This window comes from Serratia sp. FDAARGOS_506 (assembly GCF_003812745.1).
Classification (GTDB): domain Bacteria; phylum Pseudomonadota; class Gammaproteobacteria; order Enterobacterales; family Enterobacteriaceae; genus Serratia.
The window spans coordinates 4731797-4789467 of sequence record NZ_CP033831.1 but is presented as its reverse complement, the minus strand read 5'-3'; the positions used below and the strand labels follow the sequence as shown (position 1 = coordinate 4789467).

The window sequence follows — 57671 nt, the reverse complement described above, 5'->3', positions numbered from 1 at the left end:
CGCTGTGGGGCCACAAGGCGTCGGACGGTAAAACCCGCATCACTGCAGCGACCAAGTTCTTCATCTACACCCAGGCCAGCGGTCTGGTGATGCTGATTGCGATCCTGGGCCTGGTGTTCGTGCACTACAACGCGACCGGCGTGTGGACCTTCGATTACGAAGACCTGCTGCAAACGCCGATGTCCCACAACGTGCAATATGTATTGATGCTGGGCTTCTTCATCGCCTTCGCGGTGAAAATGCCGGTGGTGCCGCTGCATGGCTGGTTGCCGGATGCGCACAGCCAGGCACCGACCGCAGGTTCCGTCGACCTGGCGGGCATCTTGCTGAAAACCGCGGCCTATGGCCTGCTGCGTTTCAGTCTGCCGCTGTTCCCTGAGGCTTCGCACGAATTCGCGCCAATCGCCATGTGGCTGGGCGTGGTCGGTATCTTCTACGGCGCCTGGATGGCGTTCGCGCAGACCGACATCAAGCGTCTGATTGCCTACACCTCGGTTTCGCACATGGGCTTCGTGCTGATCGCCATCTACACCGGCAGCCAGTTGGCTTACCAGGGCGCGGTGATCCAGATGATCGCGCACGGTCTGTCAGCCGCCGGTATGTTTATCATCTGCGGCCAGCTGTATGAGCGTCTGCATACCCGTGACATGCGTCAGATGGGCGGCCTGTGGGGGCGTATCAAGTTCATCCCTGCGCTGTCGCTGTTCTTCGCCGTGGCTACGCTGGGGATGCCGGGTACCGGTAACTTCGTCGGCGAATTCATGATTCTGTTCGGCAGCTACCAGGTGGTGCCGGTGATCACCGTGATTTCTACCTTTGGTCTGGTGTTCGCTTCGGTTTACTCGCTGATCATGATGCAGCGCGCTTATTACGGTGCGCCTAAATCCGACCAGCCGCTGCAGGGCATGACCGCGCGCGAGCTGTTCATCATTCTGCTGCTGGTGGTGTTGCTGGTTCTGCTGGGGGTTTACCCGCAGCCGATTCTGGATACTTCCAACGCGGCGATGAGCAACGTGCAACACTGGTTTGGTTCGTCAGTTTCAGCAATTTCAACAACAAGGCCGTAATTCGCCATGACAATAACTCCTCAACAACTGATCGCACTGCTGCCGCTGTTGATCGTCGGATTGACGGTGGTGGTTGTGATGCTAGGCATTGCGTGGCGACGCGACCACTTTATCAACGCCACCCTGACCGTGATCGGTCTCAACCTGGCGCTGCTTTCGCTGTACTTTGTCGGCCAGGCAGGCCCAATGGACGTCACCCCGCTGCTGCGGGTTGACGGTTACTCGATGTTCTACACCGGGCTGGTGCTGCTGGCGAGTCTGGCGACCTGCACCTTCGCCTATCCGTGGCTGGTCGGCTATCCGGATAACCGCGAAGAGTTCTACCTGCTGGTGCTGATCGCCGCCATGGGTGGCATCCTGCTGGCGAGCGCCAACCATCTGGCTTCGCTGTTCATCGGTATCGAGCTGATCTCGCTGCCGCTGTTCGGCCTGGTGGGCTACGCCTACCGCCAGAAGCGCCCGCTGGAAGCCGCCATCAAGTACATGCTGCTGTCCGCCGCCGCCTCGTCGTTCCTGCTGTTCGGCATGGCGCTGCTGTATGCCGAGTCCGGCGATCTGTCGCTGGCCGGCCTCGGCAAGAGCCTGCAGGAAAACATGATGCACCAGCCGCTGATCCTGGCCGGCATGGGCATGATGATCGTCGGTCTGGGCTTCAAGCTGTCGCTGGTACCGTTCCAACTGTGGACGCCGGACGTGTATCAGGGCGCGCCTGCGCCGGTCTCGACCTTCCTGGCAACCGCCAGCAAGATCGCGATCTTTGCGGTAGTGATGCGTTTGTTCCTGTATGCCCCGGCCGCCGACAACGAAGCGCTGCGCATGGTGCTGTCGATCATCGCGTTCTGCTCTATCTTGTTCGGCAACCTGATGGCCATCAGTCAGACCAACATCAAGCGTCTGCTGGGCTACTCGTCGATCGCTCACCTGGGCTACCTGCTGGTGGCGCTGATTGCGGTGCAAACCCATCAGCTGTCGCTGGAAACCGCCGGCGTTTACCTGGCCGGTTATCTGTTCAGCAGCCTGGGCGCCTTCGGCGTGGTCAGCCTGATGTCCAGCCCGTACCGCGGCCCGGATGCGGATTCGCTGTTCTCTTACCGTGGTCTGTTCTGGCATAAGCCGATCTTGTCCGCGGTGATGACGGTGATGATGCTGTCGCTGGCCGGTATCCCGATGACGCTGGGCTTTATCGGTAAGTTCTTCGTGATCGCGATGGGCGTCAGCGCGCACCTGTGGTGGTTGACCGGCGCGGTTGTGGTAGGCAGCGCCATCGGCCTGTACTACTACCTGCGCGTGACCGTCAGCCTGTTCCTCAGCGCGCCGGAATCGCTGCAGCGCGATACCCCGAACAACTGGGCGTTGACCGCCGGTGGTGTCGTGGTGCTGATCTCCGCCGCACTGGTGCTGCTGTTGGGCGTCTACCCGCAGCCGCTGATTTCGCTGGTGCAAATGGCTCAGCCGACGTTCTGATAACGCTTCAGACAGTAAAAAGGTCGCTTCGGCGACCTTTTTTTATGGGCAGGGGAAAGAAGCTATTACAACGTCATTTGTGCCGGTTGGCAGCGATAGAGGACAGCCAGCTTTTCCCGGGTTTTCTTTTGTGGTTTCGAGTGAGGGGCTTCCCATTGAGAAACGGCGGATTGTGTCGTGCCCAATTTTTCCGCTACATCGTATTGCGAGAGGCCACGGAAAATTCGCCAAGCGGCAATCAAGCTGACGTCTTGATCCAGCATGATGGAAACGACTTCATGGGGGACGGTTTCATCATCATGCTTATCGGCATGGTAGGGAAGAGGCTCGTAGTCCTCTTGCTGTCTCACAAGCCTTTTATACTCATCGAGCGGCAATACCACATAGAGCGGCTGGCCGGAGTCATCATGGATATACTGTAACTTCGCCATTCGGCATACCTCTGACTTTCAATAAGTTGTCGATGTTCTGCGTTTTACCTGCTGAATCAGGCACACGACAGGTTCATCATCGACGATCTCAAAAATAATGCGGTAGTTCCCTGCGCGTAGACGAGACGGTACTGGTTATCGGTACCGTGCAGCTTTTTAATGTCCAGTCTGACGGTCGGGAAAGTGCCCAAGAGTTCAACCTTGTGCGCAATGGTCAACCGGTTCTGAGAAGGCAGAGTCATCAATTGTTTCAGTGCCTTACGTGACCAGCTGATCTTTGCCATTGTTCCCTCGGGCCGAATGCACGTCCTGTGCAGTGATTAGATAATAAGCTTTATATCTTATTATTTCAATCTTGGACGAAGAAGGATACGTGAGACATCAGCGATGTTTCTCCATGTGTCGGCACTCAGCCGTATTGGGCGCTAAACGAGGTTTCCAGCGCCTGCACCACCGCGCGCATGCGGGCGGCGCGTTGCAAATCGGGATGCAGCACCAGCCAGATATCCACCCAGTCTTTGTTCTCCGGGAGCAGGCGCACCAGCTCCGGGTCTTTGTCCGCCAAAAACGCGGAGAGCAGGCCGATGCCCAGCCCGCTGCGGGTGGCGGAGCGCAGCAGCAGCTGTGAATTGCATTGCAGTACGACGTTGGGCTCGTGCAGGGCCTCGCCGCAGAAATTGTTCCAGTGGCGCGGCACCAGCTCGCGCGGGAACATCAGCAGATCGTGGCCGCGCAGTTGCTCGCCCTTGAGCGGCATGCCGCGCCGCGCCAGATAGTGCTGAGAGGCGTACAAACCCATTTCGATGGTGGCTAAGCGTTTGATGATCAGCTCATCGTCATCGGGGCGGACGCCGCGTATCGCCAGATCTGCGCCGTGGTAGGCGATATCGGCGATGTTTAGCGCCGTCAACAGCGTGACGGTGATGGCCGGGTAGCGTTCCCGCAGATCTTGCAATGCCGGCATCACGAAGGCTTCGGCCAGGGTATCGGTGGTGGCAATACGCACGTTGCCGTTCAGGCTTTCGTCACCGCAGGCGGCTTTGCGGTTGATCGCCTGCACCGCATTTTCCATCTTCATCACGTCCGCCAGCATTTCTTCCCCCAACGGGCTGAGGGCGAAGGATTTTGGCGTACGGATAAACAGCTTGGAACCGAGCGCGTCTTCGAAAGTGGAAAGCCGTCGACCGACGGTCGCCTGATCGACATGCAGCTGGCTGGCGGCTTTGCGTAGCGTGCCACAGCGTGCGACGGCCAAAAAGAAGCGCGCGTCGTCCCAATTCATCATGCCATTTCCTCTCTGCAGATTTGTCGGCGCCGTGGGGCACAGGCCGAGCCAGGCGAACAATAACGGTTTCTATCATAAAGCGTTGTTCCGCCCGGGGGGAGACAAAGACGGTTAACGGCCTGCTCATCGGCGGTTATTTCTCCGGTGATGCAAGAATGCATCAGGGTGATTCATTCTTGACGATACTTCGCCCGTCGCCGTAACGCTATGATAAGCGCCGTTCCCGGCTCGTCGGGTGAGGAAAAACGTCGATGGCAGGCCACCACCTGCCGACTTTGGGAGTTAAAGCATGTCAGAAAATACCGCCATCCAGGACGCAGTGCCGAAAAACGCACAGGCATCGCGCATGGGTATTCTATTGTTCCTGGCATTGGCATTGATGTCGGCATTACTGAACAGCAGTGCGCCGACGCCGCTGTATCCGCTGTATCAGCAGCATCTTGCGCTGAGTTCCGTCAGCCTGACCGTCGTTTACGGCGCATACGCCGCCGGCGTGTTGATCTCTTTGTTCGGCGTTGGCAATCTGGCCGGCAAAGTGAAGGATTTACGCAGCATGATCGTACCGGCATTGCTGGTGGTTTTGAGCGGCGCGCTGTTGTTCGCGCGGGCCGATACCTTTGCCATGATGCTCATGGCTCGGCTGCTGGCCGGGGTCGGCACCGGGGCGCTGACCGGTGCGGCGAACATCGCGTTGGTGCGGTTTGGGCCGCGGGACGGTGGCAAAAACGCCGCGTTGATCGCCACGTTGTCCTTTACCACAGGGTTGGCGCTGGGCCCCATCTTCAGCGGCATCGCCTTGCAGACCGGTTTCCATCCCACGACGCTGCCGTTCGTTTTCATCATGGTCATTGCCGCCGTGGCTGCGTTGGGCGTGATGTTCTCGTGGCCGCGTGGTGTGGTTACGGCGCCGACCCATGCTGCGCCGGCTGCGACAGAAAAAAGCTCGCTGCTCGATGGCCTGCGCGCCACCGGCGGTAAATTCTTTGTGTGTGCCGGGGCTCTATTTATCTGTTGGGCCCTGGCCGCCAGCATTTTGGCTATCGGCCCCAGCGTGGCGGAAACGCTGTTAGGCCTGCATGCTCGAGGCGTCTTTGGCTATGCGATTGCGGTTTATCTGTTGATCGCCGGTGTCAGCCAGATTTTGAGCCGTCGTCTTAACGCCCGCCATTCGCTATTGTTCGGTTGCCTGGCGCAGGTGCTGGCGGCGGTGGTATTCGCCGTGGCGATCCAGTGGCATTCACTGTGGCTGGCGGCTGCAGGGCTGGTGGTGGCTGGCTACGCTTACGGCGCCATTTTCGTTGGCAGCGCAACCCTGGTAAACCTGATTTCGCCGCCGGCCAGCCATGCTCGTTTGCTTTCACTGTTTTATGTTATCGCTTATATCGCCAACTGGGTGCCGATCTTGCTGGGGGTTGTGGTCGATCGTGTCGATCTGCACCAGGCAACGCATCTGCTGTTCCTGAGCAGCACCGTGGTGTGCCTGTTGTTGGCATGGATGACGGTACGTGTGGGGTTCCCACGTTAATATTTTTGTGATTGAAGTCTATTTTATTTAAATGAATATTCTTTAATTGCATTTATATTGTGATTTTAATCACATGAAATGGCCTGCTTTCGGGTAAACTGCGCGCTTTCTTTTTGCCGCGGGTCACTTTATGAACGTTCTTTTCGCCATTGCCGTCACCACCGGGATCTTGTCCGGCGTTTGGGGATGGGTTGCCGTCAGTCTGGGGTTGATCGGTTGGGCAGGTTTTCTCGGGTGCACGGCGTATTTCGCCTGCCCGCAGGGCGGGCTGAAAGGGTTGCTGATCGGCGCGTTGACCTGTTGCAGCGGCGTCTTCTGGGCAATGGCGATCATCCATGGCAGCGAGCTGGCGCCTCAGTGGAATTTCTTGGGGTATCTGCTGACCGGCATCGTGGCATTCCTGATGTGCATTCAGGCCAAACAACAGTGGCTGGGGTTTGTGCCCGGTACCTTTATCGGCGCCTGTGCGACCTTCGCCGGCGGTGGCGATTGGCCGGTGGTGACGCTTTCCCTGTTGGTGGGCCTGCTGTTTGGTTATGCGATGAAAAACAGCGGCCTGTGGTGGGCGGCGCGCAGTGAAAAAGCCCGCGCCGCGCCGCCGATTGGTCCGAATGCCGGCTCAAACGGCGCCGTCGAGTGAGCGGCTGTGCGGCGGGAACCCCCTGATAACCAGGACGGTAACACTGTTGAAAGTTTTCTATTTTCAAATGGATAGGTGTCAGTTTCTCTTGCAGGAATTGCGTGAGATCACGTTAAGAGTAACAGGGTTTCGTAACATGATTTTCAGTGATTCCCATCACATTTTTACCGGTAACAATCGGCTGAGATAGAGGCCTGTCCGATTGGAGGCCTGATGGCCGGGAATCACCATGAACAACCTGTTCTCACTGGATAACAAGATCGTCTTGATCACCGGCGCCTCGCGCGGCATCGGTTTCTTGCTGGCGCGGGGCCTTGCGCAGCAGGGCGCACATATTCTGATCAACGCCACCACCGAAGCGCACGCCCGGCACGCGGCCGATCGCCTGCGTGACGAAGGGCTCCGCGCCGATGCGGCGGCGTTCGACGTCACCGACTCCCTGGCGGTGCATGCCGCTATCGATCGTATTGAAGCGGAAATCGGCGCGATAGACGTATTGATCAACAATGCCGGCATTCAACGCCGTCATCCGTTTACCGAGTTCCCGGAGCAAGACTGGGACGACATCATCGCCGTTAACCAGAAGGCGGTCTTCATCGTGTCGCAGACCGTGGCGCGCTACATGGTGCCGCGTCGGTGCGGCAAGATAATCAATATCGGTTCGATGCAGAGCGAGCTGGGGCGGGACACCATCACCCCTTATGCGGCGTCCAAGGGCGCGGTGAAAATGTTGACGCGCGGCATGTGCGTGGAATTGGCACGTTACAACATCCAGGTCAACGGCATTGCCCCCGGCTATTTCAAAACCGAGATGACGCAAGCGCTGGCCGACGATCCGGCCTTTACCGCCTGGCTGACCCAGCGCACGCCCGCCGCGCGCTGGGGCGATCCGCAAGAGCTGATCGGGGCAGCGGTGTTCCTGGCCGCTGATGCCTCTGCCTTCGTTAACGGACAGTTACTGTTTGTCGATGGCGGCATGTCCGCTGCGGTGTAATTGCTCTCGTGGAACTTTTGGCGCTATGACATTTTAGGGTAAAAGTCCGATGGCCGCCGGCGGCGATCCTTGTCTATAGTGTAGGAACGCTTAATTTTTCAACCACGGAGATCTCACGATGGCAAGATATACGGATGCTGAGCAAACTACGTTGGATGACGATCTGAGAATGCTGACCGAAACGCTGGAAGAAGTGCTGCAATACACCGGCGATCGCGCGGATCAGGCTTATGTCGACATCAAGTCGCACGCCGAGCAGGCGCTGAGTGAGGTCAAGGCGCGCTGGGCGAACACCGGTGAGTCCTACTACGCGCGCGCCAAAGAAGCGGTGCACCGCACCGACGACTACGTGCGGGATAAACCCTGGCACAGCGTAGGTATCGGCGCCACCGTCGGGCTGGTGCTGGGTCTGCTGCTGGCCCGCAAGTAAATCACGACATCGGGGCGGCGCAGGCCGCCTCATGCTTTTCTGCAGACTCTGTTTCTCATCTCGCTGTTTCCCCGATAGCTTTCCCTTATCCCGCCTATACTTCCCGCTAGCCGTTGTCGGAACGTCTCGATTCCCCTTGTTTTTGTATGGACGGATTGAGCCTAAGCTGCCGCAAGTGTAAAGTGTTTGTGTGTTTATTGTTTGTTTTTTGTTCTAAATCAAATAATTATCTGGTGTAAACACCCAGGGATATACGGCGTTCTTGCGCTGGCGCAAAAGCCGTGAAAATAACACCTCATATAATACAGAGCGTAACTACAGGCGCGGCGTCCGTCGGCTGCGCCGGAGACGATCTCTGCTAACTGACTTGTGAGCGAACTATGTCGACAAGTGTTTTTAATCGCCGGTGGGCGGCTGTGCTGCTCGAGGCGCTGGCCCGCCATGGGGTGCGGCATGTTTGTATCGCTCCGGGATCGCGCTCCACGCCGCTGACGCTGGCCGCTGCGGCCAACCGATCTTTTATCTGTCATACCCATTTTGATGAGCGCGGGCTCGGCCATCTGGCGCTCGGGTTGGCGAAGGCGGCCCGTGAGCCGGTGGCAGTGATCGTCACATCCGGCACCGCGGCGGCGAACCTTTATCCCGCGTTGATCGAAGCCGGCCTGACCGGTGAGCGGCTGGTGTTTCTCACCGCCGATCGGCCACCGGAGCTGATCGACTGCGGCGCCAATCAGGCGATCCGTCAAAACGGCCTCTACAGCAGCCACCCAACGCTGGCGATCGATCTGCCGCGCCCAACGCCGGATATTCCGGCTGCGTGGCTGGCCTCCAGTGTCGACAGCGCGATGGCGCGCTTGCGGCACGGCGCTTTGCATATCAACTGTCCGTTCGCCGAACCGTTGTACGGCGGCGATGAGCGTCACTATGCCGACTGGTCCGCCGCGCTGGGCGACTGGTGGCAGAGCGATCGTCCGTGGCTGCAGGAAAGCGAGACGCGTGCGGCCCCCGCGCCGCAGCCGGATTGGTTCTTCTGGCGACAGAAACGCGGCGTGGTGCTGGCCGGGCGCATGAGCGCGCAAGAGGGCGCTCAGGTGGCCGAATGGGCCGAAACGCTGGGCTGGCCGCTGATCGGCGACGTGCTGTCGCAGACCGGGCAACCACTGCCCTGCGCCGATTTGTGGCTCGCACATCCGCAGGCGCAGCGCGTATTGCAAGATGCGCAGCTGGTGGTGCAGTTCGGCGGTAGCTTGACCGGCAAACGCCTGCTGCAGTGGCAGGCGCAGTGCCGGCCGGAAGAGTATTGGATCATCGACGCACTGCCGGGGCGGCTCGATCCGACCCAGCACCGGGGGCGGCGCCTGCGCGCCGGCGTGGCGCAGTGGTTGGCGCAGCACCCGGCGCAACCTCGCACGCCGTGGGCCGCCGGGCTGGCGGCGTTGGCGGATAAGGCGCTGACGGCCGCGTCCACGCATCTGCACGATAACTTTGGCGAAGCGCAGCTGGCGCATCGTTTGCCGGAGCTGCTGCCGGAGAACGGCCAGCTGTTTCTCGGCAACAGCCTGGTGGTGCGGCTCATCGACGCGTTAACGTCATTGCCTGTCGCCTATCCGGTATTCAGCAACCGCGGCGCCAGCGGCATCGACGGCCTGATTTCCACCGCCGCCGGCGTGCAGCGCGCCACCGCCAGACCGACGTTGGCGGTGGTGGGCGACCTTTCCGCACTGTATGACCTCAATGCGCTGGCGCTGCTGCGCCAGAGCTCGGCGCCAACGGTACTGATCGTCGTCAACAACAACGGCGGGCAGATTTTCTCGCTATTGCCAACGCCGGAAGAGGATCGTCAGCGCTTTTATTGCATGCCGCAGAACGTTGAGTTCAGCCACGCTGCGGCGATGTTCCAGCTGGGTTACGCGCGGCCGGAGAACTGGAGCCAGCTGCAACAGGCGGTTGAGCAAGGCTGGCGGCGCGGCGGCGCCACGCTTATCGAACTGCAGGTGCCGCCGAGCGCGGGAGCCGAAAGCCTGCAATACCTGGTGCAACAGATGGCGGTGCAATGATGCTGGCGACGCGAATTTTGCAACAGGGCGAAGCGGGCCGCCCGTGGCTGGTGTGGCTGCATGGCCTGCTCGGCAACAACAATGAATGGCGGGTGATCGCCGCACGCTGCCCGGAATGGCCGTCGCTGGCCATCGATCTGCCCGGCCACGGCGATTCCGTGGCAGTGAGCTGCCGCGGCTTCGACGACATCAGCGCGCAGATCGCCGCCACGCTGCAGCTGCGCAATATCGAACGCTATTGGCTGGTGGGTTACTCGCTCGGCGGGCGTATCGCCATGTATCACGCCTGCTACGGCCGCCATGCCGATCTTCAGGGGGTGATCGTCGAGGGCGGCAACCCGGGGCTGGAGGACGAAGAACAGCGCCGCCGGCGCTGCGAACAGGATGCGCTCTGGGCGGAGCGCTTCCGCCGGGAGCCGATCGCCGAGGTTCTGGCGGATTGGTACCAGCAGCCGGTGTTCAAAGAGCTCAGTCACGTGCACCGTCAGGCGCTGATTGCCGCGCGCTCGGCCAACAGCGGCCCGGCGATTGCCGATATGCTCGAAGCCACGTCGCTTGGGCGGCAGCCCTATCTGGCGCCGCAGCTGCGCCAGCTGACGGTGCCGCTGCAGGTGCTGTGCGGTGAGAACGACCCCAAATTTCAACGGCTGGCGCGTGACGCCGGGTTGCCGTTGCGCATCGTGCCGCAGGCCGGCCACAACGCGCATCTGGCCAATCCGCAGGATTTCGTCGCCGAGCTGCAAACCTTTCTCGTTAACCCTGGTTAAAGGAACCGAATATGCTTTATCCGAATGAAGAACAGCTGTATGCCGCCATCGCCTGGCAGGATTGCACCGGCGATTTCGAAGACATTCTGTATCACAAGTCTGCCGACGGCATCGCCAAAATCACCATTAACCGGCCGCAGGTGCGCAATGCGTTTCGCCCGCAAACGGTTAAAGAGATGATCGATGCGCTGGCCAACGCCCGTTACGACGACGGTATCGGCGTCATTATTCTGACTGGTGCCGGTGATAAGGCCTTCTGCTCAGGTGGCGATCAGAAAGTGCGCGGCGACTACGGCGGCTATCGCGACGACAGCGGCGTGCATCACCTCAACGTGCTGGACTTCCAGCGCCAGATCCGCACCTGCCCGAAACCGGTGGTGGCGATGGTGGCCGGTTATTCGATCGGCGGCGGCCACGTGCTGCACATGATGTGCGATCTGACCATCGCGGCGGATAACGCCATCTTCGGCCAGACCGGCCCGAAAGTGGGTTCGTTCGACGGCGGCTGGGGCGCGTCTTACATGGCGCGCATTGTCGGCCAGAAGAAGGCGCGCGAAATCTGGTTCCTGTGCCGCCAGTACGATGCCGCCGCCGCGCTGGACATGGGCCTGGTCAATACTGTGGTGCCGTTGGCCGATCTGGAAAAAGAGACGGTGCGCTGGTGCCGTGAAATGCTGCAGAACAGCCCGATGGCGCTGCGCTGTCTGAAGGCGGCGTTGAACGCCGACTGCGACGGCCAGGCCGGTTTGCAGGAGCTGGCGGGCAACGCGACCATGCTGTTCTACATGACCGACGAAGGGCAGGAAGGGCGCAACGCGTTTAACGAGAAGCGCCAGCCGGACTTCAGCAAATTCAAGCGTAACCCGTAATGAGCGGGGGAAACCGCAGCGCGGCGCTTTACCGTTACAGTCTGCCGATGGAGGCGGGCGTGGTGCTGCGCAATCAGCGGTTGAAAACGCGTGACGGATGGGTGGTGCAGCTGCGTCAGGGCGAGCGTGAAGGCTGGGGCGAGATCGCGCCGCTGCCTGAATTCAGCCGGGAAACGTTGGCGCAGGCCGAACAGGCCGCGCTGGCGTGGCTGCATGCCTGGTTGGCGGGTAACGAACCGGATGACAGCACGCTGCCTTCGGTGGCCTTTGGGCTCAGCTGCGCGCAGGCCGAGCTGGAGCAGCGCTTGCCGACGCAGGCGGATTTCCGCAAGGCGCCGCTGTGCACCGGCGATCCGGACGAGCTGTTCGAGACGTTGAGCGCCTTGCCGGGCGAGAAAGTCGCCAAGGTGAAGGTGGGGCTGTATGAGGCGGTGCGCGACGGCATGATCGTCAACGTGCTGCTGGAGGCGCTGCCGGATCTGCGGCTGCGGCTGGACGCCAACCGCAGCTGGACCCGTGCCAAAGCCGACGGTTTCGCCAAATACGTCAATCCGGCATGGCGCGACCGCATTGCCTTTTTGGAGGAACCCTGCAAGACCCGAGATGAATCGCGCGATTTCGCCCGGGCGACCGGCATTGCCATCGCCTGGGATGAGAGCGTGCGTGAGGCGGACTTTGTGGTGCAGGCCGAGCCGGGCGTGGCGGCGATCGTGATTAAGCCGACGCTGGTAGGCAGCCTGACGCGTTGCCAGGCGCTGGTGGCGCAGGCGCATGCGGCGGGGCTGACGGCAGTGATCAGCTCCAGCATCGAGTCCAGCCTGGGGTTGACTCAGCTGGCGCGCATCGCCCGCTGGTTGACGCCGGACACCGTGCCGGGGCTGGATACGCTGGGATTGATGCAGGCGCAGGTGCTGCGGCCGTGGCCGGACAGCGCACTGCCGCTGCTGGATGTCTCGGCGCTGGAGTGCCTATGGCACCGTTAAGCGATTGGCCGTGGCGGCACTGGGCGCGCCTGCAGCCACAGGCGACGGCCCTGCTGCTCGGCGAACGGCCGCTGAGCTGGCTGGCGTTGCAAGGCCAGGTGGATGAGCTGGCGGCAGATTTCCAGCACCAGGGTGTGGAGCCGGGTTGCGGCGTGGCGCTGTACGGTAAAAACAGCTATCCGCTGCTGTTGGCCTACCTGGCGCTGCTGCAATGCGGCGCACGCCTGTTGCCGCTCAATCCCGCCTTGCCGATACCGCTACTGGGGCAGCTGTTGCCTGAATTGGACATCACCTTTGCCTTCAGCCCGGATCCGTTGCCGGCGCTGCCGGAAGAGGTGATTCGATTGACTCCACCCTCAACCGAACCACGCTGGCCGAACCTGCCGACGTGGGATGCGCAACGTCTGGCGACGCTGACGCTGACCTCGGGCTCCAGCGGCATACCCAAGGCGGCGGCGCACAGCTACGCCAACCATCTGGCCAGCGCCGCCGGGGTGTTGCGGCTGATGGATTTTCAGCGCGAGGATTGCTGGCTGCTGTCATTGCCGCTGTTTCACGTCTCCGGTCAGGGCATCGTCTGGCGCTGGCTGGCGGCGGGCGCGCGGCTGGCGGTGCGCGAGATGCATCCTCTGGCCGAGGCATTGGCGGGATGTACGCATGCCTCACTGGTGCCGACACAGCTCTGGCGGCTGTTGGCGCAACCGCTGACGGGCATGACGCTGAAAGAGGTGCTGCTCGGCGGCGCAATGATCCCGGTTGAGCTGACCGAACGGGCGGAAGCGGCGGGGATCCGCTGCTGGTGCGGCTACGGGCTGACCGAACTGGCTTCCACGGTGTGTGCCAAACGCGCCGATGCGCGGCCGGGTGTTGGCCTGCCGCTCTGCGGCCGCGAGATCAAACTGGTGGACGAAGAGGTCTGGATCCGCGCCGATAGCCTGGCGCTCGGCTACTGGCGTCATGGCCGTCTGCAGCCGCTGGCCGATGAACAGGGTTGGTTTGCGACCCGCGATCGCGGCGCGATGGCCGAGGGGGAACTGCGTATTCTCGGCCGGTTGGACAACCTGTTCTTCAGCGGTGGTGAAGGGGTGCAGCCTGAGGATATCGAACGCGTGCTGGCGGCGCACCCGCAGATCACGCAGGCGTTTGTGGTGCCGGTGGCGGACGCCGAGTTCGGCCAGCGGCCGGTGGCGGTAATAGACGGCGATCCGTCGCTGTCGCTGGCGACGCTGCTCGCCTGGTCGCAGGATAAACTGGCCAATTTCCAACGCCCGGCGGCGTTACTCTCGTTGCCCGACGAGCTGAAAAACGGCGGCATCAAGATTTCGCGCCGCCAGTTGCAGCAGTGGGTGGCGCAGCGGCTTTCTCAGGCATAAAAAAGCCGCCCGAAAGGGCGGCTGAACGGATGATGACGGCGGGTTATTTCAGTCCCAATGCCTTGGCGACGCCGGCGCCGTAGTCCGGGTGTACCTTGGTGAACAGTTCGACCTGACGGCGCTGGATGTGTTCCGGCACTTGCGACAGTTCGCCGGCGATGCGGGTGAACATGCGCTGGTGCTCTTCGGCGCTCAGCAGGTTGAACAGCGCGCGCGGCTGGCTGTAGTAATCGTCATCTTCACGATGATTCCAGTGGTCGGCTGCCCCCTCAATGCTCAGCGGCGGTTCGCTGAAGTCCGGCTGCTCCTGGAACAGGCCGAAGCTGTTCGGTTCGTAGGTGGCGCCGTTGCCGCTGTTGCCGTCCACGCGCATCGCGCCGTCGCGATGGTAGTTGTGGAACGGGCATTTGGCGCCGTTCACCGGGATCTGGTGGTGGTTAACGCCCAGGCGATAGCGGTGCGCATCGCCATAGGAGAACAGACGGCCCTGCAGCATTTTATCCGGCGAGAAACTGATGCCCGGCACCACGTTGGCGGGGTTCATCGCCACCTGCTCAACCTCGGAGAAGTAATTGTCGGGGTTGCGGTTTAGCTCGAAATAGCCGACGTCGATCAGCGGATAGTCGCCGTGCGGCCACACCTTGGTCAGATCGAACGGGTTGTATGGCGTCTGCGACGCTTCGTGTTCCGGCATGATCTGAATTTGCAGCTTCCAGCGCGGGAAGTCGCCGCGTTTGATCGCGTCGAACAGATCGCGCTGTGAGCTTTCGCGATCCTTGGCGATGATCGCTTCCGCTTCTTCATCCATCAGGTTTTCAATGCCCTGCTCGCAGCGGAAGTGGAATTTCACCCAGAAACGTTCGTTGGCGGCATTGATAAAACTGAAGGTGTGGCTACCGAAGCCGTGCATGTGGCGGTAGGATTTCGGAATACCGCGATCGCTGAAGTCGATGGTCAGCTGGTGCAGCGATTCCGGCAGGTGGGAGAAGAAGTCCCATTTGTACACCGGGTTGCGCAGGTTGGTATGCGGATCGCGTTTCACCACGTGGTTGAGATCGGGGAATTTCAGCGGATCGCGCAGATAGAACACCGGCGTATCGTTCCCCACCAAATCCCAGTTGCCTTCTTCGGTATAGAACTTCATGGCGAAGCCGCGAATGTCGCGCTCGGCGTCGGCCGCGCCGCGCTCACCGGCGACGGTGGAGAAGCGGATAAACATGTCGGTCTGCTTACCGACCTCGGAGAAAATCTTGGCGCGCGTATAGCGGGTGATGTCATGGGTAACAGTAAAGGTGCCGTAGGCGCCGGATCCCTTGGCGTGCATGCGGCGTTCTGGAATGACTTCACGGTCGAAGTGGGCCAGTTTCTCCAGGAACCACACGTCCTGCAACAGCATCGGGCCGCGTTTGCCTGCGGTGATCACGTTATTGTTGTCGACAACCGGGGCGCCGGCTGCGGTGGTCAGTCCTTTCTTGCTCATCACTTGCTCCTTATCGTAGTGCAGTTAAGTAAAGACTCGGGCGGTTTAAGCGTTCATCAGCATAGTCCTTTGGCGGGGCTTTTTCCCCTGACCTTGGTCAAAGCCACTACTAGTTGTAGACCTATTGCCGAGCGGCGGCAAATAGGTCTCGGTTATCGTTGGCATCGCCTTGACGAATATAGAGCCTTGTTTGCAAATATTTACATTTATTTGATTATTGAAGAATTTTTTCGCTTTTATCCCTTAAAGACGCATTGCGCTTTGGTATAGACTCGTGACGTTATTATTTTGCGTTGATTCGATCATTCGGTACGGATGACAAACCAGAGGGAAAGATGATGAAAAAGACTTGGGTCGCGTGCGCGGCAGGATTGCTGTTTGTGACCGGTGCGGCAAACGCCATCAGCGTGTCGGGCGAAGCCGGGCAACACTACACCAACCTGGGCGTTGGCATGAGCACCGGCTCTTCAGGCTTGGGCCTGACCGGCAACTGGGCGCGCAGCGACCACGACGGCAACGTCGGCAGTCTGGGATTGAACTTCGGCGTGCCGCTGGGGCCGTTGACGGCGACCGTGGGCGCCAAGGCGCTGTACCTCAGTCCGAAAGACGGCAAGAGCGGCGGGGCGGTGGCGCTGGGCGGCGGCCTGGAGTGGGAAATTAACCGTTACTTCAGTCTGCACGGCGAAGGTTACTTTGCCCCTGAGTCTTTCACCAGCGGCGTTAAGGCCTATAACGAAGCCAGCGGCGGCCTGCGCTGGAAGTTCCGTCCGCTGAGCGTGGACGTGGGCTACCGTTACATGCAGATGGAAGGCAAAGACGGGCGTCGCGACAACACCCTGGCCGATGGTCCTTATGTCGGTGTCGGTCTGAGCTTCTGACGCTCAGCAAAAAGGGGCCATCGCGGCCCCTTTCTCTTTATCATTTCTTTTCTTTCGTCGCTTACCCGACCGCCGGCAGCATGCCGCTGGCGATGCCCAGTTGGATGGCGATCACCGTCACCCCGCAGACAAACACCAACGCCAGCGCAGGCGTACCGCCCCAGACGCGGTACTGCGCCTGATGCTTTTGGCGGGTTTTCCACACCAGCAGCGAAGGCAGCAGCAGCGCCAGCACCGACAGAGCGATGGCGGCAAATCCCAACGCCAGCACGAAGCCGCGCGGGTAGAACAGCGCGAAGGCCAGCGGCGGCAGGAAGGTGATGGCGCCGGTTTGCAGGCGGCCACGCACGTTATCTTGCCGCTTGAACAGGTCGGCCAGGAAATCGAACAGCCCAAGCGCAACGCCGAGGAACGAAGTCGCCAGCGCCAAGTCGGCAAACAGGTGCACCGCCAGTTCAACGTGCGGCGAAGCTACTGCGTCGCGTACCGCCTGTAGCAGGCCGTTCAGCCCGGCCTGCTGCGCCAGAATGCCGACGAAGGTATCGGAGCTGATGCTGCCCAGCGTCGCCACCTGCCAGAAGATATAGGCAATCAGCGGGATCGCGCTGCCGATGATAAACACCCAGCGCAGTTTGCGAATGTTGCCGCCCATGTAGTTGACGATGCTCGGCACGCTGCCGTGGAAGCCGAAAGAGGTGAAGATCACCGGAATGGCCGACAGCGCCAGGCCCTGCTCCAGCGGCAGCGTCATCAGGTTGGTCTGGTGGATATTCGGCAACATCAGGCCGAGCATCACCACCAGGAACACCACTTTGGCGCTGAACAGGATGCGGTTGAACAAGTCGACCGAGTGGGTGCCGATGCACACTACGCCGCCGGCCACCAGGGTGAACAGCAGTACGCCGAGCGATACCGGGAAGTCCTGCGACGTCCATTGGCTGATGCTGGTGGCGAGCAGTTCTCCGGCTCCGCTGATGTAGGCGGCGGTGAGGGCGTACATCAGGAACATCATGCTGAAGCTGGTCAGCCACTGGCCGCCGCCGCCGAGATAACGTTTGGCGAGCGTGCCCAAACCGGTGTCCGCTTGCTCATGCTGGTAGACTTCTACCAGCAGCAGCGCGGTGTAACACATCAATAGCCACAGCCCGACCAGTAAGGCCAGCGTGACGCCGAAGCCGACGCCGGCCGCCGCCAGCGGCATCGCCAGCATCCCGGCGCCAATGGTGGTGCCCGCCACGATAAAAACACTGCCAAGAGTGCGATTCTTCACGTTTTTTCTCTACCAGCCGAAAGATTTTGAAAATTATAGGTAACGATTTATGAGGATGGCAGGATAGTGGAAGCCCTAATTTGTGTCAAACCGGCGTTACGCGTGATGTACAATAATGTTTACATTGCGGTGGACTGCATGACGCATGAAGAACGAACCCATGGCTGAAATTATCCGCAGGCGGCTAGTGAAAAGTTATTTACGGGCTTCTATAGTGGAATGACCAAAAAATGTGGGAGAGATCAATGTTAAGGGTGGAGATGCTCAGCACCGGTGATGAGGTGCTGCACGGGCAAATTATTGATACCAACGCCGCCTGGCTGGCGGACTACCTGTTCCAGCAGGGGGTACCGATGAGCGGGCGGGAAACGGTCGGGGACAGCCTCTCTGCGTTGATCGAGATCCTGCAGGAACGAAGCCATATTGCCGATGTGCTGATCGTCAACGGCGGTCTGGGGCCGACCAGCGACGATCTCAGCGCGTTGGCCGCCGCAAAAGCCTGTGGCGTAGAGCTGGTTGAACGGGCCGACTGGCTGGCGCGCATGGAGGCCTATTTCGCCGAGCGCGGGCGGCCGATGGCCCCTTCCAACCGCAAGCAGGCACAGATCCCGGCCAACGCGGAAATGTTGGATAACCCGGTGGGCACCGCCTGCGGCTTTGCGCTGCAGCTGAACAAATGCCACATGTTCTTCACCCCCGGCGTACCGTCGGAATTCAAAGTGATGGTCGAACAGCAGATTGTGCCGCGCCTACGCCAGCGCTTCACTTTACCGGCACCGCCGCTGTGCCTGCGCCTGACCACCTTCGGCACCTCCGAGAGCGATCTGGCCGCCGAACTGGACGGTATGCCGCTGCCGCCGGAGGTGGTGTTGGGTTATCGTTCATCCAGCCCGATTATCGAGCTGAAGCTGACCGGGCCGGAAAGCCGGCGTGCGGAAATGGAGCAGGCCTGGCGGCGCGTGCGCGAGGTAGCGGGGGACAATTGCCTCTTTGAAGGCACCGCCGGGTTGCCGGCGATGCTGACCCAGCGCCTGAATCAGCAAGGGCTGAAACTGGCGTTGAGCGAGCAGTTCAGCGCCGGGTTGATCAATCTGCAGTTGCAGAGCGAAGGAGCGCCGCTGGCGGGGGGCGAGCTGCTGCCAGCGCACTGTATCGAAACGCTGGAAACGACGCTGGCGCGCGCCCGCTCGCTGGCGGAATTGACCGGTGCGCCGTTGGCATTGGCGGTCAGCGCCATGCGCGACGAGCAGGTGAGCATTGCGCTCCACACGCCGCGTGGCGGCATTGGCCAGACCGTGCGTTATCGTGCGTCGCGCCACGGCTTGCGGCTGCGTCAGGAGTCGGTGGCGATGCTGGCGCTGGATATGTTGCGCCGCTGGCTGAATGGGGGCCAGGCGTGCGGTAAAAACGCCTGGCTGGAGGTGGTGGAAATTATCGAGTGACGGTCATAGCGCTGAGTGACCGGCCTCACTGTTCTGCAGTAGCTGTTCGGACGCCAGACGTGAAAGGCGTATCGCCGCCGTACCCCGCACTTCCAGTTCTATACCATAGCCCTTGAGTGCCTGCGCGGCGCCGCCGGCCTGTGCCAGATGTGTCGTCAGGCTGGCGGCGTCCGCCAACGCGGTGTTGGCGCCGAGTCCTCCTGCCGGGCTCATGGCGTGCACGGCGTCGCCGAGAAAGGCGATGCGTTCGTTGTGCCACACCGGCATCGCCTTCGTGACCTGCACCGCCCGCACGCTGAGCGCCTGGGGATCCGCCAGTGCTAATGCCGTTTGCAAGGCGGGAGCCCATCCCTGCGAGATATGCCGTACGCGCGCCTGCAGCGCAGCGCTTCCCTCCGCCCGCGCCGGTCCGCCGAGCCGTTCAGCCGTTCCGATACAGGCCCAATAGAGATAGTCGTCGACCGGCGTGAGAGGGCAATCCGGCGCATAGTCGGCTGCCAGCTGCGCCATGGGCGCCTGAAAGCGCATCGGTTCAATCACCAGCGATAAGCCGTCGGCGAAGACGACCGACACGCCGTGCAGCAATTCGGGGGGCAATTGGGCACGGGTCGCCGCATCGAGCGGCGTTTTGCCGTAGAGGGTGACCGCGCCGCTGTCTTCTGGCCCTGCTTCTGGCAGGCAGTGCCGCCGCACCAGCGAGTTGACGCCGTCGGCGGCGATCAGCACATCGACCCGCACTTGTTCGCCGTTGGCGAACTGAAGTTCGACGCCCTGCGGCGTTTGTGCCAATTCACACAGGGTATAGCCGAAGCGCACTCGGTCTTGCAGACCGGCGAGCAGGATTTCGCGCAACGTTTGCCGATGAACGCCGAGGTCGCCGCTCGGTTCCTGCGCCTGCCGCGGGCTGGAGGGCAGCCAGTGCTCGGGGCGTCGGGCGTTGAGCGGGGCAAGCTGCGGGTCCCACAGGTTGCTCTCGCCGCTGTTTTGCGCACTGCCGGCGCAGAGCAACCGGTAATGCGCCGGCGGCAGACAGGCGGCCAACGCCTGCTGGCCCGTCGGATCGATGCGCAGCCGGTAACCCTGATCGCGCGCTTGCGGCGTGGTGTCGCGTTCAAACACCGTGGCGTGGATGCCGAAGCGGCGCAGCCCTTGAGCCAGACACAGGCCGCCGGGCCCGGCGCCGATAATGCCAATGCTGAGTGTTGTCATCTTGTTCCCTCGTGAGTCGGCGGCCACAGACCGGCCGGAAGCATTTCATTATGTCGGTGCGGGAAAAGGTTGATATAACGGTATCTGGACTAAAAATAGTGATAAGTGGCCAATATGAACGATAACCCTCATTTCGCCGATGCTGACTGCAGTGAATGGCGGGCGGGCCCCTGGCTGATCGCCCTCGGCGGCCGCGATGCGGCGGGCCGGGAGTATCGGTTGGGCACGCGCGAATATGACTGGCATCAGCATGCGCGCGGGCAGCTGCTATGTGTCGAAAGCGGTTTGCTGCATGTGCGCACGGCGCACGGCGATTGGGTGCTGCCGCCGCAGCGGGCGGGTTGGATCCCGCCGGCGACGGAGCACCGGGTGCAGGTCTGCGGCGCGCTGAGCGGCTGGAGTTTGCTGCTGGCGCCGGCGGCCTGTGACGATCTGTCGAATAAACCCTGCGTCATCGGCATCAGCGCCGTGCTGCAGGCGCTGGCTCAGCGAGCAGAAGGCTGGGATAAGCGCAGTGTGCTCACCCTGGAGCAGGATCGCATGGCGCAGGTGATGCGGGACGAGATACGCCTGGCGCCGACGGAACCGCTGCATTTGCCGATGTCGTCCCATCCGCGCCTGGCCGGCGTTCTGCAGGCCTTGCTGGCGCAGCCGGGGAACGAGCGTTCACTGGAAGCCTGGGCCGAGTGGGGGGCGATGTCACCACGCACGCTGCGGCGGCTGATGATCGGTGAGACGGGGTTGAGTTTTGCCCAGTGGCGTCAGCAGGCCCGGTTGTCATATGCATTGGCGAAGCTGGCCGAAGGTGAAACGGTGCTGCAGATCGCGGAAACGCTGGGGTATGCCTCGCCGAGCAATTTTATCGCGATGTTTCGCAAAGCTTTTGGCGATTCTCCGGCGCGTTATTTTTCCGCATCGGCAGGAAAAGGGCGCTAGTCAGGCCGGCGATGAGGGCGGAGAGGCTTTGGTGACAGTTATATATCCCTGATTAATCATAATCTTATAGGGGTATTTGCGACGAGGGAATGCTGTTACTCTTTTGGCGGGTGCTTGAGACTGTTCGTCTTGGGCATTGTGTGACAAGGCGGATAGATGAAAGCCCCAGACTGACTCTCAATCAGAATGGGGCTGCACATACCGCCTAGACACCGGTATGGTAGCCCCTTCACAGCAAGGAGGCAAGCATGCGCTTAAAGCATGTGTTTCACTCGCTAACCGTTGTATGTATTACGGTTTTGCTATTTATCTGGATGATAAGAGACTCGCTGTGCGAGCTGAAAATCTACCAGGAAAATATCACTATCCTGATCAGGTTGGCGTGCGAGGTGAAGCGGTAATCATAGGGCGGGGGTAACCCCGCCTTCTGGTCTCCAGGCGCGGTTTCCGGCACCCGACTTTACATTTCCAGCTCGATATCCGTCAGCGGCATGCAGCAGCAGGGCAGGATTTCACCGGCGTTGATAAACGCCAGCGGCTGTTGGCGGTAGGCCACTTCGCCTTTCACCAGCTTCAGGCGGCAGGCGCCGCAATAGCCGGAGCGGCATTGGTACTCCACCTGCACGTCGTGCAGTTCCAGCACGTCGAGCAGGCTGTTTTCACTGTTGGGGCAGGAGAGTTGCGTGCCGGCGGCGCGCAGCGTTACGGTTGGCGTCGCCATCGCTTACAGTTCGAAGTCGCTCAGGTCGTCGGCGTTGATCTCCGAGTCGATCTGGCCAACCAGGTAGGAGCTCACTTCCACTTCCTGCGGCGCCACCTGCACGTTGTCGGACACCAACCAGGCGTTGATCCACGGGATCGGGTTGGAGCGGGTTTCGAACGGCAGACCGAGGCCGACCGCCTGCATGCGGATATTGGTGATGTACTCCACATACTGGCACAGGATGTCTTTGTTCAGGCCGATCATCGAGCCGTCGCGGAACAGGTATTCCGCCCACTCTTTCTCCTGCTGGGCGGCCAGCACGAACAGATCGTAGCACTGCTGCTGACATTCTTCGGCGATCTCCGCCATTTCCGGATCGTCGGCGCCGGAACGCATCAGGTTCAGCATGTGCTGGGTGCCGGTCAGGTGCAGCGCTTCGTCGCGGGCGATCAGCTTGATGATTTTGGCGTTGCCTTCCATCAGTTCGCGCTCGGCGAACGCGAAGGAGCAGGCAAAGCTGACGTAGAAGCGGATCGCTTCCAGCGCGTTCACGCTCATCAGGCACAGGTACAGCTGCTTTTTCAGCGCGCGCAGATTGACGGTGACGGTTTTACCGTTCACCTGGTGCGTGCCTTCACCCAACAGGTGATAGTAGCTGGTCATCTCGATCAGATCGTCGTAGTAGCCGGAGATGTCTTTCGCGCGCTTCTTGATCTCTTCGTTGGTGACGATATCGTCGAACACCAGAGCAGGATCGTTGACGATATTGCGGATGATGTGAGTGTAGGAACGGGAGTGGATGGTCTCGGAGAACGACCAGGTTTCTACCCAGGTTTCCAGCTCAGGGATCGAAATCAGCGGCAGCAGGGCGACGTTCGGGCTGCGGCCCTGGATGGAATCCAGCAGCGTCTGATACTTCAGGTTGCTGATGAAGATGTGCTTCTCATGCTCCGGCAGTGCCTGGTAATCGATGCGGTCGCGGGAGACGTCAACCTCTTCCGGACGCCAGAAGAAGGAGAGCTGTTTTTCGATCAGTTTTTCGAAGATTTCATGCTTTTGCTGGTCGAAACGCGCAACGTTTACCGACTGGCCGAAGAACATCGGCTCTTGCAGCTGGTCGTTTTTGGTCTGAGAAAAAGTGGTGTAAGCCATAAGCCTGAATCCATCGTAACGTGGCTAAATGAAGGGGCCGGAAAATTCCGGCCCGCTAGGTCAAACTTTAGATCTTGCAGGCGCCGCTTTCGCAGTCGTCATCGCCGGCCTTGGCAGGCTGCAAATCTTCCTGGGCGTCTTCCGCACCGTCGCGGGTGTTTTGGTAGTACAGCGTTTTCACACCGAACTTGTAGGTGGTGAGCAGGTCTTTCAACAGCTGCTTCATCGGCACCTTGCCGCCCGGGAAGCGGGTCGGATCGTAGTTGGTGTTGGCAGAGATCGACTGGTCGATGAATTTCTGCATCAGCCCTACCAGCTGCAGATAGCCGTCGTTGCTTGGCATTTCCCACAGCAGCTCGTAGTTGTCTTTCAGACGCTCATACTCCGGCACCACCTGGCGCAGGATGCCGTCTTTCGACGCCTTGATGCTGATGTGGCCGCGCGGCGGCTCGATACCGTTGGTGGCGTTGGAAATCTGCGAAGAAGTTTCCGACGGCATCAGGGCGGACAGCGTTGAGTTACGCAGGCCGGTTTCCTGGATCTCTTTACGCAGGGTTTCCCAGTCATAGTGCAGCGGCTCACTGCAGATCGCATCCAGGTCTTTCTTGTAGGTGTCGATCGGCAGGATACCCTGCGAATAAGTGGTTTCTTTGAACCACGGGCAAGCGCCTTGTTCCTGAGCCAGACGGTTGGAGGCTTTCAGCAGGTAGTACTGAATGGCTTCGAACGTTTTGTGCGTCAGGTTGTTGGCGCTGCCGTCGGAATAGCGCACGCCGTTCTTCGCCAGGTAATAAGCGAAGTTGATGACGCCGATACCCAGGGTGCGGCGGCCCATCGCGCCACGGTGCGCGGCCTTGATCGGATAATCCTGGTAATCCAGCAGGGCGTCGAGCGAGCGCACCGCCAGGGTTGCCAATTCTTCCAGATCGTCCAGGCTGTCAATCGCGCCGAGGTTGAAGGCGGACAGGGTGCACAGCGCAATTTCGCCGTTTTCGTCGTTGACGTCTTCCAGCGGCTTGGTCGGGAGTGCGATTTCCAGGCACAGGTTGGACTGACGCACCGGCGCGATCTGCGGATCGAACGGGCTGTGAGTGTTGCAGTGGTCAACGTTCTGGATGTAGATGCGGCCGGTAGAGGCGCGCTCTTGCATCATCAGCGAGAACAGTTCAACCGCTTTCACGCGCTTCTGGCGAATGCTGTCGTCTTTCTCATACTGGGTGTACAGACGCTCGAATTCGTCCTGATCGGCGAAGAACGCGTCATACAGCCCCGGTACATCGGACGGGCTGAACAGAGTGATGTCTTCGCCCTTGATCAGACGCTGGTACATCAGGCGGTTCAGCTGCACACCGTAGTCCATGTGACGCACGCGGTTGCCTTCAACGCCGCGGTTGTTTTTCAACACCAGCAGGCTTTCCACTTCCAGGTGCCACATCGGGTAGAACAGCGTTGCTGCGCCACCGCGTACGCCGCCCTGCGAGCAGGATTTGACGGCGGTCTGGAAGTGCTTGTAGAACGGGATACAGCCGGTATGGAAGGCTTCACCGCCACGGATCGGGCTACCCAGCGCGCGGATGCGGCCGGCGTTGATGCCGATGCCGGCGCGTTGCGAAACGTATTTCACAATGGCGCTGGAAGTGGCGTTAATGGAGTCCAGGCTGTCGCCGCACTCGATCAGCACGCAGGAGCTGAACTGGCGGGTTGGGGTGCGCACGCCGGACATGATCGGCGTAGGCAGCGAAATCTTGAAGGTGGAAATCGCGTCGTAGAAACGTTTGACGTAGTCCAGACGGGTTTCACGCGGGTAGTTGGAGAACAGGCACGCGGACACCAGCATGTACAGGAACTGGGCGCTTTCGTAGATCTCGCCGCTGACGCGGTTCTGCACCAGATACTTGCCTTCCAGCTGCTTGACGGCGGCATAGGAGAAGTTCATGTCGCGCCAGTGATCGATAAAGGCGTCCATCTGCTCGAACTCTTCAGCGCTGTAGTCTTCCAGCAGATGCTTATCGTATTTGCCCATCTCGACCATGCGAATGACGTGGGCGTGCAGCTTCGGCGGCTCGAACTGACCATAAGCCTTTTTGCGCAGGTGGAAGATCGCCAGGCGAGCGGCCAGGTACTGATAGTCCGGCGCATCGCGGGAGATCAGATCGGCTGCGGCTTTGATGATGGTTTCATGAATGTCGGCGGTTTTGATGCCGTCATAAAACTGAATATGTGAACGCAACTCTACTTGAGAAACCGAGACGTTATGTAATCCTTCTGCGGCCCAATCGATGACCCGGTGGATTTTGTCGAGGTTGATGCGCTCTTTACGGCCATCGCGTTTAGTTACAAGCAGACTTTGGTTCATGTGGTGTTTTACCTGTCCGTATGGTTCCCCTAAGCAGAAAGTGTAGTCGCTCTGCTCAGTATGTAAACACTATATATAGGGGGTGTATGTCGGTGAGGTAACAAGATAGTGAGAAAATAAGGCGTTTGCAAGTGAACAAAACCGGCCTAATTTGTGGATAACTTGGGGGTGAAATGTAACTTGCCGCGCGAAGCGCGCGCCGTGACTGGCGCGACCTGCTTGTCAATAAGCGTGATCAGATTTTACTGAAAAACTAAAAAAACCGATCGTTTGACGCTTTATTAAACGTTAGAAAAAAACGGCATATTGATCTGATTTAATATTCTAAAAAACTGTTTACAACGGCTATTTTGATCGAAGTTGCGGAAATTAGGTATTTTTCCGAATGCCCCGTTGGCGCCGCCCCTCGGTAATGCAGGGCCGGCGCGGTTTACAACGCTTAGCCTTCGTGCTGGGTGTGCACCATGTAGTTCACGTCAACGTTGCGTCCAAGCTTGAAATGATCGGTGATCGGGTTGTAATGCAGGCCGATCATGTGCTTTTCGCGCAGCGGTGTGCCGTCGACCCAGCCGATCAGCTCGGAAGGGCGAATAAACTTCTTATGATCGTGGGTGCCCTGCGGCACCATCTTCAACACGTACTCCGCACCGATCACCGCCATCAGCCAGGCTTTGGTGTTGCGGTTGATGGTAGAGAAGAACACGTGGCCGCCCGGTTTCACCAGCTGAGCGCAGGCGCGCACCACCGAAGCCGGATCCGGCACGTGCTCCAGCATCTCCATGCAGGTGACCACGTCGTAACGCTGCGGATTGGCCTGAGCATGGCTTTCCACCGTCTCCTGCACGTAAGTGACGTTCACGCCGCTTTCCAGCGCGTGCAGCCGCGCGACCTGCAGCGGCTCCGCGCCCATGTCCAGGCCGGTGACCTTGGCGCCTTCGCGCGCCATGCTTTCCGCCAGAATGCCGCCGCCGCAGCCTACGTCGAGTACCTGCTGGTCAAAAATGCCGCCGGCGCGTTGCATGATGTAGTTCAGGCGCAACGGGTTGATGCGGTGCAGCGGTTTGAACTCGCCTTCCAGATCCCACCAGCGAGAGGCGACGGCCTCGAACTTGGCGATTTCCTGGTGGTCAACGTTTTGCACTCGGCTGGATGATTCTGCGTTCATGGGCTTGTCTGGCTCCTTGTTCTCGTTGCGCGGATTATACATGTTCCGGCACGGCATCGTCTGTGCCGATGCGTTTTTAGCGCACTTATCTGCACAATTTCCGTGAAACAGCGGCGGTTATTTTCCCGTAAAGCGTGCTTTGTGATATAGTTTTACACCTTTGCCACTATGGCAGCGGGCAGATGAATCATTAGTAGAGGGATAGCAGCTCCATGAGCGACCTTGCCAGAGAAATCACACCGGTAAACATCGAAGACGAGTTGAAAAACTCGTATCTGGACTATGCGATGTCCGTTATTGTCGGACGTGCGCTGCCAGATGTTCGTGATGGGCTGAAGCCGGTTCACCGCCGCGTTCTGTACGCGATGAGCGTACTGGGTAACGACTGGAATAAACCATACAAGAAATCGGCCCGTGTCGTCGGGGACGTGATCGGTAAATATCACCCGCACGGTGACAGCGCGGTTTACGACACTATCGTGCGTATGGCTCAGCCGTTTTCACTGCGCTACATGCTGGTGGACGGTCAGGGTAACTTCGGTTCCGTTGACGGCGACTCCGCTGCGGCGATGCGTTATACCGAAGTGCGCATGTCCAAGATTGCTCACGAACTGTTGGCGGATCTGGAAAAAGAAACCGTCGACTTCGTGCCTAACTATGATGGCACCGAGCAGATCCCGGCCGTCATGCCGACCAAGATCCCGAACTTGCTGGTCAACGGCGCATCGGGCATCGCCGTAGGTATGGCTACCAATATTCCGCCGCACAACCTGACAGAAGTCGTCAACGGCTGCCTGGCCTATATCGACGATGAAAACATCAGCATCGAAGGGCTGATGGAACACATCCCGGGGCCGGACTTCCCGACGGCGGCGATCATCAACGGCCGCCGCGGCATTGAAGAGGCCTATCGCACCGGGCGCGGTAAAATCTACCTGCGCGCGCGCGCGGAAGTGGAAGCCGACGCCAAGACCGGCCGCGAAACCATCGTTGTTCACGAGATCCCGTATCAGGTGAACAAGGCGCGTCTGATCGAGAAGATCGCCGAACTGGTGAAAGAAAAGCGCGTGGAAGGCATCAGCGCGCTGCGCGATGAGTCCGATAAAGACGGCATGCGCATCGTGATCGAAGTCAAACGTGATGCGGTCGGCGAAGTGGTGCTGAACAACCTGTATGCGCTGACGCAACTGCAGGTTACCTTCGGCATCAACATGGTCGCGCTGCATCAGGGCCAGCCTAAACTGCTGAACCTGAAAGACATCCTCGAAGCTTTCGTGCGCCACCGCCGCGAAGTGGTTACCCGCCGCACCATCTTCGAACTGCGCAAGGCCCGCGACCGCGCCCATATCCTGGAAGCGCTGGCCATTGCGCTGGCCAACATCGATCCGATCATCGAGCTGATTCGCCGTGCGCCGACCCCGGCCGAAGCGAAAGTCGCGCTGGTGGCGCAGCCGTGGGATCTCGGCAACGTCAGCGCCATGTTGGAGCGCGCCGGTGACGACGCCGCCCGCCCTGAGTGGCTGGAGCCGGAGTTCGGCATCCGCGACGGCAAATACTACCTGACCGAGCAGCAGGCTCAGGCGATTCTGGATCTGCGCCTGCAGAAACTGACCGGCCTGGAGCACGAGAAGCTGCTGGACGAATATAAAGAACTGCTCAACTTTATCGCTGAGCTGATCTTTATTCTGGAAAGCCCAGAGCGCCTGATGGAAGTGATCCGCGAAGAGCTGGTGGCAGTCAAAGAGCTGTACAACGACGGCCGCCGCACCGAGATCACCGCCAATACTTCCGACATCAACATCGAAGACCTGATCAATCAGGAAGATGTGGTGGTGACTCTGTCTCACCAGGGCTACGTGAAGTACCAGCCGCTGTCCGACTATGAAGCTCAACGCCGCGGCGGTAAAGGTAAGTCTGCGGCGCGTATTAAAGAAGAAGACTTTATCGATCGCCTGCTGGTGGCCAACACCCACGATACGATCCTGTGCTTCTCCAGCCGTGGCCGCCTGTATTGGATGAAGGTATACCAACTGCCTGAAGCCAGCCGCGGCGCGCGCGGTCGCCCAATCGTCAACCTGCTGCCGCTGGAAGCCGATGAGCGCATCACCGCCATCCTGCCGGTACGCGAGTATGAAGAAGGGCGTCACGTGTTCATGGCCACCGCCAGCGGTACCGTGAAGAAAACTGCGCTGACCGAGTTCAGCCGTCCACGCAGCGCCGGCATCATCGCCGTCAACCTCAACGAAGGTGACGAGCTGATCGGCGTCGATCTGACCGACGGCAGCAACGAAGTGATGCTGTTCTCCGCCAACGGCAAAGTGGTGCGCTTCCCGGAAACGCAGGTGCGTTCTATGGGCCGTACCGCGACCGGCGTGCGCGGCATCAACCTTGGTGAAGGCGACAGCGTGATCTCGCTGATCGTGCCGCGCGGTGAGGGCGACATCCTGACCGTGACGCAAAACGGCTTCGGTAAACGTACCGCCGTGACCGAGTATCCAACCAAGTCACGCGCCACTCAGGGGGTTATCTCCATCAAGGTGAGCGAGCGTAACGGCCAGGTGGTCGGCGCCGTGCAGGTGGAAACCAGCGACCAGATCATGATGATCACCGATGCCGGCACGCTGGTGCGCACCCGCGTTTCGGAAGTCAGCGTGGTGGGCCGTAACACCCAGGGCGTAACGCTGATCCGCACGGCGGAAGACGAAAGCGTCGTCGGTCTGCAGCGTGTGGCCGAGCCGGTGGAAGACGAAGAGCTGGATAGCCTGGAACCGGGCGCGGAAGCGGTGGAAGAAGACACCACGCCGCTGGACGATGGCGACGACGCGGCTGAGCCGATGGACGACGACAACGTTTAAAGCAAGGTGATGGCGTCGGCATACCGACACCGTAATGCACTGAGACAAAAGGGCCTGGCAGCGATGCTAGGCCCTTTTTCAGTTATATGGTTTAATTGGCGCACCGAGCCGCCGGCCGCCGCGCCGGCGACAACGCGCGCCGCCACTGACTTTCGTATGGTATCCGATTGAAATATTTAGCCTCTTTTCGAACTACGCTGAAGATATCCCGCTATCTGTTCCGGGTGCTGGCGATTTTGCTGTGGTCGTTGGGAGCGCTGCTCACCACCTTTTATATTCTGAATATCCTGCATCAGAAAGAGTCGGACATTCGGCAGGAGTACAACCTCAACTTCGATCAGGCGCAGGGCTACATCCGCCATTCCGCCGACATCATCCGCGACATCAAGTATATGGCGGAGAACCGTCTCAACGGTTCAGTCAGCAGCCTGGACATGTTCAGCGGCGTGTTCCCCGGTAAGGGCAGCCCGCCGCAATTCTTTCCTCTGTATCCGGAGTCCAACTGCGCGCTGAGCACCACCTACCGCAGTTCGCTCGATTCGTTGAGCGGGTTGATCCAGTATTGGAAAGAGAACTTCGTGGCGGCCTACGATCTCAACCGGGTGTTCTTCATCGGTGGCGACAGCCTCTGTTTAGCGGAGTTTGGCGGTGGCAACGCGGTCGCCAACCGGGAAAACATGCTGAAATTGTTGCATGAGCGTATTCTGAAATACCGTAACGCCAAGAGTTTGGACAAAGACAACAACCTGTATTGGATCAGCCCGAGTGCGCAACGGCCAGACGTCGGTTATCTGTATGTACTGGCGCCGATCTATATAGGCAACAAGTTGGAGGCGTTGCTGGGCATCGAGCAAACTGTCCGGTTGGAAGATTTCGTCACCGCCGGCAACCTGCCGATCGGTGTCACGCTGTTGGATGAGAACAATGAGCCGGTACTGCGCCTGGCGGATGGCGATCGCTATGCGGCTTCGCTCAACAGCTATCCTGAAGAGCATGCCTACTTCGGCTATGTCGACAATTACCGCGATCTGGTTTTGAAGAAAGCGCTGCCACCTTCTTCGCTGAGTATCGTCTATGCGTTGCCGGTGAAAAGCGTGGTGGAACGCTTCAAAATGCTGATCCTCAATGCGCTGTTGCTTAACCTGCTGTCGGCCATCGTGCTGTTCACGCTGGCGTGGCTGTTTGAGCGCAAGATGTTCCTGCCGGCGGAGGACAACGCCTTCCGTCTGGAAGAGCACGAGCAGTTCAACCGCAAGATCGTCGCTTCGGCGCCGGTGGGCATCTGTATCCTGCGCATCAGCGACGGCACCAATATTCTGAGTAATGAACTGGCGCACAACTATATCAATTTGTTGACCCACGAAGATCGCGACCGCATTACGCGCATCATTTGCGAGCAGCAGGCGAATTTCGTCGATGTGATGACCAGCAACAACAACAACCTGCAGATCAGCTTTGTCCACTCGCGCTACCGTAACGAAGAGGTGGCAATCTGCGTGCTGGTGGACGTCAGCGCGCGCGTGAAAATGGAGGAGTCGCTGCAGGAGATGGCGGCGGCGGCGGAGCAGGCCAGCCAGTCCAAATCGATGTTCCTGGCCACCGTCAGCCATGAGCTGCGCACGCCGCTGTACGGTATTATCGGCAACCTCGATCTGCTGCAAACCAAAGCGTTGCCGCAAGGGGTCGATCGGTTGGTCAATGCGATGAACAACTCTTCCGGCCTGCTGCTGAAAATCATCAGCGATATTCTCGATTTCTCCAAAATTGAATCCGAGCAGCTGAAGATCGAACCGCGCGAGTTCTCCTGTCTGGAGGTGATCACCCATATCGCCGGCAACTATTTGCCGCTGGTGGTGAAGAAACGTCTGGGGCTGTACTGCTTTATCGAGCAAAACGTGCCGGAGCGCATTTTCGGCGATCCGGTGCGGCTGCAGCAGGTGCTCTCCAACCTGGTGAATAACGCCATCAAGTTCACCGATACCGGCTGTATTGTGTTGCAGGTCTGCACTCGCGGCAGCCATCTGGAGTTCAGCGTGCGCGATACCGGTGTCGGTATCCCGGAGAAAGAGATCTCGCGCCTGTTCGATCCGTTCTTCCAGGTGGGCACCGGTGTGCAGCGCCATTTCCAGGGAACCGGCCTGGGGTTGGCTATCTGTGAGAAACTGATCAACCTGATGGACGGCGATATCGCCGTTGAGTCCGAACCGGGGCTGGGCAGTCTGTTCAGCATCCGTATTCCGCTGTTCAACGCCCAGTTCCCGATCCCACAAGCCAGCGATACCTGGCAGGGGCGGCGGCTGTGGCTGGATATCCGCAATCAGCGGCTGGAAAGTTACCTGATGGCGATCCTGGGCGGCTACGGTGCTGATATCCAGCGCTATGACGGGCAGGAGACCGCCGCCGGAGAGGTGATGCTCAGCGATCATCCGCTGATGTTAGATACGCCGCTGCTGGCCCAGATCCAATTTTCCACCGAGCATATCGGCCCATCGCTGGAAACCCGACCGGGTTATTGGATGCACAGCACCTCCACGCCGCGAGAAACGCTGACCTTGCTCAACCGGCTGTTCGGCGTCGGCAGTGGCGCGGCAGAGGCGCTGGTGCAGCTGCCGGTGCCCGCCAAGGCCAGCGCAGCGGACAACGGCGATATTCATCTGCTGGTGGTTGACGACCATCCGATCAACCGTCGCCTGTTGTCCGATCAGCTGGGGTCGCTGGGATATCAGGTGGTGACTGCCAATGACGGCGTCGATGCGCTCGGCGTGTTGAAACAACACCATGTCGATATTGTGCTGACCGATGTCAATATGCCGAATATGGACGGTTATCGTCTGACGCAGGAGCTGCGGCAGATGCAGTTCAGCGCGCCGGTGATCGGCGTGACGGCGAATGCGCTGGCGGAAGAGAAGCAGCGTTGCCTCGAGGCGGGTATGGATAATTGTCTGTCGAAACCCGTCACGCTGGAGACGTTGGAGCAGACCTTGGCTTATTACAGTCAACAGGTACGCTACAGCCGCAGCGAGGCTTGAAAAGCAAACAGGCACGGCGAAATGCCGTGCCTGTTTGGCGTCAACCTGCCGTGAGGCGGGATTTAGTCTTTGTCCAGCGGCGTCATGCTGACGGAGGAGAGGTAGTTGAGCAGGGCGATGTCGTTTTCGACGCCCAGCTTCATCATCGCCGATTTCTTCTGGCTGCTGATGGTTTTGATGCTGCGGTTGAGCTTCTTGGCGATTTCGGTCACCAGGAAACCTTCAGCGAACAGGCGCAGCACTTCGCTCTCTTTCGGCGACAGGCGTTTGTCGCCATAGCCGCTGGCGCTGATTTTCTCCAGCAGTTTAGAGACGCTTTCCGGCGTGAATTTCTTGCCTTTCTGCAGGGCGGCCAGCGCCTTCGGCAGATCGGTTGGCGCGCCTTGTTTCAGCACGATGCCTTCGATATCCAGATCCAATACCGCGCTCAGGATCGCCGGGTTGTTGTTCATGGTCAGTACGATGATCGACAACTGCGGATAGTGGCGCTTGATGTATTTAATCAGCGTGATGCCGTCGCCATACTTGTCACCCGGCATCGACAGATCGGTGATCAGCACGTTGGCGTCCAGCTTGGACAGATTGTTGATCAGTGCGGTTGAGTCTTCGAACTCCCCAACGACATTCACCCATTCAATTTGCTCAAGTGACTTCCGGATGCCAAACAGTACGATAGGATGGTCATCAGCAATAATTACGTTCAGGTTATTCATGTTGTTGGCTACCTTGCTTCAGCAGTCTGCTGACGAAAAAATCAATCTGACTGATGTTATTCTCGATCTCGGGCGCATCACCTTCTGCGATGCGCTGTTCTAACGATTCGCACAGCTGCTTGCCGGGAAGCAGATTTAACATGGCAAACACGCCTTTCAGGCGGTGTGCGGTTTGTGACAGCGCATTGAAATCACTGCTGCCCGCCTCAGTATACAGTTTTTTGACATCGTCGGGTACTGTATCGACAAATAGCCCATAGTAATCACTTGATTTCAATTGTTTTTCATAGAGTTGGATATCTTCTGAGCTCAATGAAAGCGGGCTTTCTTCCTGTTCCAGCGCGGCCATTTGCTGTTCGATCAGCATCAGCACGGCGTCGATTAATGCGCCGTTCAGATTGTAGTTCACCCGAATGTAGCGTTTATCCAGCGCTTGCCAGCCCGGCTCATCGGTTGCCAGCAACAGGGTGTAATCATCAGCGCGTTGCGGATTATCGGTCAGCAGCACGTCATAATCGCGATTGACCGCGCGATCTTCGGCGACGAGGCAGTCGGCGCCATAGGCCTGCAGCAGACGGGTCACGATGCCACGCACTTCATCCGACGTGACGTCCAGTAGGGCGGTGACGCCGTCGAGCAGTTTTTCCTGCTCCTGCGGCTCTTTTTTCTCCATCTCCATGGCGACGCGAATGGTATAGCGAGTGCCGATATCCACCTTGCTGCGAATGTCCAACTGGCCGTTAAGCTTTTTGCACAGCTGGTTGCACAGGAAGAAGGTGAGCCCGGAACCGTGGTTGAAGCGGTCCACCAGCGTCTGGCTGAGGAAGGGATAGTTGAGGTTGCTGATCTCTTCGTTGGATATGCCGGAGCCGGTGTCATTGATTTGGAAAATCAGGCGATCCGGATGCTCGGGCTCATGGTCGACAACCAGGGAAATTTTGCCGCAGGCGGTGGTGATAATGGCGTAATGCACCAACAGCGCGATCACTTTACGCAGCGCGTTGGCATCGCCGATATAGTTCTGCTCGACGTCCAGCTGGAAATGCTTGAACAGCGCCAGCCCCTTTTGGTTAAGGGCGGGCAGGGCCTCCAGCAGCAACTCATCGATCATTGCCGCCGGATTGAACGGTTCGCGCGTAGGCTGCCAGTCCTGGGTTTCCAGCCGGGTCAACAGGGTAATGTTATCGATTAATCCCAGCACCGAAGCCGACTCCGCCGTCAACTGGCCCAGCAACGCCTGCTGCTGCTCCTCATCCGGCCGGCTGCGCAGACGATCGACCAGATCGTGCATCTGGCGCACCGGTTGATTGAGCTCGATGCCCAGATTGTGCAGCATCAGCTTACGTGCCTGAACGTTCTTGTCGTATTCGCGCCGCGCCTGCTGCAGCCGTTTGTTCACCATCACCTCTTTATCCTGATCGTGCATCAGGAACAGGTAGGTGTCCGGCGACAGCTGGCTGCGGAAAATACGGATTTCATACACTTCATTGTTGACCGTCGCCTGGATCACTCCGTGATGCTGTTCGGCCATATGAGCGATTTTTTGCAGGCTGAGGTGCGGCAGCAGGTGCTCGGCGATTTTGTTGCTGGCGATCACCGTATTGTTGGCGAAGCTGTAGACCAGCAGGCCGGAAGGCAGGCTGGAGACGATCTCCTGATTCAGAGCGCGCTCGGCTTCCAGCTCCACCGCCATGTTTTCGCTCGGGCGTATGTACTGGCGGCGGATAAAGTAGATGCTCAGCATCGACAGCGCCAGCAGCAGCAGGTTGATCGCGATCAGCCAGATGTTGTTGCGCAGCAGATCGATGGCCAGATTGATGGCCGAAACGCGGTACACCACCTTCAGCGGCGCATTGGGCAGGGCGGCGCTGAACTCGACCCAACCGCCGCTCATCGCCGCATGGGCGCCGAGAGCCATTTCCGCCGGGATGGCGCTGTCGTCGAGATCGACATCGTCCGGCAGCAGCAGGAAATTGGCGCGGGCCAGATTGGCCGGAATGATGTCGTTGATCGGCAAGTCGAAGGCGATCACCGTCGCCAGATGCCCCGGTTGATTAAAGGTGGTGCGAATCGAGAACGAATAGGCGTTCTGGAAACGCTGCTTGCGCAGATCGGAAAAGCTCTCGCGCTCGTCGAGCATGTTGGCCTGTTGCAGCATCTCGGCGCGGCGTTCGTCCGCCGAGGTGGTCAGGTAGCTCTCCCGAAAGCGCGAAGCCAGCTCTTTGAGCGGCTGAGTGGTGATCAGACTGAGGCTGTTGTCCTGACCATTGAGGTAATACATGGCGTAGCTCTCGGTCTTGGCACCCCAGCGGGTGTCCAGGTAGTCCGAGATGTTGGCGATCATTGCCAGTGTGTTCTCGTCATGGCTGCCGAAGATCACCGCGTCGGTTTTCTTATGCGGCTTCTCGACATAATAGACGTCGGGCCGCAGGCGGGTTTCCTGCAAACCGGGATCGACATTCTGTGCCGGCGCATTGCCGAATTTGTCATAGACCTGGTAGGTCATATAGCGGTAGGTATCGATACGCCTTTGCAGCGAACCGGCAATGCTGTTCAGCGTGTACTTCTTTTCCGCCAGCCAGGCGTTGGTGTAGTTGTAACCATACAAGCCAATGCCGATCGTCAGCAGCACGATAAACAGCAGGAAGCAGCGGGTAATGTTGCTGGAGCTTATGGTCAGTTGTTTATTTTGCATAGTGGCTGCGCATTCCTGAATCAGCGAGTGACGGCCTTAGCGCTGGCGGTTACCGCCAACAGCAGAGCGGCTACGCAGGCGAAAGCCACCGTCAGGCTGGAAAACTGAGCGATAAAGCCGATCAGCGCCGGGCCGGCCAGAATACCGGCATAGCCGACGGTGGTGACGGAGGCGATCGCCAAATTGGCCGGCATGTCGCGCTGGTTGCCCGCCGCGCTGAACAGGATCGGCACGACGTTCGAGGCGCCCAGGCCGACCAGCATGAAACCGACCAGCGAAACGGTGGCGTGATTGAAGGCTATGGCCAGGCTCAGACCGAGCGCGGCGCACAGGCTGCCCAGCAGCAGCACCCGGTAACGGCCCAGCGAGTTCACCACCCGATCGCCATTTAGGCGGCCGAGCGTCATGGTGATGGAAAACAGCGCATAGCCCAGTCCGGCCTGGCTATGCTCGACGCCGCGCAACGTGGCGAGGAACAGCGCGCTCCAGTCGAGCATCGAACCTTCCGCCAGAAACATGATAAAGCACAGGATGCCGATGAACATCACCCAGCCGCGCGGCAAGACAAACATCGGCCCGCCGTCGTCGGCGCCGCTCTCACGCAGCAGATGGCGGCTGGCGAGCGCCAGCAGCACGATCACCGCCAGCACGGTGAGCAGAGTGGATTGCAGCGGCGTCAGCCCCAGCCACAGCAGCGCGCTGACGCCGCCGGCGCCGGCAATGCCACCGATGCTGAAGAAACCGTGAAAACCGGACATCATCGCTTTGCCGCTGGCGCGTTCGACGATCACCGCCTGAACGTTCATCGCTACGTCGATCATGCCGATTGCCGCACCGAACAGCAGCAGCGCTACGGCCATGCCGCCGAGGGAATCCATCAGTGCCAGCAGCGGCAGATCGATGCATAACCCGAGCCCCGCCATCAGGATCACTGCGCGGCAACCCAGTTTGCCGGTCAGGAAGCCGGTCAGCGGCATCGCCAGCATGGAACCGGCGCCGATACAGAGCAGCAACAGGCCGAGCGAGCCGTCATCGATGCCGATGCGCGCTTTGGCGAAAGGCACCAGCGGCGCCCAGGCGGCCATGCCGAGACCGGCGACGAAGAAGGCCAGGCGAGTGGCGATCTGTTGAGGAACGCCGGGCGTTTGCTGTTCATTGCACAGGGTGGCTGTCATGTAAGCGTCAGGATCTTGGGTCAAAAGAATGGTGAAAGTTACTGACAGTTTTTATCACAATCCGCGATCCGGGTCGAAAATATTCGCGTCTGGTTCTTCTCTGGCGCCGCCTTTGCGCACCAGCCACAGCGCGATGACCTGGATAATATAGGACTTTTGCTGCTCGTCCAGTGAGGCGCCCTGCGGTATACCGTGCCACTTTTCCAGGCAGCCGCGGCAGCAGGTGGCGGTGGCATGTTGGGCGACAAACACCGGGTGGCCGCGCATCGGCGTTTGCTTGCCATCGTTTTTAGGATGGGCGGCGGCCAGGCGACGGTCGATGAAATCGCGGGCATGGCTGAGGATCAGCGGCAATCCCTTGTCGTCGAGATAGCTCTGGTCCTTGGCATTTAAACGGAAACGGGCGCGGAAGGGGGAGCTTTGCAGCCGCTGCCACAGCACGTCGGGTTGAAAGGACATCATGGCTTTACTCGCTGAGGGTGAGCTTTTTTTCAGGTTACCAGAAGTGAAACTCCGCGGCTAATTATGCCCGTGGCGAGAAATAACGGACGGGATAAAGCACGAAATGAAAAACAAGCTCAATTTGTAGACTAAAATAAGAGGAAGGATTAGCAATTAGTGCGGAAGTGAATTAGTGAAACTATATCATGAGGTTATTTATTTGCTTGCTATTTGTGCGAATTGAAATTGTGGTGAGAGTGTAGGTTGAAATAAAAAACCGGCCAGAAGCCGGTTAAAGGAATGCAGAAATTATCTTCGGATAATGAAGGTAATAATGAAAATAATGATGATAGCGAGGTGATTATAGCGGCTAGGTGCAAGGGACGTTTTGGCACAATGTGCTTATTGCCCGGCACAATTGTATGGTTGGCTTTTTTTTCTTAAAGATTTGTATAACTACATGATTTTTTATCAATTAATCTATTCTTTGTCTTTAAGTGCTTTATTTTGTTTGTCGGTAATGTTTTGTGAAAGTTCGCGCCTATTTACATTTTGAAACCTTTATTAATTACAATGAAACACTATCGGATACTTGGTATCATTTTCTTTCTGGATTAATATAACCCTTGTTACCAGAATGGTAATGCACAGTCGTGCTAATAATGCTCGAAAAGGGCAGTGGCCGTAGCTCGACATAATTAACGAGGATAATAACGATGAAACTTCGAGTACTCTCTCTGATGGTACCCGCACTGCTGGTTGCAGGCACAGCAGGCGCGGCGGAAATCTACAACAAAGACGGTAATAAACTGGATTTGTACGGTAAAGTCGACGGTCTTCACTATTTCTCCAGCAACAACGGCGTGGACGGCGACCAGTCTTATATGCGTTTTGGCCTGCGCGGCGAAACGCAAATCAGCGATCAACTGACCGGTTATGGCCAGTGGGAATACCAGGCAAACCTGAACCACGCTGAAAACCAGGACAACAAGAACTTCACCCGTTACGGTTTCGCCGGTCTGAAATTCGGCGACTACGGCTCCTTCGACTATGGCCGTAACACCGGCGTGCTGTACGACGTCGCGGCGTATACCGACTTGCAGCCTGAGTTCGATGGTATGACCTACGGTGCTGACCAGTTCATGTTCCAGCGTTCCAGCGGCCTGGCGACCTACCGTAACAACGGCTTCTTCGGCCTGGTCGATGGCCTGAACTTCGCCCTGCAGTACCAGGGTAAAAACGGCAATGGCGAAGAGACCAACAACGGTCGTGACGTGCTGGGTCAGAACGGCGAAGGCTACGGCATGTCCATGAGCTATGACATGGGCTACGGCATCAGCGCCGCGGGCGCCTTCTTCAACTCTCGCCGCACCAGCGAGCAGAACGGCGGTAACGGTCACCAGAACATCATGGGCCGCGGCGATAAGGCGGAAGGTTACTCCGGCGGTCTGAAATATGACGCCAACGACGTCTACCTGGCGGTGATGTTCACCCAGTCCTACAACGCGGCGCGTTTCGGCAGCTCCGACAGCAGCGTTTACGGTTATGCCAACAAGGCGCAGAGCTTTGAAGCCTATGCGCACTACCAGTTCGACTTCGGTCTGCGTCCGTTCGTGGGTTATAACCAGACCAAAGGTAAAGACCTGGGCCGCGCCGGCAACGGCAAGGACTACGGCGATCAAGACCTGGTCAAATTCGTCGACCTGGGTGCGACCTACTTCTTCAACAAAAACATGTCTACCTATGTTGATTACAAAATCAACCTGGTGGACAAAAACGACTTCACCGACGCTGCCGGTATCAACACCGACAACGTGGTTGCCGTGGGCCTGGTTTACCAGTTCTAAGCATCAGCGTGTGAATGACATAGCGCGGCCTTTAGGCCGCGTTTTTTTTTGCCGGTCAAAGCACGGATTGATCCAGGCTCGGCACGTGAAGCGCTTCGGATCTCCTCCGCTCGGCCTACGCTGTCAGAACGGAAACCAGAGCGGAGGCTATATGGAACTCGAGATCGGCAAGGTGATCGAAACGGTGCTGTACGTCAGCGATATTGAACGCGCGGACGCTTTTTATCGTGAGGTGCTGAAACTGCCGCCGATAGTGGCCAACGAACGGTTTTGCGCCTATAACGTCGGCGATCGAAGCGTATTGTTGCTGTTTATTGAGGGCGACTCGCTGCGCGGGGCGCACTATCCGACCGGATTTATACCCGCGCACGATGGCGTGGGGCCGGCGCATATCGGACTGGCGGTGACGAAAGAGCAGTTACCGCACTGGGAACGGCATCTTACGGCCAGCGGCGTGGAGATAGAAGGACGGATGCGCTGGGAACACGGCGGGGAGAGCATTTATTTTCGCGATCCCGACGCCCACCTGCTGGAGCTGGTGACGCCGGGCATCTGGCCTAACTACTGAGCGAGCCCACCTTGCGCCAGCATGTCCAACGCGGCATTCAACACCTGCAGCGCAGCCTGCGGTTGCTGCTCTATCTGCACTTTGACGATGGCGCCGTCGATCAACATCGCCAATATCGCTGCGTGCTGTTCCCGCTGCGGCCCAGCGGGCAGGTAACGTGCCAGTTCATCCGTCATCTGCCGCTTATGCTGGCCGGCGATGTGCAGGCTTTCCGGCAGCAGATCGGCGATTTCCACCGCCGTATTGATAAACGCGCAGCCGCGAAAGCGCGGATCGTCGAACCATTCCGTCAGGCAGGGCGTCAGCGCGGGCAGCAACCCCCCGGCCTGCGCCACATGGCGGGCCAGCGATGTGCTGAACCAGGCTAGCCACTGCTGGTGGCGATAGGCCAAAAACGCCGTAATCAAGTCGTTCTTGCTGGGAAAGTGGCGGTAAAACGTCACCTTGGTTACGCCTGACTCTTTGATGATGCGATCGATGCCGGTGGCGCGGATCCCCTCCTGATAAAACAGCTCGTGCGCCGTCAGCAGGATGCGCTGGCGGGCGGGTAAGGCGTTGAGATCGGCGGTCATCATTTTCTCCCAGGCTATTTCGAGTGATTGTAGACAACTCTGTCTACATGCGCTAGCGTAATGTTGTAGACAGAGTTGTCTACATGCCTTCACTCAGGAGATGAATATGAGCATTAAACCCCCATTGCCGCCTTTTACCCGCGAGTCCGCCATCGAGAAGGTGCGGCTGGCGGAGGATGCCTGGAACAGCCGCGATCCCGAACGCGTATCGCAGGTATATTCCCTCGATACCCACTGGCGTAACCGCGCGGAGTTTGTCGACGGCCGCGCGGCGGTGGTCGCATTTTTGCAACGCAAATGGGCGAAAGAGTTGGAGTATCGGCTAATTAAGGAATTGTGGGCGTTTGATGGCGCGCGTATTGCGGTGCGCTTCGCCTATGAATGGCGCGACGATTCCGGCAACTGGTATCGCAGCTTCGGCAACGAAAACTGGGAGTTCAATCAGGAGGGGCTGATGATTAACCGCCATGCCTGCATCAACGATATGCCGATCCGCGAACAGGATCGGCGTTTTCACTGGCCGCTCGGACGGCGCCCGGAAGATGTCCCGGCGCTGAGCGATTTCGGCTTTTGAATCTGATGCCGCGCCCGCGATGGCCGCTCGTGAGAAAAAGCGCACCGATCGACAAAGGGGCATTTGTAGAAAAGCCTTTCCACTTCTAGACTTAGGGGACAACAAACGCACTCCAAGAGGACAAGCTATGACGAAGAAGTTGGTTTTGGCCGTCGGCACTGCGGCGGTATTTTCCATTCTTGCCGGCTGCACCGCCTATGACCGCGCAACCAGTTATGTCAATGAGCCGGTGGTCAGCGATGTTAAAGTAGGGATGACCAAGCAGCAGGTGCGGGCTATCGCCGGTCCGCCGTCGACGTCCGCCACGCTGGTTCATGCGCAGGGCACTTGCGACACCTATGCGGTGGCGCCGCGTGACGGCAAAGTGCAAACGTACTTTGTCAGCTACAACGATACGGGCCATGTCATGAACAAGGGCTACCAAACCTGTTCAGACTACGATTCTCAGCCGAAATAATCGCGTTTCGGCCGACCCCAAAAGCCTCGCTTGCGCGGGGCTTTTCATTTTTTAAGCGTTTAAGGCCTGAAGTTTAGACAACCGCACCGGTTGTGCCATTTTTTTGCATCAAAACGATAGACATTTCATAACGGTATCGCTAATATCAGCGCCCATTGGAAGGATGGCCGAGTGGTTTAAGGCAACGGTCTTGAAAACCGTCGAGTGTAACAGCTCCCAGAGTTCGAATCTCTGTCCTTCCGCCAAATTCAGCCGGCTTAGCTCAGTAGGTAGAGCAACTGACTTGTAATCAGTAGGTCACCAGTTCGATTCCGGTAGCCGGCACCATGACAGAGGCCCCAGCAGCGATGCTGGGGCTTTTTGCTATGGTTCTTTTGTTAAGCGCCACGAGAATGAATTCCTCAGGTGGCGCTGAAGTCAACCGATAAGCATGTCATCGGCTTGAATGTTGACAGGAAATTACCGTAGCGCGACGGCTTTCGTTTGGTTGCGGCTAATAAGCATTTTGCCGAGTTTGATACCTGGTTTCTCAACAAAGTGGTACAGCAACGTTGCGATACCATAGGTGAGCGGGAGAATGATTCCTGCTGCAACAATGAACCGCATTACTGAAGAAAGTTCAGCAAATGATGCGTTTGAGAGCAAATAGGCAACGGCCGGTAGGACTATCAATAGGTGGAGCAAATAGACTGAGTATGAGACATCACCAAGAAATACGCTGAAGCGGTTTGTTAGAACCCAGCGAGGCAACCGCAAGACGCGTCCCCATTTGCTCTCTTCACTCCGAGTCCAAAGGATGGTGACCATCATTAAGATAAGACCTATTTGAGCGAGCAAATGGTATTTATTCAATTCGTTTGGCAGATACGCGCTACCCAGTACGGTTAATAAAGCAAAAAAGACATAGCGAACACTCTTACTGCGGATTGATTCAGCCATCAGCATACCCCCAATAAATAAATTCAGCTTTATGAGGATCATGGAGGGCATGGGGAATGCAGCAAAGTAGTCCGGTACTAAAAATTTGGCGAGTCCGCACAGCAAGATAACCGCGAGGCATGCACGGGCAAATCCCAGTTTCAAGACTGTCAACATGATGAATGGAAAAAGTAAATAGAACTGCATTTCCAAACCGATGCTCCAGTCGGGGAGCACCGTATTGAAGGAGTAATCAGGCAGAAAGCCAAACATAAAGGTGACGTGCGTAAATACATTCAAGAATGAATGATCGCTATAGCGTGAGCTGTTGGTTTGCGTTTCGCTGTAGAAGTGGCCAATGATGTCTCTGGCCTCACCGAAGTAGCTACCAAATACAATTGCCACAGCCAATAAGACGTAGTAAAGCGGTGCGATGCGAAAGAACCGCCGGGTCCAAAATTTTTTAAATGTCGATGAGTCGTTCCAAGGTTCTTGTTCTTTGCGTTCAACATAATTTTTGGCCATCAGGTAACCCGAAAGCAGAATGAAAAGATCTACACCGATTGCTGGATCAGAAAGGATTGGGACCTGGAAACGGGTTAAAATGCAGATATGACCCAAAACAACCCAGAGTGATGCCAAGCCGCGTAATCCTTCAAGTTCCTGCGACCACTTTTTAGCAGGCGCATAAGGAAAAGCCTCTAAATAAATTTTCATCAATGATTCCAATGGTGCCGGGGGGTTAGATAGTATGGCATGGATGTGCTATGGGGTTAGTTGGCAAAGTCGCACAGAGTCTGGAATTTTTCGCTGCCATGGACCTTGAAACTATTCAATTATGCGAGCGATAGTCGGCGAGTGGCATACATATATGAGAACTGCATACCCAGCAAGCCCCCGTGATTTTTGAAAGTCTTCATTTCTCAGAAAGAGAACAAGATAGTGTAATCGATAGATAAGCATGTTGCCATGCTGTCTTGTTCGTATAAAACAGCCTACTGATACTAGGTTCAGGCTTGGCTACTCGTCGGGGGGCTACGTTGAGGCCGCTTAGCAAATATCCGTGACCAGCCACTGATCCGCTTCTTCGAACATCTCTTCCAACATTCGGTTCAGCTTCTCTCGATCGTTTTTGCTGGCGTCGGAGTTCAGGCCGTTGGCCTGCATCGGCTTCACGCGTACCTCCGCCTCCGGGAATAGCGCATGTACGCGTTTTTCGAGCTCGTTGTGAATAATTTCGGCGGCGTTGGGCAGCCCAGCGACGTTGCGCTTGTCGTACACTAATTCTACAAACATGACTCACCTGTAAATACTGATTTAATGTACAGTATTTTGGCCTGAGGAAGGCCGGTTGGCAAGAGGGGGGTCGGAATTTTGCATGATGCGAGCATTCTTGCGCTGTACGCGGCCAAGCCTGTCTCTTCACTCGTTGAATCTTCAAAGGGCGCAGTTATCCTTGCGGCCTGTGTTTTTCTCCGTTCAACCCAGTATGTAGGGCGGTGGCGCCGGGCTGGGTGCTCCCTGGTGTTGGGGGCCCGACGCCACCTTTCTGGTCGCCGTTCTTGGCATAAAATCGCTCAACGCAGGTATGCGCCGGAACTCGGCGTTACGAGCGCTGACGCAGCTTCTTCGCGTTCTGACAGAGAAAAAATCCCGAGTGTTGGGCAATAGTCGCTCTATGAGCGCTGAATAAAGCATTCATCTCATTTTGTTTAAAATTAAACCGGGATGCGGTTTGCTCTCCAGGCTGGCTTCCGTGCGTTAAATTGCTGCGAGGTTAATGATCAGTATTTTAGGTTTCTCCCTCGGCAGCTATGGCGTGAATGTGATGAAGATATCCCGGGCGTTGTAAATCGCCTCTTAAGCTTGATGAACGAGAAATGAGTTAGCCTGCTCAGATGGCATTTAATAAGTAAATTGAATCATTTCAATAAAAACCAGTCACGTTCGCCAAGAGCGACGATTTTCAATAAAATAATTTTATTACAATAACTTTTCTGTGTTTTTTGTTCGTCTTTCGCCTCGAGTCATTGTCATGGCCACCTTGAAAGTGGTTTAATGTTTTTAATTAACTTTAATGATGCTAAAGTATAGGTTTAAAACATTATAATGCAACCAAACAACATTAAAATATCAGAAGAAAATGGTATGTCATTGAAAATGATAGGTGAAAACCTCACTTACCTCATGCGCATGCACGGGATTGACGCCAGTCGGTTGAGCAGCGAAACCGGGATAGGGATAGCCACCATCAATAATCTGAGGAAAGGGGTGGGGAATCCCACGATCGCCACGCTTGCGTCCATTGGTGAGTTTTTCAGCGTAAAAGTAGGGGAGCTGACTGACAAGGATCTAAGCGTCACAGGGGAGATCAAACACAATGTGAGATCGCTGCCGCTCATTAGCTACAGCGATGTAGAGCGTTTTCTGGCCAACACGATCAGAACGGCAGATACCTATACGACAGAAGTCGATGACATGACGGACGATTCGCTATTTGTGGTAGAGATAACGAATAATTCACTGTCGCCTGAATTAGACCGTGGAACGTATTGTGTGATCTCCCTCAAGGAGCCATTTTGTGATGGTGACATCGTCCTGGTTAAGCTGAAAAATTACCCAATATGCTTAAGACGAGTTTTTGTTTCTGACGACGACTTGTTGTTTACAAATATCTCACTAGATTCAGATAGCAGCGTGAAGTCCTATAGCGATTATGCGATCGTCGGTGTTCTATTGAAAACGATAAAGAGGCTGAAATAAATGGATTTATTTAACATAATGAGAAGGTTAAGGAAAATATACTCTCCCAGTTACCTCTATACGTTAGATCGCAGCGTGATCCGAACGGCGGATGGATATTGGCTTTTCAAAGAGTTTGGCACCCATACTTTCGTGAAAAAAAACTGGGGGCAACTGATCGAGGGCGATTTTCTAAGGCACGTTAACCCGAAAGACATCGCTTTTATCGCCGAGACCGAGTCTAAAATAAAAATCGCCTCGGCCAAACTGTCGATTCATGAAGAGAAACGAAACTGTATGTGGACGTTGAAAAACGGCGTTGACTCGATATCAATATCAGGGGCTGATTTCCTAAAGGATCGCGATCTTGTCGACAAAACCGAGTCCTTGGATGCGACGAAAATAGCCTTTTATGCCGGGGTAAAAGAAGGCAGAGCACTCTCTGCCTCTTTGAAAAATGCAAAGAAAAGCGACAGTTCTAAAAAAACAATACTGACGTTGATTAAATAAACCAGGGTTCGACGTGAATATGCTCATCGAACGTAATCACGCTGAAAGCCGAATTGTCTATGCTGCTGACATCGCTTGTGCCGTTCTTCCATTGCGAACAAATCGCCGGGGAAACAGAGATTAAGGTTTCCCCCAACTTTCTTTGGAATAACGTATGTGCATGGCCTGAGCCGATAAACTTAACGTTTAATCGTTGACAGAGGCTCAAAAGCTCCTCGGCATTGTTTAACATACAGCTATCAACAAGGGGGGTGCCTACAGGAATAGGGTGATGATGCAAGAAGACGGCGACTTTTTTATTGCCACTCGCGACTATGGCTTTTTCAAGCGTGTCGAGCGATTGCGTCGAGATCCTGCCGAAATCTTCGTTATCAACCACTGAGTCGATGCTGAGCATGCGCCATTCGTCATCTTCAAACAAGTTTATATCGTAGCTGCCGCCCTGTTTACGGGCTGCATCGTCCAGATTCTTTTTGTTGTCGTGGTTGCCTGGGAAAAAAAAGAAAGGTAGGGAAGTGCGGTTCATTATCTTAAAGAAGCGCTCATAAGAGGGGATATCGCCATCATGAGAGATGTCACCCGTCACAATGATTAAGTCGGCATTGATTTTATCTGCATTGGCGTTAATGAAGTCAATGGCACTGTCGAAATTAGCAAGATGCTTCGAAGCCAGCGTGCTTTCATTAGGCATAATATGTATGTCACTAATCTGAATTACTTTCATGCGAGACCCTGTTGATATTACTTAAATGGATTGTATGAGGTGCCCCAATCATAGTGATCGGTGTTTTCTATCTTCTTCACCCACTCTACTAAGGCGATGGCGAGCGGCAGCAAGACAATAGAAACGACAACTTTATAAGACCAGGTCGTGCTTATAATGTTAACCAACTCCATGAAGGTGTATTTTCCTGAAAGGCTGATCGGATAGGCAGTCAGCAACAGGGCGGCCTGTGTAGACATGGAGCCCACAATATATCGGATAAAGAAGTATTTGCCGGAGAAGATGATCTTCATCTTTGAAATAATAAATCCATTGACGAAATAAGCGACCGGGACGGATACCCAGGTGCCGAGCATGACTCGCCAGAACTCATGGTATAAAGAGTGGTAGTGCGTTGCTATGGCGTTGTATTCTGGCTGAATAACGGCTGAGAGATTAAGTATTATGACATATAAGCTTTGGCAAAAGACCATGATCCATATTGCTCTGACCGATAATTTATAGCCGTAAACCTCAGTAAGCAATGTGGAGATCAAGAAACACAGGGAGAATACAATGCCGCTGGCCGTTATTTTAAAACCATAGATATCAAAGACCTTATAAACCAACGTGTCGCAGGTGATCATAATGGTCACGGTCAGGCCAACAAAAAGGCCATAGAGCTTGAGATTTCCTTGCATTTTTATTCCTTATTTAGTCCGTGTTCTTCTGTTATTCATAATCCATACTTATTTAAAACGTCAACCAAGCGGCCAGATAGTGGCGCAATGATGCTCGAGCCATGTCGTATGGCCATCGTTTCTCTTTATTCAAGACAACGCCTCTCCTTTCCCTCACGGGGTTCCTGAAGGCGAAAGCGCTACGCTGGGTTTTGCGAAGAATGCTGATGGCCTGTTGGTTGAGAACAGATGACTTTACCGTAATTCATTAATATTTCTAATGAATATATTACCTGGATTGCGCTGTGTCAATCATGGGAAGAGGAATACGGGACGTTAACTTGATGAGGGCTTTGTGCGTTCACTCCCGGGGCGTGGGCGGCAGAGCCTGCAGCTGAATCACCAATTCGGCGAGGCTGGCGGCCTGCATTTTTTCCATAACTTTCGCCCGGTGAACCTCCACAGTGCGCAGCGCGATATTCAGCTGCTCCGCCATTTCCCGATTCATCATGCCCCGCACCACCAGATGCGCGATCTCGCGTTCTTTCGGCGTGAGCGTGCGATAGCGGCCGAGGGTTTCATGGCGTTGCCAGGCTTCGGCGGAGATGTTCTTCGCCCGTTCAAGGGCGGCGATCAGCGGCTCTGCGGCGATCGGTTTTTGCAGGAAGTCCACTGCGCCGTACTTCATCTGCTCCACCGCCATCGGCACGTCGCCATGGCCGGACAGGAACACCACCGCCAGCGTGCTGCCGCGCTGGCGCAACTCCCCGTAAACCTGGTGGCCATCGAGTTTCGGCATCCGCATGTCCAGCAAGACAATCCCGGTCTGAAACAGGTCGGCCTGCGCCAAAAAGTCGGTGCTGTCATTCCAGCACTGCACGTCGTGGCCGAGGCTGGTCAGCAAAAAATGGCAGGCATCGGTGACGGCGACGTCATCGTCCACCAGATGAATTAGCGGCATGGTTTTCCTCATTGTTCAATATGAAATGCAGCGTTACGCACAGCCCATTGCGGCAGTCGGGTGCGGGGCGGTTAGCCAGGCGGATTTCACCACCGCCATAGCGGGCCAGGCGCCGGCAAATAGCTAATCCCAACCCCATGCCGCCGGCTTTGGTGGTGTTGAAGGGGCGAAAAGCCTGTTCCAGCACGGCCGTTGTCATACCTCCCGCGTTGTCCTGCAGATGCAACTCAATCGCCCGTTCGCTCGCGGCGGCGGAAAGCCAGATGGCATTGGCTCCGGCCTGCGCCGCATTCAGCAGCAGGTTCGCCAGCAGCTGCTCCAGCAGCGCCGGCGGCAGGGTTAGCGTCAGCGAAGGCGTCACGTTGTTAAACAGTTTCAGGTCGGGATAGCGCTGCGTCAGGCGCAGCAGCGCCCACACCCGCTCGGCGGTTTCGTTTACCGCGGTGGGCCGCCAGCGCGTTTGGTCTATCGCCTCAGCGGTGGGCTGTGCCCACTGGCGCAGGTTATGAATCGTCTCGCCGCCGCGCTGCGCCTGTCGGTCGATGTTTTCCAGCGGCCCCAGCAGAGGATGCTCGGCGTCCGTTTTGCTCAGTTGGATCAGGCATCCCTGCGCATAGTGGCGAATAGCCGCCAGCGGTTGATTGAGTTCGTGTGCGAAGCCGGAGGCCATCTCCCCCAGCACGTTCAACTGCCTGGCGTTCTCCAGCGCCTGCTCCTGCCGCCGCAGTTGCTCTCCGGCATGGAGCAGCTGTCGCCCGCGCCGGCGTACCTGCAGCGCGATCCAGATATGGTTGACGATCAACAGCGCCAGTACCGCCAGCGACAGGCCAACGGCCGTCTGATGCTGGATCAGCCAGCTCTTGATATCCAGCCACAGCCGCCGCTGTTCCGGGTGCTGATTGACGGCGCGCAGCAGCGCTTCCACCTCGCTGGTCGAGGCCGGTGCGCCCCACTGAAAGGGAGACTGCGGCGGTGCGGTCAGCAAGGCTCTCGCCACCGCATCCACCAGTGAGTTATCCAGGCCGGGCAGGGCGGCGAACGACCAGTTGGGGTAAAGCGGCGTGCTGGTAACGCAGGGAACCGACGCGGCCTGTTGCAACAGCGGGCGAAAATCCGCCGGATTGATCAGGCCTTCCTTATCCATTTTCTCCAGCAGGCAGACGGGGACGATGGCGGCCTGGATGGCGCGTTCGCGCAACAGATAGAGCAGGGCGTCGGCAGGGAAACCGGTAAAGCGCAGGTGAAAATCGCGCTCGGGCCGTATGCCGGCGTCGCTGAGCGCCTTATAACCGGTCAGATAGCCGCCGAAGGCCTGCGGATCGATGGCGCCCACCGTTTTGCCCATCAGCGTCTGCGGCGTCGTGATGTCACTGTCGCGCCGCACCAGAATCACGCTGCCAATGATGTTGCCCGTCTCCCGATCGCCGTTGGCGGCGCGCAACGACGCCAGCCAGCGCAGGTGGTAGTGGCTGTTCAGCTGCACAAACTGCGCCGGATTAGTGACCACGAACTGCACGCTGCCCTGATTGACCGCATCGCGCATTTGCGCCAGATCGAGCGGCTGCAGGCGAAAGCGTTCACCGCTGACGCTGCCGTTGAGCCTGTCGATCAGCGGCTGCCAGTCTCGCGCGGTCGCCGCATCGCCGCGCATCGCCAGCACGCCGACCGACCACTCTCCCGCCTGTGCCGCTGCACCCCAACCGAAGGTGAGCAGCAGTAATAACACGATCCTCACGGCCCCTCCTGGTGGGCAATCTGCCTGCCGTCACTTGTTTTAGATCAACGTTAGGTTCGGTATGTGGTTAACCACAATAGAGCTGAGCCCAATGCCATTTTTACACTGTAAATCATCGACATTGTTTATTCATCTAACGGGCATCAATAGCGTGATCGGGGTGATGCCCAGGGCGGGGGAAAGGCGCATGGATTTCGGTAAACGGCAGTTTTTGCAGCGGCTGGGCGTGTTGACGGCGGGGGCTTCGCTGATCCCCATGGCGGAAGCCGGGCTGGCGTGGGCGCCGACGCGGCGCGAGGGGGATATTCGCCGCCGCTACGCGATGCTGATCGATTTACGGCGCTGCGTCGGGTGCCAGGCCTGTACCGTCAGCTGCGCCATTGAAAACCAGACGCCGCACGGTGAATTTCGCACCACGGTAAACCAGTATCAGGTCAGCCTCGAAGGGGAGGAAGTAGCGACCAACGTGCTGCTGCCCAGGCTGTGCAACCACTGCGACAACCCGCCCTGCGTGCCGGTATGCCCGGTGCAGGCCACCTTCCAGCGCGAGGACGGGATCGTGGTGGTCGACAACAAACGCTGCGTGGGATGCGCCTATTGTGTGCAGGCCTGTCCGTACGATGCCCGTTTTATCAATCACGCTACGCAAACCGCGGATAAGTGCACTTTCTGCGTACATCGGCTGGAGGCGGGATTGCTGCCGGCGTGCGTGGAGTCGTGCGTGGGAGGGGCGCGGATCATCGGCGACATGCGCGATCCGCACAGCACGCTAAGCAAGCTGCTGCGGCGCTACGAGGCCGAGATCAAAGTCCTCAAGCCGGAAAACCAAACCGCGCCTCATGTGTTCTATCTGGGGCTGGATGACGCCTTCGTCACGCCGCTGCCGGGGCGGGCGCAGGTCGCCTTATGGGGGGAGGGACGATGAGCCGCCAACTGATGATCGCAGAAGTGCTGAGCCAGCCGCAGGCGGTGAGTTGGCTGCCGTGGGCCGTGCAATATTTCTTTTTTATCGGCATCGCCGCCTGCGCCGCGCTGCTGGCCTGCGTGTGGCGCTGGCGCGGTGGGGATAACGCCGCACATCTGGAGCGCACGGCGCTGTTTATTGGGCTGACGTGCGCCATCACCGCGCCGCTGGCGTTGACCGCTGACCTGCACCAAACCGCCCGTTTCTGGCATTTCTACGCTTATCCGACGCCCTGGTCGTGGATGCCGTGGGGGGCGTTGTTCTTGCCGCTGTTTACCTTGCTGATCGGCCTGTGGTTTATCGCGATCGAATTTACGCGGCTGACGGGCAGACCGGTTGCGTTGTTGCGTGGGATCGCACCTGCCTGCGCGGTGGTGGCTATCGGCCTGCTGTTATACACCGGGCGTGAGGTTTCCGTTGTGCGCGCCCGTCCCATCTGGTTCAGCTACGGATTTCCGATCGTGATGTTCCTCAGCGCACTGCAGGCGCTCTTGGCCCTGTTGCTGTTGGCGATGCGCAAACGGCCCTGCCTGCAAGCGCCGCTGGCGCGCGGGACACTGCTGACGCTGTTGCTGCTCGGCGGGGCGATCCTGCTGTGGGTGTGCGGCGATACGCTATCCGGCGCGGCGGTTCGCCACTGGCTGCATACGCAGGCGACGGCGCGTCAGTATGCCGCCGGGTGGATCGCGCTGTGGGCACTGACGCTGGCGTGCGCCGCCTGGGTTGCCTATCGACGTTTGCCGCGCGGTGGCGCGCTGCTGCTGGTGGCCGGCGCGCTGGGGTTGAACTGGTTAATGCGCTGGACGCTGTTGATCGAGGTGCAAATCGTCCCGAAATACAACGCGTCTTATTACCCCTATAGCCTGCCGCTGGGTACCGATGGTTTGCTGGCGATCGTCGGCACCTTCGGGCTGTGGCTGGCGTTAATGATCATGGTGCGCGAAGCACAGGCGTTTTTACTGCGGAGAAAACAACATGGCTAAACTCACCCGGCGTCAGTGGTTGAAAGTGGGCCTGGCCTTCGGCGGGCTGTCCGCTTTTGGCCTGAGCTATCGCGAGGTCGCCAAACGGGCGATCGACGGTTTGATTCACGGCACCTCAGGGCGGGTGACGTTGGATCGCATCAACGGCAACTCCCTGCCGCCCGAAGGGCGGGCAATGCCGGAATGGCAAGGCAATCCGCAGCAGGCCATCTCGATGACCCAGTGTTTCGGCTGTTGGACGCAGTGCGGCGTGCGGGTTCGGGTGGACAGGCAGACTGGCCGGGTATTGCGCATTGCCGGCAATCCTTATCATCCGCTGTCTCAGGAACGGCACGTTGACTCGGCCTTGCCGCTGCAGGACGCGTTGGCGCAGCTGGGTGGCGAGAGCGGCCTCGACGCCCGTTCCACCGCCTGCGCACGCGGCGCCACGCTGCTGGAGGGGCTTTACAGCCCGCTGCGCGTGCTGGAGCCGATGAAGCGCGTCGGCAAACGCGGCGAGGGCAAGTGGCAGCGCATCAGCTTTGAGCAGCTGATCGCTGAAGTGGTGGAGGGCGGTGATCTGTTCGGCGAGGGGCATGTGGACGGCCTGCGGGCGATCCGCGACCTGGAAACGCCGATCGACGCCCGGCGGCCGGGGCTGGGGCCGAAAGCCAACCAGCTGCTGGTGACCAACGCCGGTGACGACGGGCGCGACAGCTTCCTGCGGCGCTTCGCCCAGAACAGTTTCGGCAGCAAAAACTTCGGTGCGCACGGCGCTTACTGTGGGCTGGCCTACCGTGCCGGCTCCGGTGCATTGATGAACGATCTGGACAAGAACCCGCATGTGAAACCGGACTGGGAACAGGTCGAATTCGCGCTGTTTATGGGCACCTCGCCGGCGCAGTCCGGCAACCCGTTCAAGCGCCAGGCTCGACAGTTGGCCAGCGCCAGATTGCGCAGCGAGTTCCGCTATGCGGTGGTGGCGCCGGCGCTGCCGCTGACCACCACGCTGGCGGACGATCATGGCCATTGGATCCCGGTGCTGCCGGGCACCGATTCGGCGCTGGCGATGGCGATGATCCGTTGGATCCTCGACAACCGGCGTTATCAGGCCGGTTATCTCGCCATCCCGTCGGAGGCCGCTATGCAGCGTGCCGGCGAGAAGAGCTGGACCAATGCCACGCATCTGGTGATCGCCGAGAGCGAGCACCCGTTGGCGGGGCAGCATCTGACGCTGGCCCATCTAAACGGCGTCGAGTCGGCGTCGCCGCTGGTGGTCAACGGCGCGGGGGAACTGGTGCCGGCCGAGGCATGCGACCGCGCCGAACTGTGGGTAACCCGCACGGTGACGCTGCACGACGGCGCGCAGGTGGCGGTGAAGAGCGGCTTCCAGTGCCTGAAAGAGGCCGCCGACAAACTGTCGCCGGAAGCGTATAGCCGGCAATGCGGCGTGCCGGTGGCGCGCATCGCGGCGCTGGCCGAGGCCTTTACCGCCCATGGGCGCAAGGCGGCGGTGATCGCTCATGGCGGGATGATGGCGGCGAACGGATTTTACAATACCTGGGCGGTGATGATGCTCAACGTGCTGATCGGTAACCTTAGCCTGGAGGGGGGAGTGTTCGTCGGCGGCGGTAAATTCAATGGTTTCGCCGAGGGGCCGCGCTATAACCTGGTCGATTTTCCCGGCCTGGTAAAACCGAAAGGGCTGAATATCGCGCGCAGCAAGGCCGCCTATGAAGCCTCCGACGAATACCGCGAAAAAGTGGCGGCGGGTGTTTCACCCTGGCCGGCCAGGGCACCCTGGTATCCGTTCGTTGCCGGGCAGTTGACCGAGCTGCTGACGTCGGCGCTGGCGGGTTATCCGTACGGGCTCAAAGCCTGGATCTCGAACATGACCAACCCCCTGTACGGTATTGCCGGGTTGCGCGGCGTGGCGGAGGAGCGGCTTAAAGATCCGGCGCGTTTACCGCTGTTTATCGCCATCGATGCGTTTATCAACGAAACGACGGCGCTGGCCGACTATATCATCCCGGATACCCATAACTTTGAGAGTTGGGGATTCAGCGCCCCCTGGGGCGGCGTCGCCAGCAAGGCCACCACCGCGCGTTGGCCGGTAGTGACGCCGGCGACCGCGAAAACGGCGCAAGGGCAGCCGATCTCCATGGAGGCGTTTTGCATCGCCGTCGCCAAACGCCTGGCGCTGCCAGGGTTCGGCGATCGCGCTGTCGGCGACGGCCAGGGCGGGCTGCTGCCGCTCAACCGTGCTGAGGATTACTATCTGCGCGCTGCCGCCAACGTGGCGTTTGCCGGCAAGGCGCCGGTGCCGGCCGCGAGGGCGGAAGAGCTGGCGCTGTGCGGCGTTGATCGCTTGTTGCCGCAGCTTGCGCAGACGCTGCGCGCCGATGAAATCGATCGCGTGGCGTTTATCTACAGCCGCGGCGGCCGCTTCGCCGATCATGACAGCGGCCGCCGCGACGGCAGCGTGGGCAACCGTTGGGAGAAGCCGCTGCAGATCTGGAATGCGGAAGTGGCGAAGCACCGGTATGCTATCACCGGCGAGCGTTTCAGCGGCTGCCCCACCTGCTACCCGGCACGTTTGTCGGACGGTCGCGCGGTGGAAGAGCTCTACCCCGAGCGGCAGTGGCCGCTGCGGTTGATGTCCTTCAAATCCAATGTGATGAGCAGCTCCACCGCGGTGATCCGGCGCCTGCACGACGTGAAGCCGGTGAACCTGGTGGCCCTGAACCCGGCGGATGGGGTGCGTTTCGGCATTCAACACGGCGATTGGGTGAGCATCAGTACGCCGGGCGGCAGCCGGGAGGTGCAGATTAGCTTGCTGGCGGGGGTGATGCCCGGTGTGATCGCGGTGGAACATGGCTATGGTCACCGGGAGATGGGCGCCAGCCAGCACTACCTGGACGGCGAACCGCTGGCGATGGATGAGCGCATTGCCGCCGGCATCAACCTTAACGATTTGGGCTTTGCCGATCCTACGCGCGAAGTGCCGAACACCTGGCTGGATTGGGTGACCGGAGCGGCGGTGCGCCAGGGTATTCCGGCGGCGATCGTTAAACTTTCCGCGTAAACGACGGACGAAAAAAACCTGCTGTAACAGCAGGTTTTCTTGAACTTGGTCGGCATGAGAGGATTATGCGCATCTTCGATGCTTGCCCTGCGGGCCGTTGCTAAAGCAACGTGGTCTCACTACGTTCGGCTCGAACCTCCTTCGGAGATTCTCATCCTCTCAACGTGAAGACGAAACAAAACCTGCTGTAACAGCAGGTTTTCTTGAACTTGGTCGGCATGAGAGGATTATGCGCATCTTCGATGCTTGCCCTGCGGGCCGTTGCTAAAGCAACGTGGTCTCACTACGTTCGGCTCGAACCTCCTTCGGAGATTCTCATCCTCTCAACGTGAAGACGAAACAAAACCTGCTGTAACAGCAGGTTTTCTTGAACTTGGTCGGCATGAGAGGATTATGCGCATCTTCGATGCTTGCCCTGCGGGCCGTTGCTAAAGCAACGTGGTCTCACTACGTTCGACTCGAACCTCCTTCGGAGATTCTCATCCTCTCAATGTGAAGACGAAAAAAAACCTGCTGTAACAGCAGGTTTTCTTGAACTTGGTCGGCATGAGAGGATTATGCGCATCTTCGATGCTTGCCCTGCGGGCCGTTGCTAAAGCAACGTGGTCTCACTACGTTCGACTCGAACCTCCTTCGGAGATTCTCATCCTCTCAATGTGAAGACGAAAAAAAACCTGCTGTAACAGCAGGTTTTCTTGAACTTGGTCGGCATGAGAGGATTCGAACCTCCGACCCCCGACACCCCATGACGGTGCGCTACCAGGCTGCGCTACATGCCGATGCTATGAAAAATCATACTACCGATTCCCGATGTTAATGCAAGCGCCTCGCCACTTGATTGCTTTAGTTTTAAGCAGTTAGTTGGCGATAAAGCGTTTTACATCGGTCAGCACCTGCAACAGCAGAGCAAGCTGCGGTTTCTCGTCTTTTATCTCTTCGCCGTTCTGATCGTAGACGCGATAGTTGCCGCTGTTGTCCAGCATCAGCGTTTGTGTCGGCGTGGTGATCACCAGCTGGTTGCCATCGCCGGTGGCGATCCAGTTGTTGCGGCGCTGGGCGGTGAACAGATCTTCGCCCTGCGAATAATCTTTCGGCGCGGTCTTCACGTGCAGTAACCGTTGCATCAAGGTGCGCATCACGTCGTTATGGCCGGTCAGCTTGCTGATGGTCTGTGCCGGGGTGCCCGGCCAATGGATCACCAAAGGTACCTGCAACTGCGCCTGATTGAAGGCGGAGCCGGCCCCCCACTGATCTTTGCCGCTGTCGTTGAATTCGACGCCGTGCTCGGCGGTGATCACCACCACGGTTTTATCCAATAGGCCGCGCTGTTTCAGGGTGTCCAGCACCTGGGTTATCTGGGCGTCCACGTCTTGCGCGCCGGTGCGATAGCGTTGGATAAAGTCGGCCGGCGCCGGGGTTTTGGCACCGTCGGCCGGCTCGGCGCCGCTGAAGTTGATATAGGAGAACCACGGCTCTTTGTCGCCCTGATCCGCCAGCCAACGTTGCCATTGCTGCGTGGTTTGCGCGTCGCTTTGCGGCGCCGGCGTCGGCAGTGAGAAGTCGGTCAACAGGGCCTGACGGTACAGGCTGGCGTTGAAGCCGTCGGAGGAGAACAACCCCAGCTGGTAGCCTTGATCGCTGAGCGCATTGATCAGCGCTGACGGCTTGCGGCCGGCGAGCACGCTGTCCAGATAGGTTGGGGAAATGCCGTAGAACAGGCCGAACAGCCCGGTATCGGCATGGTTGCCTGAACTGTAGTGATCGCTGAAACGCACGTTTTCCTGGGCGAAGCGCGTCAGCGCCGGCATGTCTTGCGCCACGTCTTTGGCGCGGATGCCGTCCACCACGATCATCAGCAGGTTATAGCCGCTGCCTTTATCGCCGTAGCTGAGATCGCTGAGCGGATATTCCACCGCCACCGCTTCCGGGTTGCCTTGTTGCACCAGGCGGCGCTCATACTCTTGCTGGTCGAGCAGGCCATGTTTTTCGAGGAACTTGCGCGCGGTCATCGGGTACGAGAGCGGCAGGTTGGCCCGCTGCATGGTGATCGGGCGATAGAAGTTGGCGTCAGCCCAGATATAAATCAGGTGCGAAGCGAAAAAGGCGCTGATAAACAGCGCCGCCAGCGGCTTGCCGAAACGGCGGCGATTCAGGCTGCGCAGCTTCTGCCAGCTCCAGGTGCCGAACAGCATCTCCACCAGGAAGATCACCGGCACGCAGATAAACATCAGCTGCCAGTCGCGTGAAAGCTCGCTTTGGTCCGGGTTGACCACCAGATCCCACACCACCGGATTGAGGTGCAGGTGGAAATGGGAGAACACTTCGCTGTCGACCAGCAACAGTGTGAGCCCAGCGGTGGCCAACGCGGCGGAAATAAATCGCAGCAGCCGCTGCGACATCACCACGAAGGTGAGCGGGAAGATCACCAGCAAATAGCCGGCGAACACGATAAAGCTGAAATGCCCCAGCAGGCTGACCAGGGCATAAACCCGGCCCAGCAGGGAGGCGGGCCAGTCGGTGACAAACAGGTAGCGGCTGCCCAGCCCAAGGGCGAGCAGAATGTTGAATAAGGCGAACCAGTGCCCCCAGCTGATCATCTGGGAGACTTTTTCACGATAACGCTGACGGTTTGTCACCATAAGTAAATATTAATGCGCTTTATCTTCACGGACAGAAGCCTGCAGGGCTTCCGCGAACGATCTCGCCAGGGTTTTCCGCTGCGCGGGGGCAACGCTGGTGTTGATCAAATTAGTGACCATGTTGCCCAGCACCATCAGGGAAAGATCGGTGGGGGTATGGTGTTTTTCCAGAACATTGACCAGCTCTGAGAGCAGTTGTTCAACGTGTTCGTCACTGTAACGGGATGATTGTGGCATAAAATTGCGCTTAGTAATCTGCAAAGTGCCCTATCTTACCGTATAGGACAGTGATTTTCCGCTCTTTTATCACTTCCTGTCATTCGGGAAATTGTTCGCCTGCGCCGGGGCGGCCCCTCGCCGCGCCTTTCCG

Annotated in this window: 48 protein-coding genes, 3 tRNA genes, 4 other RNA genes and 1 pseudogene (1 of these 56 cut by a window edge); 28 read left to right on the top strand and 28 right to left on the bottom strand. The window is 58.2% G+C overall.

Annotation, left to right across the window (positions count from 1 at the left end):
* Positions 1–1067, top strand: partial view of an NADH-quinone oxidoreductase subunit M gene (nuoM, locus tag EGY12_RS23185; protein ID WP_025160171.1) — the 3' portion only. The gene continues 463 nt to the left of window position 1, outside the view; only the last 1067 of its 1530 coding nucleotides appear in the window; the start codon falls outside the window, past its left edge; it ends in the stop codon at positions 1065–1067.
* A 6-nt stretch (positions 1068–1073) separates the two neighbouring features.
* The gene (gene nuoN / locus EGY12_RS23180) at positions 1074–2531 is read left to right on the top strand and encodes an NADH-quinone oxidoreductase subunit NuoN (RefSeq protein ID WP_033635324.1); all 1458 of its coding nucleotides are present in this window, start codon (positions 1074–1076) and stop codon (positions 2529–2531) included.
* Between the two features lie 65 nt (positions 2532–2596).
* Here nuoN and EGY12_RS23175 read toward each other — a convergent pair whose 3' ends face one another.
* The 3 genes and pseudogenes from EGY12_RS23175 to EGY12_RS23165 form a co-directional block, all read right to left on the bottom strand.
* Positions 2597–2962, bottom strand: coding sequence for a helix-turn-helix domain-containing protein (locus tag EGY12_RS23175; RefSeq protein ID WP_072022352.1), 366 nt, complete (start codon positions 2960–2962; stop codon positions 2597–2599).
* Positions 2963–2980: 18 nt separating this feature from the next.
* Positions 2981–3246, bottom strand: a pseudogene (locus EGY12_RS23170) (type II toxin-antitoxin system RelE/ParE family toxin).
* A gap of 125 nt (positions 3247–3371) precedes the next feature.
* Positions 3372–4247, bottom strand: coding sequence for a LysR family transcriptional regulator (locus tag EGY12_RS23165; protein WP_123895522.1), 876 nt, complete (start codon positions 4245–4247; stop codon positions 3372–3374).
* A 289-nt stretch (positions 4248–4536) separates the two neighbouring features.
* On the opposite strand from EGY12_RS23165, the gene EGY12_RS23160 reads away from it, so the two are divergent.
* The 9 genes from EGY12_RS23160 (at position 4537) to menE (ending at position 13885) form a co-directional block, all read left to right on the top strand.
* Positions 4537–5772 carry an MFS transporter gene (locus EGY12_RS23160; protein WP_123895521.1) on the top strand — a complete coding sequence of 412 codons (1236 nt, stop codon included), beginning with the start codon at positions 4537–4539 and terminating at the stop codon, positions 5770–5772.
* A gap of 130 nt (positions 5773–5902) precedes the next feature.
* Positions 5903–6412, top strand: coding sequence for a DUF1097 domain-containing protein (locus tag EGY12_RS23155; protein WP_123895520.1), 510 nt, complete (start codon positions 5903–5905; stop codon positions 6410–6412).
* Positions 6413–6641: 229 nt separating this feature from the next.
* Positions 6642–7406, top strand: coding sequence for a gluconate 5-dehydrogenase (gene idnO / locus EGY12_RS23150; protein WP_049200181.1), 765 nt, complete (start codon positions 6642–6644; stop codon positions 7404–7406).
* Between the two features lie 118 nt (positions 7407–7524).
* Positions 7525–7836 carry a stress response protein ElaB gene (elaB, locus tag EGY12_RS23145; protein ID WP_123895519.1) on the top strand — a complete coding sequence of 104 codons (312 nt, stop codon included), beginning with the start codon at positions 7525–7527 and terminating at the stop codon, positions 7834–7836.
* A gap of 380 nt (positions 7837–8216) precedes the next feature.
* Positions 8217–9893 carry a 2-succinyl-5-enolpyruvyl-6-hydroxy-3-cyclohexene-1-carboxylic-acid synthase gene (gene menD / locus EGY12_RS23140; protein WP_123895518.1) on the top strand — a complete coding sequence of 559 codons (1677 nt, stop codon included), beginning with the start codon at positions 8217–8219 and terminating at the stop codon, positions 9891–9893.
* Positions 9890–10660, top strand: a complete 771-nt coding sequence (gene menH, locus EGY12_RS23135; protein WP_123895517.1) for a 2-succinyl-6-hydroxy-2,4-cyclohexadiene-1-carboxylate synthase — start codon at positions 9890–9892, stop codon at positions 10658–10660. The genes menD and menH overlap by 4 nt, the downstream gene beginning before the upstream one ends.
* A gap of 11 nt (positions 10661–10671) precedes the next feature.
* Positions 10672–11529 carry a 1,4-dihydroxy-2-naphthoyl-CoA synthase gene (gene menB / locus EGY12_RS23130; protein ID WP_033635308.1) on the top strand — a complete coding sequence of 286 codons (858 nt, stop codon included), beginning with the start codon at positions 10672–10674 and terminating at the stop codon, positions 11527–11529.
* The gene (menC, locus tag EGY12_RS23125; protein WP_123895516.1) at positions 11529–12512 is read left to right on the top strand and encodes an o-succinylbenzoate synthase; all 984 of its coding nucleotides are present in this window, start codon (positions 11529–11531) and stop codon (positions 12510–12512) included. Before menB ends, menC begins: the two co-directional genes overlap by 1 nt.
* The gene (menE, locus tag EGY12_RS23120) at positions 12500–13885 is read left to right on the top strand and encodes an o-succinylbenzoate--CoA ligase (protein WP_123895515.1); all 1386 of its coding nucleotides are present in this window, start codon (positions 12500–12502) and stop codon (positions 13883–13885) included. The genes menC and menE overlap by 13 nt, the downstream gene beginning before the upstream one ends.
* A 43-nt stretch (positions 13886–13928) precedes the next feature.
* Here the strand turns inward: menE and katA are convergent, their stop codons facing one another.
* Positions 13929–15365 carry a catalase KatA gene (gene katA, locus EGY12_RS23115; RefSeq protein WP_060420075.1) on the bottom strand — a complete coding sequence of 479 codons (1437 nt, stop codon included), beginning with the start codon at positions 15363–15365 and terminating at the stop codon, positions 13929–13931.
* A 338-nt stretch (positions 15366–15703) separates the two neighbouring features.
* Here katA and EGY12_RS23110 point away from each other — a divergent pair, with 338 nt between their 5' ends.
* On the top strand, positions 15704–16243 hold the full coding sequence (locus EGY12_RS23110) for a YfaZ family outer membrane protein (RefSeq protein WP_049200187.1): 540 nt from the start codon (positions 15704–15706) through the stop codon (positions 16241–16243).
* 61 nt (positions 16244–16304) lie between these two features.
* Here the strand turns inward: EGY12_RS23110 and tyrP are convergent, their stop codons facing one another.
* A complete protein-coding gene (tyrP, locus tag EGY12_RS23105) occupies positions 16305–17513 on the bottom strand; it encodes a tyrosine transporter TyrP (RefSeq protein ID WP_123895514.1) in 1209 nt (402 codons plus the stop codon).
* A gap of 245 nt (positions 17514–17758) precedes the next feature.
* Between tyrP and EGY12_RS23100 the strand changes: the two genes are divergently transcribed.
* Positions 17759–18955, top strand: a complete 1197-nt coding sequence (locus EGY12_RS23100) for a nicotinamide mononucleotide deamidase-related protein YfaY (RefSeq protein WP_123895513.1) — start codon at positions 17759–17761, stop codon at positions 18953–18955.
* 3 nt (positions 18956–18958) lie between these two features.
* Here the strand turns inward: EGY12_RS23100 and EGY12_RS23095 are convergent, their stop codons facing one another.
* Entirely contained in the window at positions 18959–20164 is a 1206-nt protein-coding gene (locus EGY12_RS23095; protein WP_123895512.1) for an NAD(P)/FAD-dependent oxidoreductase, read from the bottom strand.
* A gap of 114 nt (positions 20165–20278) precedes the next feature.
* On the opposite strand from EGY12_RS23095, the gene EGY12_RS23090 reads away from it, so the two are divergent.
* Together EGY12_RS23090 and EGY12_RS23575 are read left to right on the top strand one after the other, a co-directional pair.
* The gene (locus tag EGY12_RS23090; protein WP_123895511.1) at positions 20279–21100 is read left to right on the top strand and encodes a helix-turn-helix domain-containing protein; all 822 of its coding nucleotides are present in this window, start codon (positions 20279–20281) and stop codon (positions 21098–21100) included.
* 248 nt (positions 21101–21348) lie between these two features.
* Positions 21349–21501 carry a Hok/Gef family protein gene (locus EGY12_RS23575; RefSeq protein WP_033635303.1) on the top strand — a complete coding sequence of 51 codons (153 nt, stop codon included), beginning with the start codon at positions 21349–21351 and terminating at the stop codon, positions 21499–21501.
* Positions 21502–21560: 59 nt separating this feature from the next.
* Here EGY12_RS23575 and yfaE read toward each other — a convergent pair whose 3' ends face one another.
* The 4 genes from yfaE to ubiG form a co-directional block, all read right to left on the bottom strand.
* The gene (gene yfaE, locus EGY12_RS23080) at positions 21561–21821 is read right to left on the bottom strand and encodes a class I ribonucleotide reductase maintenance protein YfaE (protein ID WP_123895510.1); all 261 of its coding nucleotides are present in this window, start codon (positions 21819–21821) and stop codon (positions 21561–21563) included.
* Between the two features lie 3 nt (positions 21822–21824).
* Positions 21825–22955 (bottom strand): class Ia ribonucleoside-diphosphate reductase subunit beta, encoded by a 1131-nt coding sequence (gene nrdB, locus EGY12_RS23075; RefSeq protein ID WP_019453694.1) that lies wholly within the window; start codon positions 22953–22955, stop codon positions 21825–21827.
* Positions 22956–23022: 67 nt separating this feature from the next.
* On the bottom strand, positions 23023–25311 hold the full coding sequence (nrdA, locus tag EGY12_RS23070; protein WP_123895509.1) for a class 1a ribonucleoside-diphosphate reductase subunit alpha: 2289 nt from the start codon (positions 25309–25311) through the stop codon (positions 23023–23025).
* A 439-nt stretch (positions 25312–25750) separates the two neighbouring features.
* A complete protein-coding gene (ubiG, locus tag EGY12_RS23065) occupies positions 25751–26476 on the bottom strand; it encodes a bifunctional 2-polyprenyl-6-hydroxyphenol methylase/3-demethylubiquinol 3-O-methyltransferase UbiG (protein WP_049200204.1) in 726 nt (241 codons plus the stop codon).
* A gap of 212 nt (positions 26477–26688) precedes the next feature.
* Between ubiG and gyrA the strand changes: the two genes are divergently transcribed.
* Together gyrA and rcsC are read left to right on the top strand one after the other, a co-directional pair.
* Positions 26689–29331, top strand: a complete 2643-nt coding sequence (gene gyrA, locus EGY12_RS23060) for a DNA topoisomerase (ATP-hydrolyzing) subunit A (RefSeq protein WP_123895508.1) — start codon at positions 26689–26691, stop codon at positions 29329–29331.
* Positions 29332–29498: 167 nt separating this feature from the next.
* Positions 29499–32360, top strand: a complete 2862-nt coding sequence (gene rcsC / locus EGY12_RS23055; RefSeq protein ID WP_123895507.1) for a two-component system sensor histidine kinase RcsC — start codon at positions 29499–29501, stop codon at positions 32358–32360.
* 62 nt (positions 32361–32422) lie between these two features.
* Here rcsC and rcsB read toward each other — a convergent pair whose 3' ends face one another.
* From rcsB to EGY12_RS23035, 4 genes are read right to left on the bottom strand one after another with little or no spacing between them, the layout of a single operon-like run.
* On the bottom strand, positions 32423–33073 hold the full coding sequence (gene rcsB, locus EGY12_RS23050) for a response regulator transcription factor RcsB (protein ID WP_004935900.1): 651 nt from the start codon (positions 33071–33073) through the stop codon (positions 32423–32425).
* Complete coding sequence (rcsD, locus tag EGY12_RS23045) at positions 33066–35768, bottom strand: phosphotransferase RcsD (RefSeq protein ID WP_123895506.1); 2703 nt, start codon at positions 35766–35768, stop codon at positions 33066–33068. Before rcsD ends, rcsB begins: the two co-directional genes overlap by 8 nt.
* A gap of 20 nt (positions 35769–35788) precedes the next feature.
* Positions 35789–36943: an MFS transporter gene (locus EGY12_RS23040; protein ID WP_123895505.1), complete on the bottom strand. Its 1155-nt coding sequence runs from the start codon at positions 36941–36943 to the stop codon at positions 35789–35791.
* A gap of 54 nt (positions 36944–36997) precedes the next feature.
* A complete protein-coding gene (locus EGY12_RS23035; RefSeq protein WP_123895504.1) occupies positions 36998–37405 on the bottom strand; it encodes a DUF4186 domain-containing protein in 408 nt (135 codons plus the stop codon).
* A 695-nt stretch (positions 37406–38100) separates the two neighbouring features.
* Here EGY12_RS23035 and ompC point away from each other — a divergent pair.
* The gene (gene ompC / locus EGY12_RS23030) at positions 38101–39231 is read left to right on the top strand and encodes a porin OmpC (RefSeq protein ID WP_123895503.1); all 1131 of its coding nucleotides are present in this window, start codon (positions 38101–38103) and stop codon (positions 39229–39231) included.
* Between the two features lie 151 nt (positions 39232–39382).
* Positions 39383–39799: a VOC family protein gene (locus EGY12_RS23025; RefSeq protein ID WP_123895502.1), complete on the top strand. Its 417-nt coding sequence runs from the start codon at positions 39383–39385 to the stop codon at positions 39797–39799.
* On the opposite strand, the gene EGY12_RS23020 is transcribed toward EGY12_RS23025, so the two are convergent.
* Entirely contained in the window at positions 39793–40371 is a 579-nt protein-coding gene (locus EGY12_RS23020) for a TetR/AcrR family transcriptional regulator (RefSeq protein WP_123895501.1), read from the bottom strand. The two genes, EGY12_RS23025 and EGY12_RS23020, sit on opposite strands and share 7 nt — an antisense overlap.
* A gap of 106 nt (positions 40372–40477) precedes the next feature.
* On the opposite strand from EGY12_RS23020, the gene EGY12_RS23015 reads away from it, so the two are divergent.
* The 4 genes from EGY12_RS23015 to EGY12_RS23000 all read left to right on the top strand — a co-directional run bounded on the left by EGY12_RS23015 (position 40478) and on the right by EGY12_RS23000 (position 41729).
* Positions 40478–40945 carry a nuclear transport factor 2 family protein gene (locus EGY12_RS23015; RefSeq protein WP_123895500.1) on the top strand — a complete coding sequence of 156 codons (468 nt, stop codon included), beginning with the start codon at positions 40478–40480 and terminating at the stop codon, positions 40943–40945.
* Between the two features lie 127 nt (positions 40946–41072).
* On the top strand, positions 41073–41402 hold the full coding sequence (osmE, locus tag EGY12_RS23010; RefSeq protein WP_123895499.1) for an osmotically-inducible lipoprotein OsmE: 330 nt from the start codon (positions 41073–41075) through the stop codon (positions 41400–41402).
* Between the two features lie 157 nt (positions 41403–41559).
* Positions 41560–41647: transfer RNA gene (locus EGY12_RS23005), tRNA-Ser, on the top strand.
* A gap of 6 nt (positions 41648–41653) precedes the next feature.
* Positions 41654–41729 (top strand) — tRNA-Thr (locus EGY12_RS23000).
* Between the two features lie 132 nt (positions 41730–41861).
* Here the strand turns inward: EGY12_RS23000 and EGY12_RS22995 are convergent.
* Positions 41862–43037: an acyltransferase gene (locus tag EGY12_RS22995; protein WP_123895498.1), complete on the bottom strand. Its 1176-nt coding sequence runs from the start codon at positions 43035–43037 to the stop codon at positions 41862–41864.
* A 333-nt stretch (positions 43038–43370) separates the two neighbouring features.
* Positions 43371–43616, bottom strand: a complete 246-nt coding sequence (locus tag EGY12_RS22990) for a DinI family protein (RefSeq protein ID WP_123895497.1) — start codon at positions 43614–43616, stop codon at positions 43371–43373.
* A gap of 852 nt (positions 43617–44468) precedes the next feature.
* On the opposite strand from EGY12_RS22990, the gene EGY12_RS22985 reads away from it, so the two are divergent.
* Both EGY12_RS22985 and EGY12_RS22980 read left to right on the top strand, forming a co-directional pair.
* A complete protein-coding gene (locus EGY12_RS22985; RefSeq protein ID WP_049269973.1) occupies positions 44469–45083 on the top strand; it encodes a helix-turn-helix domain-containing protein in 615 nt (204 codons plus the stop codon).
* Entirely contained in the window at positions 45084–45572 is a 489-nt protein-coding gene (locus EGY12_RS22980) for a hypothetical protein (protein WP_123895496.1), read from the top strand.
* Here the strand turns inward: EGY12_RS22980 and EGY12_RS22975 are convergent.
* The 4 genes from EGY12_RS22975 to ttrS form a co-directional block, all read right to left on the bottom strand.
* Entirely contained in the window at positions 45565–46296 is a 732-nt protein-coding gene (locus EGY12_RS22975) for a metallophosphoesterase (protein WP_123895495.1), read from the bottom strand. The two genes, EGY12_RS22980 and EGY12_RS22975, sit on opposite strands and share 8 nt — an antisense overlap.
* Positions 46297–46313: 17 nt before the next feature.
* Positions 46314–46976 carry a VUT family protein gene (locus EGY12_RS22970; RefSeq protein WP_123895494.1) on the bottom strand — a complete coding sequence of 221 codons (663 nt, stop codon included), beginning with the start codon at positions 46974–46976 and terminating at the stop codon, positions 46314–46316.
* A gap of 340 nt (positions 46977–47316) precedes the next feature.
* The gene (gene ttrR, locus EGY12_RS22965; RefSeq protein WP_123895493.1) at positions 47317–47916 is read right to left on the bottom strand and encodes a tetrathionate respiration response regulator TtrR; all 600 of its coding nucleotides are present in this window, start codon (positions 47914–47916) and stop codon (positions 47317–47319) included.
* Positions 47888–49642 carry a tetrathionate respiration histidine kinase TtrS gene (gene ttrS, locus EGY12_RS22960; RefSeq protein WP_123895670.1) on the bottom strand — a complete coding sequence of 585 codons (1755 nt, stop codon included), beginning with the start codon at positions 49640–49642 and terminating at the stop codon, positions 47888–47890. Before ttrS ends, ttrR begins: the two co-directional genes overlap by 29 nt.
* 196 nt (positions 49643–49838) lie before the next feature.
* Between ttrS and ttrB the strand changes: the two genes are divergently transcribed.
* Genes ttrB through ttrA form a run of 3 tightly spaced genes read left to right on the top strand, consistent with a single transcriptional unit; the run spans position 49839 to position 54662 of the window.
* On the top strand, positions 49839–50576 hold the full coding sequence (gene ttrB / locus EGY12_RS22955) for a tetrathionate reductase subunit TtrB (protein WP_123895492.1): 738 nt from the start codon (positions 49839–49841) through the stop codon (positions 50574–50576).
* Positions 50573–51598, top strand: coding sequence for a tetrathionate reductase subunit TtrC (gene ttrC, locus EGY12_RS22950; RefSeq protein WP_123895491.1), 1026 nt, complete (start codon positions 50573–50575; stop codon positions 51596–51598). Before ttrB ends, ttrC begins: the two co-directional genes overlap by 4 nt.
* Entirely contained in the window at positions 51591–54662 is a 3072-nt protein-coding gene (ttrA, locus tag EGY12_RS22945; RefSeq protein WP_123895490.1) for a tetrathionate reductase subunit TtrA, read from the top strand. Before ttrC ends, ttrA begins: the two co-directional genes overlap by 8 nt.
* Positions 54663–54708: 46 nt before the next feature.
* Here ttrA and EGY12_RS22940 read toward each other — a convergent pair.
* From EGY12_RS22940 to EGY12_RS22910, 7 genes are all read right to left on the bottom strand, one after another.
* Positions 54709–54838, bottom strand: a non-coding RNA gene (locus EGY12_RS22940) — RtT sRNA.
* A gap of 34 nt (positions 54839–54872) precedes the next feature.
* Positions 54873–55002: non-coding RNA, RtT sRNA (locus EGY12_RS22935), on the bottom strand.
* A gap of 34 nt (positions 55003–55036) precedes the next feature.
* Positions 55037–55166, bottom strand: a non-coding RNA gene (locus EGY12_RS22930) — RtT sRNA.
* A gap of 34 nt (positions 55167–55200) precedes the next feature.
* Positions 55201–55330, bottom strand: a non-coding RNA gene (locus tag EGY12_RS22925) — RtT sRNA.
* A 34-nt stretch (positions 55331–55364) separates the two neighbouring features.
* Positions 55365–55441: transfer RNA gene (locus tag EGY12_RS22920), tRNA-Pro, on the bottom strand.
* A 78-nt stretch (positions 55442–55519) separates the two neighbouring features.
* Positions 55520–57301, bottom strand: coding sequence for an LPS biosynthesis-modulating metalloenzyme YejM (yejM, locus tag EGY12_RS22915; protein WP_123895489.1), 1782 nt, complete (start codon positions 57299–57301; stop codon positions 55520–55522).
* 9 nt (positions 57302–57310) lie between these two features.
* Positions 57311–57538: a YejL family protein gene (locus EGY12_RS22910; RefSeq protein ID WP_004935782.1), complete on the bottom strand. Its 228-nt coding sequence runs from the start codon at positions 57536–57538 to the stop codon at positions 57311–57313.
* Between the last annotated feature and the right edge of the window lie 133 nt (positions 57539–57671).

Bases quoted from the DNA above. Each gene is read 5' to 3' on its own strand.
- menD (WP_123895518.1), top strand. From the start codon at position 8,217: ATGTCGACAAGTGTTTTTAATCGCCGGTGGGCGGCTGTGCTGCTCGAG.
- EGY12_RS22980 (WP_123895496.1), top strand. From the start codon at position 45,084: ATGGATTTATTTAACATAATGAGAAGGTTAAGGAAAATATACTCTCCC.
- EGY12_RS22995 (WP_123895498.1), bottom strand. From the start codon at position 43,037: ATGAAAATTTATTTAGAGGCTTTTCCTTATGCGCCTGCTAAAAAGTGG.
- menC (WP_123895516.1), top strand. From the start codon at position 11,529: ATGAGCGGGGGAAACCGCAGCGCGGCGCTTTACCGTTACAGTCTGCCG.
- ttrC (WP_123895491.1), top strand. From the start codon at position 50,573: ATGAGCCGCCAACTGATGATCGCAGAAGTGCTGAGCCAGCCGCAGGCG.
- menH (WP_123895517.1), top strand. From the start codon at position 9,890: ATGATGCTGGCGACGCGAATTTTGCAACAGGGCGAAGCGGGCCGCCCG.
- nuoN (WP_033635324.1), top strand. From the start codon at position 1,074: ATGACAATAACTCCTCAACAACTGATCGCACTGCTGCCGCTGTTGATC.
- nrdB (WP_019453694.1), bottom strand. From the start codon at position 22,955: ATGGCTTACACCACTTTTTCTCAGACCAAAAACGACCAGCTGCAAGAG.
- EGY12_RS23020 (WP_123895501.1), bottom strand. From the start codon at position 40,371: ATGACCGCCGATCTCAACGCCTTACCCGCCCGCCAGCGCATCCTGCTG.
- ttrA (WP_123895490.1), top strand. From the start codon at position 51,591: ATGGCTAAACTCACCCGGCGTCAGTGGTTGAAAGTGGGCCTGGCCTTC.
- EGY12_RS22910 (WP_004935782.1), bottom strand. From the start codon at position 57,538: ATGCCACAATCATCCCGTTACAGTGACGAACACGTTGAACAACTGCTC.
- EGY12_RS23025 (WP_123895502.1), top strand. From the start codon at position 39,383: ATGGAACTCGAGATCGGCAAGGTGATCGAAACGGTGCTGTACGTCAGC.
- elaB (WP_123895519.1), top strand. From the start codon at position 7,525: ATGGCAAGATATACGGATGCTGAGCAAACTACGTTGGATGACGATCTG.
- EGY12_RS23095 (WP_123895512.1), bottom strand. From the start codon at position 20,164: ATGACAACACTCAGCATTGGCATTATCGGCGCCGGGCCCGGCGGCCTG.
- EGY12_RS23040 (WP_123895505.1), bottom strand. From the start codon at position 36,943: ATGACAGCCACCCTGTGCAATGAACAGCAAACGCCCGGCGTTCCTCAA.
- EGY12_RS23015 (WP_123895500.1), top strand. From the start codon at position 40,478: ATGAGCATTAAACCCCCATTGCCGCCTTTTACCCGCGAGTCCGCCATC.
- EGY12_RS23155 (WP_123895520.1), top strand. From the start codon at position 5,903: ATGAACGTTCTTTTCGCCATTGCCGTCACCACCGGGATCTTGTCCGGC.
- yejM (WP_123895489.1), bottom strand. From the start codon at position 57,301: ATGGTGACAAACCGTCAGCGTTATCGTGAAAAAGTCTCCCAGATGATC.
- EGY12_RS23100 (WP_123895513.1), top strand. From the start codon at position 17,759: ATGTTAAGGGTGGAGATGCTCAGCACCGGTGATGAGGTGCTGCACGGG.
- rcsB (WP_004935900.1), bottom strand. From the start codon at position 33,073: ATGAATAACCTGAACGTAATTATTGCTGATGACCATCCTATCGTACTG.
- ubiG (WP_049200204.1), bottom strand. From the start codon at position 26,476: ATGAACGCAGAATCATCCAGCCGAGTGCAAAACGTTGACCACCAGGAA.
- ttrR (WP_123895493.1), bottom strand. From the start codon at position 47,916: ATGCCGCTAATTCATCTGGTGGACGATGACGTCGCCGTCACCGATGCC.
- idnO (WP_049200181.1), top strand. From the start codon at position 6,642: ATGAACAACCTGTTCTCACTGGATAACAAGATCGTCTTGATCACCGGC.
- ompC (WP_123895503.1), top strand. From the start codon at position 38,101: ATGAAACTTCGAGTACTCTCTCTGATGGTACCCGCACTGCTGGTTGCA.
- menE (WP_123895515.1), top strand. From the start codon at position 12,500: ATGGCACCGTTAAGCGATTGGCCGTGGCGGCACTGGGCGCGCCTGCAG.
- EGY12_RS22985 (WP_049269973.1), top strand. From the start codon at position 44,469: ATGTCATTGAAAATGATAGGTGAAAACCTCACTTACCTCATGCGCATG.
- EGY12_RS23575 (WP_033635303.1), top strand. From the start codon at position 21,349: ATGCGCTTAAAGCATGTGTTTCACTCGCTAACCGTTGTATGTATTACG.
- nrdA (WP_123895509.1), bottom strand. From the start codon at position 25,311: ATGAACCAAAGTCTGCTTGTAACTAAACGCGATGGCCGTAAAGAGCGC.
- gyrA (WP_123895508.1), top strand. From the start codon at position 26,689: ATGAGCGACCTTGCCAGAGAAATCACACCGGTAAACATCGAAGACGAG.
- EGY12_RS23165 (WP_123895522.1), bottom strand. From the start codon at position 4,247: ATGATGAATTGGGACGACGCGCGCTTCTTTTTGGCCGTCGCACGCTGT.
- EGY12_RS23090 (WP_123895511.1), top strand. From the start codon at position 20,279: ATGAACGATAACCCTCATTTCGCCGATGCTGACTGCAGTGAATGGCGG.
- EGY12_RS22970 (WP_123895494.1), bottom strand. From the start codon at position 46,976: ATGCAAGGAAATCTCAAGCTCTATGGCCTTTTTGTTGGCCTGACCGTG.
- menB (WP_033635308.1), top strand. From the start codon at position 10,672: ATGCTTTATCCGAATGAAGAACAGCTGTATGCCGCCATCGCCTGGCAG.
- EGY12_RS23110 (WP_049200187.1), top strand. From the start codon at position 15,704: ATGAAAAAGACTTGGGTCGCGTGCGCGGCAGGATTGCTGTTTGTGACC.
- EGY12_RS23035 (WP_123895504.1), bottom strand. From the start codon at position 37,405: ATGATGTCCTTTCAACCCGACGTGCTGTGGCAGCGGCTGCAAAGCTCC.
- katA (WP_060420075.1), bottom strand. From the start codon at position 15,365: ATGAGCAAGAAAGGACTGACCACCGCAGCCGGCGCCCCGGTTGTCGAC.
- EGY12_RS23175 (WP_072022352.1), bottom strand. From the start codon at position 2,962: ATGGCGAAGTTACAGTATATCCATGATGACTCCGGCCAGCCGCTCTAT.
- rcsD (WP_123895506.1), bottom strand. From the start codon at position 35,768: ATGCAAAATAAACAACTGACCATAAGCTCCAGCAACATTACCCGCTGC.
- EGY12_RS23160 (WP_123895521.1), top strand. From the start codon at position 4,537: ATGTCAGAAAATACCGCCATCCAGGACGCAGTGCCGAAAAACGCACAG.
- EGY12_RS22990 (WP_123895497.1), bottom strand. From the start codon at position 43,616: ATGTTTGTAGAATTAGTGTACGACAAGCGCAACGTCGCTGGGCTGCCC.
- yfaE (WP_123895510.1), bottom strand. From the start codon at position 21,821: ATGGCGACGCCAACCGTAACGCTGCGCGCCGCCGGCACGCAACTCTCC.
- osmE (WP_123895499.1), top strand. From the start codon at position 41,073: ATGACGAAGAAGTTGGTTTTGGCCGTCGGCACTGCGGCGGTATTTTCC.
- ttrB (WP_123895492.1), top strand. From the start codon at position 49,839: ATGGATTTCGGTAAACGGCAGTTTTTGCAGCGGCTGGGCGTGTTGACG.
- EGY12_RS22975 (WP_123895495.1), bottom strand. From the start codon at position 46,296: ATGAAAGTAATTCAGATTAGTGACATACATATTATGCCTAATGAAAGC.